Raw genomic sequence first — 57,671 nt, forward strand, 5'->3', positions numbered from 1 at the left:
ACACCAGGATTAAAGGTTTTGAAATGATGTAGATATTCTGAAAGGTAAATTAAATATACTGGCAGTGTGGCCGAGGATTGATAGGAGGAATTTCTAATCATCCATTGCCTGTTACATTTCAAGAGAAAACAGTCATCAATGGCTCAATTTTACCTACCAAGCTATTTGCAACAGAGCCCAAGGGTAATCTAAACGCTATGGCAACGAATTATGGCGTTAATATCGCTTAGTTGGAGATACACATGTTTGATTCATTATTACCGTTCGTAACTATTATTTTTTCATGCTATTTGCTGAAATATGCGTGTGATACATTTGAACAGGCCGCTGGCTATTTAGGTCGTAACTTTCCTCCAGGGGTTAAAGGTGCAACTGTAAATGCAATTGGTTCGAGTATGCCCGAAATGTTTGTTGTTATAGCTTGTTTGTTTTGGTTTAACGACCCATCTCTCGTGATGGTCGCGTTGGGTGTAACGGCAGGTTCGGCGATATTTAATGGCTGTGTGATACCTGCTTTATCTATCATTATGGCAAAAGATGAGGGTGGTAAAGCTGTAGAGTCTATTGAACTTAATAAAAATGTGTTGTTACGTGATGTTTTTTGGGTGTTAACTGCAGAAATAGCGTTAATTGTTTTCCTTGGTTTCGATAGCTTTACAATCTGGATGGCGGTCGTATTAAACGCTATTTATTGCTTGTATGCATTACACCTGTATTTTGATGCTAAAAGTCATATAAGTGATGAAGAAGAATACGAGTATGAAGAAATTGAAGATAAAGGTATTCTTGCCAATGTTCTTTGCTTTAACTTTAATGCCTTATTTTTCTCAAATCGTACATTCACATTAACCAGTGCACTGGTTGTTTTATCGCTAGCCATTGTTGTTATTTCCGGGGCATCTCATATTCTTGTTGTGGGCGTCCTGGGTAGCGCAGCAGTATTAGGGGTCCCTCAATTTTTCGCTGGTTTAGTTTTTGGCGCTGCCGCGTCTTCTGTGCCTGACTTAATGTTATCCGTTAAAGATGCTCAGAAAGGCGAATATGAAGATGCCGTTGCTAATCCATTAGCGTCCAATACCTTTGATACGACTGTCGCATTTGCTTTGCCATTGTTAGCTTGGTTTATAATTAACGGGGTGAATTCGTTACCCCTTGTGCAAGATGCAAATTTAACAATACTGCGGTGGTCTATTGTTGGAATAACCGTTGCAGTGGCTGCCAGTTTGTTATTTAACTATAAAAAAGTAACGAAGAAAGTCGCTTATTTTTTACTTGCTATGTTTGCTATCTGGGCGGTAAGTATGTTGTACGTTATTCAATAAATATAAAATTATCTCGATTATATTCATGGACTTAGAGATTAAGTCCATGAATAAAGCTGAATTATGGAGTTTCGGTTTAGAAAAATCCTCAGTACTCCCTTCTGAGTATATGTCATTGGAGCAGCCTTGCGAATGCGCGCTTTACAGAGGGCTCCATTAGTCCATACGTTGTATTTTTAGAAAAGGTTATTTTTTTCTACACTGAGTAACCACTGATAAAGTACTTCGATGGGCAGTGGTTTCGCGATATAAAAACCCTGAGCAAAATCGCAGTTCATTTCACTTAGCATATCTAATAATTCTTTAGTTTCGATACCTTCCGCAACCACCTTCAGATCTAGCGAATGCGCTAAATCGATCATCGCCTTTATTACTTTATTTCTGTTTACATTCATACTTAGCAAAAAGCTTTTATCGATTTTCAATTCGTTTACCGACAACTCGGTTAAGTACGAAAACGATGAATAACCCGTACCAAAATCGTCTATCGACACCGTAAAACCTTTGCCGGTCAGCTGATGTAATATATTGATCGCCTGCTCAGGTTTCGCCATCGCTGTGGTTTCGGTAATTTCCAGGTTAATACGGCTGGGCGATACATCGGACGTCATACATATTTTTTCTAGCAAATCCGGCATCTCCGGCTGATTAAATACGCGGCCCGAAATGTTGACCGATACCGACATAGAGCTGTCTAGTAGCTGATATTGTTTACACTGTTTACAGGTAGTTTTCAGCACCCATTGGGTCAATTCAGAGATGTTGCCATTGCGCTCGGCAATGGGAATAAACTCCACTGGGGAAAGCAAGCCAAAAGTTGGGTGTTGCCAACGAATCAATGCTTCTAGTTTGGTAACGCGTTTAGTCTTATATTCCAATATGGGTTGGTAAACTAAATAAAACTGACCCTCTTCGATGGCTGGTTTGATGTCCTGGCTTATCTTTACCTGCCTTCTCAGTATTGAGTCTTCCTCGCTGTTGTAATTGGCATAATTGATGCCGGATTGTTTAGCCTGATACATCGCCATGTCTGCATTTTTAATCAAAGCCTCGGCACTCTCGCCGTGTTCCGGGTAGATAGCCGTACCTATATTAGCGTTTGTAAAGATACGGGTACTGCCATCGTTCTCAAAAATAAATGGCTCGTACAAAGAACTATGAAGGTGTTCAGCAATTACCTCGCTGTCGCTAGCATTTGCAATCGGAAGTAACGCAAAAAACTCATCGCCACCAACACGTGCCAGCGTGTCGGCAGTGCGAAGAACTTTCGACATTCGCCCGGCTACGCCAGCAAGAATCTGATCACCGATTTGGTGCCCATACGTATCGTTGACCGTTTTGAAATTTTCAAGGTCGATACAGGCGACAATGAATCGTGTTTTATTGCGCGCCGCGGTCTTAAGCATCTGATCCAGACGATCGTTGAATAAGGTTCGATTCGGCAGTGATGTCAACGTATCGTGCAAAACTAAATGTTGTAAATCGGCGTTGGCTTCAGTCAGCGATTCCGTACGTTCTGCCACGCTTTTTTCCAGCGTCTGTTTTTGTGACTCGATGATGTCAATTTTTTCCAGGATAGCGACTCGCATTTGATTGAAATTGTCCGCCAATAAATAAAGTTCATCCTTGTGTTTTGCATCGATTATTGTATCGAACTCTTTTGAACTGCCGAGTGTTCCCCGTTTGTCTGGGTTAAGAGCACTAGCAGCCTTTGCCAGCGCTTTCAGTGGTCGGCCGATCACTCTATTGGCAAAAAACAGGAAGAACAGCCACAAAGCGAGCGTTTTTATCACTGAGTTGATGATAATCAATATGAAGCTATATTTAACACGCTCAATTATGGTGTTTTCGCTGGCATATATAAGACCATAACCGAGCAAGGTGGCCGGGCTATCCTTGTCTTCCTGGTACTCTATTGGGAACCGGTATTCGAACAGCGTTTGCTTTGTAGTGGTATTAGGCTGAATCAGTGTCGTTTCTACCATACCGTTATGTGCCAGGTGTTTAGTTGAAACGATCTGACTCTCCTTTGTCAGCACTGCGCCTGTGGATGCAATGGTTTCTTGCTGTTGATTCACAATTTTTATGCCCGATACCATATCTATTTTCTGCATTCCAAACAGAGTGGCTTTAAGTTGGGGCGTATCAAATGACCACAGTGAAGTCACGATGCTATCTTTGAAGGTGACTTCCAGGCCATATAATTGGGTAAATAAATTGGATTTAACGTGACGATACTCAAAGACCAGTTGTATCCCAGTGACTGCCACTGCAACAACCAGGTAACAAGCAAAGACATAGCGTAGTAAGCGTAAGCCAATTGAGTTTCTCAGTTTAATCATTAGGTGATTCGAGGCCGTATTTAGCTAATATTTTCGCTCGTGTGCCATCAATGATTAACTCATCAAGCGCTTTACGCATTGGCTCCAGGATGCGGGCATCGGTAGTGTTGTGGAAGGCGTAACCCATGTTAGATTGTTTTAATACATAAATTATTTCGAAGTCATTTGGATTAATATTCGCCTTCTCAAACAGGCTTAATGTTGTCACAAATGAATAGGCGATAGCATCAACCCGGCCGGAAGCCAATTTTTTCACCATGCTCAAGCCGGAGTTAAGCGGGTCGATTGCCTCAGGGTTGACGCCTTGCCCAACGAGCATTTTTTCAGCAGCATCATCTCTTACCACGCTAATCTTTAACTGGTTCAAATCCTCTACCGATTCGATCTTTAACTGTCTGGATTTGAGCGCTGTGACCGTAAAAAAATTCGCTACCACCGGCCCCAGAAATTTCATGTTCTTCAGTCTTTCTTGCGTGTATGTAGTTGAAAACAAAACGGTTTCTGGATCATTCATAACCTTATGATAACCCCGCGCCCAGGGATAAAGCTTAAGGTTTATGCTGTCTCTTTTTATCCCTAATTTGGCAAATATCTGCATTAACACGTCGACCGAAGCACCGGTTATTTCTCCCGTATCAGGATCGCGGTAATTAAAGGGTGAAAGTTCTTCGGTAATCCAGTTTAAATTCTGGATGGCTTCTATCACTTGTAAGGGGTCATTCAAGTCTTGCTCAGCCGCCGCTGGATTACTCACTAAGAGGGCGAGCAGAAACACCTGGAAAAACCAGGATCTCGACATTTTTCGGTGAGGTTGCGCATAAGAACTGGTACCTGACACGGGCCAGTCTGTTTTTTTGCGTTGTAACATTCGATACACCTTAAAAATACGAAGGTAGCAATAATTATAGCAGTAAGTTTGAGACTTGCATGAGATTAGGCAGGATTCTTTAGGTGAGATCTCGGTGATTAAATGGATTTCGTATATACCCCATCTGACGGGGTTGGAAGCCTAACGGTAAAAAAGTTGCGCTAGGACGTGGGTATCGCTTTTAGTCCAATGATTCGTTAAAGACTAGTGATGATATCGATACGGGTTTGCCGACGCCATATCCTTGCAGATAGTTGATACCAATATCCTGGCAAGCGCTAACTAATGCGTCGTTTTCTACATGCTCAGCAATTGTCTCAATATTCATCACTTTGCCAACTTGATGAATGGCTTGCACCATAGCCAGGTCGATCGGATCATCCACCATATCGCGTACAAATGAACCATCGATTTTAAGGTAGTCGACCGGAAAACTTTTTAAATAGGCAAATGACGAAAGGCCACTACCGAAATCGTCAAGAGCGAAACTACACCCTAGTTCTTTTAGGTTGCTGATGAGTGACAGAGCCTGCGACATGTTGGCAATTGCCGTCGTCTCGGTTATTTCAAAGCAAACCTGATGTCCCTGCACAAGGCCGTCTTCAAAATGATCAGCCACAAACTGAGAAAATTCTTTGTCCCCTAAACTGGCGCCTGATAGATTGATCGCGACTTTGGGTGCTTGCGCTGCGTGGGTTTTTAGCCAGCTAAAGGTTTGCTGTATAACCCATCGATCAATGTTCGACATGATTCCATATCGCTCCGCTGGCGGGATAAATTCATTCGGATAAATTATTTTATTATTGTCCGAGATGAGGCGAATTAAAATTTCGTAATGGTGTACTTTTAAAGACTTAACACACACGATGGGCTGTACATGTAGCTCGAACTGATTCTTATCAATGGCGTCGGTAATCCGGTTTACCCATGCTAATTCGGCTTCTTTGACAGCGCCTTCCTCTGCCTGAAAAACATGGATACGGTTTCTGCCCGCGGCTTTGGCTTCGTAACAAGCCATATCAGCATGATGGATGTAGTTGGTAACCGAGTCGTCTTCACGAATGGAGACGAAGCCAATGGATACGCCAATACGAAATGATTTTTCTTGCCAGATGAAGCGAAAACTGTCTACGGTTTTTCTTAATTGCTCAGCGATTTGAAGCCCTTTTTCTATGGAGCAATCGTGTAGTAAAACACCAAATTCATCCCCGCCTAAGCGAGCCAATATGTCGCTTTTTCGAATCTGTGATTCAAGCGATGACGTCAATTGTCTTAGTAGATTGTCACCGGCAGCATGTCCACACGTATCATTTACTACCTTGAATTGATCTAAATCCATAAACAGGATGATATGGGAGACCGTTTCGTTTTCATTGGCTGGAATTGCTAGTTGCAGTCGGCGTTCAAATTCACGTCGATTGGGCAGGCGGGTTAGTGGGTCATGGCTGGCGTTCCAATTGAGCTCCTGGGTTAATTGTCTAGCGCTGGTAACGTCATTAAACACGAGTATTGCACCGAGTATGTCTCCACCGGCACCAATGATAGGTGCCGCCGAAGTTTCTATCGCCGTTTCGTTTCCTGATCGGCTGATTAATACGCAGTGATCACTGAGATGACGTACGGCACCAGAGGTAACGGCTCTTTCGACTGGGTCGGACACTACCTCACGGGTTGTTTCATGCAATACATTGAAGACTGTAGAAACCGACTGTCCAACCGCCTCCCTGTTTGTCCAGCCAGTTAAGGCTTCAGCCACTGGATTAATAAACTCAACCAGACAGGATTCGTCAGAGACAATGACGCCGTCAATGATAGAGTTCAGTGTGATATGTAACTTTTCTTTTTCGGTGGTTAATTTTTGATATGAGTCCCTTGTATTTACCTGTAATTGATTAAAGGCCGAGGAGAGCAGGTCGAGTTCATCAGGAGGTGAGCCTGGTTTCTTATGACGATTAAATATGAGTTGAGTATTGATAGATTGAGGTCGGAATTTTTGAAAACTCTCGAGTAATCGATATAAATGTCGGGTGATCAGATAGTGGAAAAATAAGATAATAAATCCAGCTACCAGGAATGTCTTCAGAGCGTTGGTGATCAATATTACTAGTATCTTATCGAGCAATTGATCGTAGACCTCATCAAGGTCTGCCAATACTCGAAGCGTACCGATATTTTGCATTCTGTCCTGGTACTTGTGTTCCAATAGGAAGCTGCGTTCGATGACGCTCGTTTTCTTCGGGCTACCCGCTTTCCAGCGAACATCGTCCCCGACAATTATTTCAACACATTCTATGCCCTTTAGTTTCACCAGGCTATCGAGTTGCGTTTGAATTTGTTCATGGTCGATTACCCACACGCTGTTAACGATAGTAGGCAAGCTGCTAACTTCAATTTGATGCAGATGTTCGTTGATCGCCTCAACGGACTGGCGGTAGTCGAAATACAATTGAATTGAGGTTGTTAAAAGTGACAGCAATGTACTAAACAACACGACACCGACAATCAGGCGTTTTGCAATGAGATTATCTTTACGGAATAGTTGTCTCATATAGCCATCACACTATCACCACTTCGAAGGATATTTGTGGTGATTGGCTGCTAAGGCAGGAAACGTGTGTGGCCAGCTTAAGCCACAAATGCTTACTCAATATTGCGATACTTGATCTGAATTTGATCATATATTCCGTTCATCTTGATTATTTTCAGGCCATCTCTGAATGCTGTTACCAAATTTGTATCAGAACCAAGGCTAAAGGCCATATAAACTTGATCTGATAACTCGTCGAGTCGGAAAACCCGCTCGAACAAAGAGGCATCTAGGCCTTCATCTTGTAATATTTGCGCAAACGACGCTTCATCGTATGCGATTAAATCAATACGATTGTTCGCGAGTAAACGGATATTCAGGACATTGCTCGAGACAGTCTTCAGTGACGGAAATTTATGTCTTTGCAGGTAAGTTAGTCTCACATCGTCCAATGCTACACCAATCTGGTACTTTTTAGCCTGGTTAATAGAATTGACTTGAATCGACGTGTTTGCCTTAAGCTTATAGAGCGATGTTTTATAGGGTGCGATGGCGCCTACCCAGTGAAATAATGCCTCGCGTTCAGGAATGCGAGCGATCGAATAAATCAGGATATTTTTCTCAGCCTGAGCGATTTCGTAGGCGCGTGCCCAAGGGTAGAATTCGATCGGGGCCTGCAAATTGATCTGCTTCAACACCGCCAGAACGACTTCGCTACAGAACCCTCTTGCTTCATCGTCTACCTGAAAGCCACAAGGCGCGAGCTCTTCAGTTACAATTCTTAGCGACTCGGCCTTCAACGGACTCGCTATTAGCAGCAAGAGGAGTAATCCGATTCTGATTTTCATAATAACCGACATACCTCATTAGTGGCGATTTAACGTCTAAAGAGCATAGCAGAGAGTAGGAAAAACGTAGGACTAATTAGGAGTTCTGGGGATAGAACCTTAAAGCGAGAGGTGTTACAGCAGGAAAATATGAGAGCAATCAAAGAATCCCCTCACTAGTACCGTAGGCTGGAGGGGTATGTCAATAATTATGCTGCTTGAGAATCTACTGTGTGAGCGGATGATTGATTCATCGTAATAAACCGAACCAGGCTGCCTACAGCGAGTTGCAGTGCCTGAAAAGTGGCCTGATCAATCATAATGTCGCCGTTCTCGGTCAGTCGGGCTGGTGCTAAAGCAACGCGATAGTTATCCAAATTTTCATTACTGATCAGATACATTGGCGATGCCGCAGGCAGACTGTCTATTACCTGAAAGTTGCTGCTACAGCTGTCTTTTACACTACGAATTTCTTTTATATTGGCTTGTACCGAAGGGCCGCCATCAAACAGGTCAACATAACCTGTGAACTGAAATCCTTCCTTTTTCAGCATATGTAATGCGGGTGCTGAAAAGTCATGTGGTTTTCCAATCACTTCCTGCGCTTCTTTGGGTAGCAGGTCGATATAGATAGGGTATTTGGGCATCAGATCAGAAATGAACTGCGAGCCTTTGATGGCTGCTGTATTGACTGCATCCTGAAACTCAATCCCAAAGAATGGTTTGCCGAGGTTTTCCCATAGCGGTGAACGCCCATTCTCGTCTTGCCATCCACGTAGTTCTGCAATCACCTGTTCACCAAACCTTTCAGGGAAATCAGCCATCGTTAGAAAACGGGCACGGGAGAGAAACTGACCAACACCGGGCTTGCGATATTCAGGTAACAGGTAAATTGACCCGACTTCTGTCGAACCGGTGTAATCATTAACGATGTTGAGCACTTGGGTTTTGCGAATAATATTAAGGTCAGTGCTGCTGCTGACGAGTGTTGAGATCTTGTAAGAGTAAAAAGGACGACTAAGCCCCACTCCGGTATAGATAGCGGTAGTGCCAGCAAGATGTCCTGTGGCGGTATCTTCCAGCACCATAAAATAGGTATTGCTCTGGGCTACAGGACAGGCAGCGTTAAATGCTTGCGCCGATGCGCTGATCTTCTCCATCCATGCGGCTTCATCTGCGGGCATGGATGTCATCCCTTTACCAACGGCATGAGAGATGTTCATCAGATCATCCAGATCGCTTTTTTTGCAGGGACGAATAATCAGCATGTTAGGCTCGCTTAGTTATTATTAGCTGATATTTTACCCGCAGATTAACAAAATGAGCTGCTTAAATAGTGTGTTAAGTAGCAATAAAATACGGAAATTATAATTTATGCCGAATATTATTTGGTTGTGTTCTGAAAGGTATTCGCTTATTTTTTTCCATTATATTAAGCGTTTAATATTTTCTGTGACTTCACTAAGGTAGATAAGTGTGCAGTTGTGAGAGTAATCAAAATATTATTTTGGTGTTGCAGCACGTCAACTCTCATGAAACATGAAATGCTGTCTCTTTGAGAATGAAATAAGAAGATAAAAGCAGCCGAAAGGCTGCTCTTTTGACAGGGGGTTGGTTCGGCATCAAAGGGGCTTTATGCCCGAATGGTACGTAAACTATTCTCAGAATTTGATAAGGGTAGTTGAAGGTAGAGTCTATGCCTGGTTTTACCGCTTAAGACTTAGGCTCTCGCGCCATGGTATAGAACTCATTGTTGGCCTGCATATTAGTAACAATCGCCATTCTATTTGATAATCCGAAGAAAGCCGTAATGCCTGTAATATCTAGAATATCATCATCGTCATAACCATGAGTCTTAAGTTCGTGAAAATCTGATTCGGCCACTAATTCCGGAGATCTCGATAGCTTGATAGCAAATGCCAGCATAGCTTTTTGCTTATCGGTTATGGGTGCATGGAGATAATTTATAGCAATCTGATCTGCTAGTTGTGGTGCTTTAGAATAAATCCGAAGCAGAGCCCCGTGGGCCACAACGCAATATTGACAACCGTTAGCGGCACTGGTGGCAACGATTATCATCTCTTTTTCTGCGGGGCTAAGTGTACTTCCTTCACGCTCCATAATGGCATCATGGTAAGCAAAGAACGCTCTGAATTCTGCTGGCCGATAGGTTAGAGTCAAAAAAACATTGGGGATAAAACTTGCCTTCTCCTGCACAGCCAGGATACGAGAAAGAATATCTTCGGGTAAAGAATCCAGGTCAGGGACAGGATAGCGACTTATTGGTAACTGGCTCATGAGTGATCACCTTTTGCTTCATTTTAAATAGCTCGTAGGTTAGTCTATCTATCATTATCGACAAAAATAAGACATAAAATCGCCATAAATCGCGCAAAAGAGGACAGAATGTATCAGGTACTCGGATTAGCATTTGATGGATGCCAAGCTTCAGGCCTAACCTCTCCCTTTGATGTATTTAATGTTATCAATACGATATGGAAGCAACAACGCGGTGAAGCTACTGATCTGTATAGCTGTCGCTTGGTATCGCTCACAGGTGAAACGGTCACTTGCTCAAATGGCATGAAAATTCAGGTCGATTCTTCCCTGCGAGATGCTTCTCAGGCTGACTTAATTGTCGTGCCGGGTATTCATCATTCAGACACTAAATCACTCATCAAAAATATAGAAAAGCTCGACAAAGAAAGTAACTGGCTGTTAACGAGAATGCAGCAAGGAACCGCGATTGCCGCCAATTGTAGTGGTGTTTTTTTATTAGCTGAATCAGGAAGCTTAGCAGGAAAAGAGGCGACGACAGCCTGGTGGCTTAGTGGACTCTTTCGTAGCCGTTACCCAAAAATTAAACATCGCTTTGATCTCCTTCTGGTAAAAGATAAAGGCACATACTGCACGGGCTCAATGACCGCAAATTTGAGTGTTATCCTGGAGATTGTTGAGCAGCAGGTGGGGAGACAGCTAGCACAGAATGCAGCGCGGACTATGCTAATCGACGCGTCTCAAAGCTATGCTTCACCCTACCTGTTTATACAGGAACAAACGGCCCACCAAGACAGTCTGATTCTGACTGTTGAAAGCCAGCTACAGAGAGATATTTCTCAGAAATTGAATATGGAAGAACTGGCAAAGATACACTCAGTCAGTTCCAGAACTCTATCGCGTCGGTTCAAAAAAGCGAACGGTATGAGCCTATCCGACTATCATCAACGTACCAGGTTGGAGCAAACTAAGTTACTACTAGAAACCACAAATCTCAGCATCGAACAGATTGTGGAGAGGGTGGGCTACAGCAGTCAGAGTTCATTACGTAGGTTATTCAATAAGGAATTAGGCATTTCTCCCAGTAATTACCGCAAGCAGCTTCGATCGAAGTAGTCTGAAACGATTAAGAGATCATGGGAGTAGCCTTGGTTGCCTATACCAAGCAACTTTACTATCCAGACCTCACGGGCAAAAAAAGCCATTGCGGATCAGCTATTTTTTAATAAAAGGGTGTTTCCTTGTTTTAGAATGACTACTGCTCGCATTAACAAAGCGATTCCTACCAGCATTACAATCACAGTGATTACCAACCCCTGCGTGAAACTTTCGCTTTTGTCGGCCATTATCCCAACCAGTGCAGGTGCAATCACCTGTGCGAGTCCGTAACTGAACGTGAGGTGACTCATCGATCTGGACGCATTTTCCGGATACAGACGCCCGACCATTGCCAATGTCATACTAACAATGCCAATAAAACTACAACCATAGAGTACTGCACTGATAAAAATTACCATTGTAGACGGGTCAAACAAGAGCAGAGCTGTACTCACCATATTTAGAATGTAAGCTTGAAGTAGTGAAGACCAGAGACCAACCTTTCTGACATAGATGTCCCACAACCAGCATCCCGGTGCAGCAGCAATCCCCACCAACAACCACACGACCCAACCAAGGCCTTTCATGCCGGGAAGTAATTCAACGATCGCAATCAGGAATGTTGCCGTCACCACATACCCGAAGCCAGCGCAAAAATAGGCCGACTGCAAGGTTAGAAAAAACTGTTTTGAGGGAAGTGGTTGAGTGTCCTTGTGCGCTGTTTGTTGCGTGCCCATTGTCGATTTTGAAAAGTCGGGAAACCAGAATAGCACGGGGATAATGAGTATGAGGGCCAAAAACCCATAGATTAACCACTGCTGATCCCATGTATATTCAATTTTTATGAGTTGGGCAGTAATGGCCGTCAGAACAATGCCGATCCCCAGACTAGAAAAAAAAATTCCCAGTTCCGCTTTTTGCTGATGGTTCCTGAGCCAGTGCATCAGTAACCCGGCACCCAGCAAAACACCGGCGGCACTGCTTAAGCCTGAGACATAACGTAACAGATACCATACCCACTGATTCGTTGTTGCAGCCATGCACAGAGTAGTAGCAACAGCCGCCATTAAACCATAGCGGTACACTTTAATTTTTAATTGAAGGTTATGCATGAAAGAAATGAGCAATGCTCCACATAGGTAACCTGCATAATTTGCAGCGGCTAAGAAACCCGCAACCGTCTCCGTCAGACCAATATCTTCGGCCATTTCAGGCAACATGGGTGTATATGCAAATCGAGCGATACCGACGGTGATCACACCTCCCGTCACACAGACAAGCTGAACCTTGGATTGTTCTGATAATTTCATACGAGATTGCTCGTTAAATATGTATACCTTAGAATATCTAATAATCGAAAGACAATCTCTATATACTCTGACAACATATACACATAAAGCGTCAATATTTGAAATAGATGTCACACTACCTGAATGAACTCAAATTACTTAATCTGGAAAGCCTGCCTCGTGAGGTTTTTGTCCGGCAACAGTACATGCCAGCAAGACACTATTTCCCTGCGCACAAACATAGGTGGCATCAACTTTTGTATGCTGTTTCCGGTGTACTAATTGTTGACGTTATTGGTGAAAGGCTTTTCATCCCACCGGGAAATGCTGTCTGGCTCCCCTGCGGGTGTAGGCATAGTGTTTCAACTGAATATGGCGCTGAATTAAAAAGTCTCTACATTGATAGCAGATATCAGCAGTTGCCTGCTGATAAAAGCTTGGTACTACAAATATCCCCCATCATAAAAGCACTGATAATAGAAGTTTCAACATTTGATGTTGAATACTCCATTTCTGGTTATGAAGAAGATGTTGTTTCTCTAATGTTGAGTACGCTGCCACGTTTAAAGCTTGTTACTGATCATCTTCCCTGGCCCACATCATCAGAGCTTTTGAAAATGTGCAGTCAACTTTATGAGCAGCCTGGAGGTAAACAAACAACGCTGATGTTGGCAGAGGGTTTAGCAATATCGAAGCGAACCCTAGAGCGAAAGTTTCATAGAGAAACAGGCATGACTATTCAGGCATGGAACCTAAGGCTCCGTTTTCTAAAAGCGATAGAATTGCTTACCGCTGGTCATAGTATTACAAATATTTCTTTGGACTTAGGGTACAGTTCTCCCTCGCCTTTTATCTATATGTTCCGAAATATATCGGGCATGAGTCCTGGAGAGTATATATCCAGCCGTCAGTACAGACCTTAACGCCCAAATAGTCGCTAACAGCCTAATGACTAAAAAGCAGCTCCCTCTTAAGAAAGCTGCTTTGATTATACGTTTTAATTTTTATCAGGCGTTTAATTCATTCTTCTTAACTGGCGACCTTGAGCGCCCGTTGGCGTAAGGTTTTAGCGGCCGCTACCATGTTCTGCAGGGCAGGAATCACCTCTTTCCACTGGCGGGTTTTTAAACCGCAGTCTGGGTTGATCCACAGACGTTCAGCCGGAATCCGTTCGGCGGCTTTTTCTATCAGTTCAACCATTTGAGCTTGTGTTGGAATATTCGGGGTATGAATATCGTATACGCCTGGCCCGATATCATTGGGGTAGTTGAAGTGATCAAAGACATCCAGCAATTCCATGTCGGAACGTGACGTCTCGATAGTGATGACATCGGCATCCATATCGGCAATGGCAGAGATAATATCGTTAAACTCTGAATAGCACATATGGGTGTGAATCTGCGTCGCATCGCCCACACCGTTGGCGCTGATGCGGAAACTCTCAATCGCCCATGTTAAATAGTCCTGCCATTGAGACTGGCGTAGTGGCAGTCCTTCACGCAATGCGGCTTCATCGATCTGTATAATAGTAACGCCCGCCTTTTCCAGATCCTGAACTTCTTCGCGTATCGCCAAGGCCAGTTGATAGCAGGAGTCCGAACGCGGCTGATCATCGCGCACAAAAGACCAGTTGAGAATGGTAACCGGGCCGGTGAGCATTCCTTTCATCGGCTTTGTTGTTAATGATTGAGCGTATTGCGTCCAGTTTACGGTCATTGCTTTGGGACGGCTGATGTCACCAAACAGAATCGGCGGTTTAACACAGCGGGAACCGTAAGACTGCACCCAACCGTATTGGCTGAAAGCATAGCCTTGCAGTTGCTCGCCAAAGTATTCAACCATGTCATTACGTTCAGCTTCACCATGCACCAACACATCCAGGCCGAGTGCTTCCTGCTCATCAACGGCGTATTTAATCTCTTGATGCATCAGCGATGTGTAGTCGACTTCACTGATCTCGGCTTTTTTAAATTGCAGGCGGGCCGCACGAATCCCGGCGGTTTGCGGGAAAGAACCAATCGTCGTGGTTGGGTATAAAGGTAAGTTGAATTTGTTCCTCTGAATAGCAGCGCGGTGCGGGTAATCGCTCTGACGCTGTCCCAGTTTTGCATCAATATTGGCAACGGCTTGCTGTACGCTGGGGTTGTTGACACGTGGTGATTGGCGACGGCTGTTGATGGCTTGCTGGTTGGCTTCCAGTGCAGCAGTAACGTGCTGTCGGCCTTGATTAAGCGCCGTTTGCAGCGTGCTTAGCTCTTCCAACTTCTGATGAGCGAAGGCTAACCATGATTTGATGTCGGGATCGAGATGTTCTTCTGAGCCTAAATCAACCGGCACATGAAGGAGCGAACAGGAGGGCGCAATCCATAAGCGATCCTGCAGTTGGCTGGCAATGGGCTCCAGCCAGTCGAGGGTCGCATTCAAATCTGTTTTCCAGATATTACGTCCATTGATAACACCTAATGAGACAATACTGCTGGCAGGTAAACTGTCGATCAGTGCTGTGGTTTCATCCTTCGCATTAATCGCATCCAGATGAATGCCGGCTACCGGCAGTTGGCTAATGAGTGGCAGGTTGTCTTGTAGTTGGCCAAAGTAAGTGGCTAGTAACAGCTTAACGGGGCTTTTTTGTAAAGACAGGTAGCTGCGTTGCAACGCATTTTTCCACTCTTGGTCTAGCTCTGTTACCAGAATGGGCTCATCAATCTGTACCCATTCAACTCCCGCGTTGGCCAGCTGGGCGAGCAATGCCTGATAAACCGGTAGTAAGCGATCGAGTAGCGCCAGTTTGTTGGACGCATCTTTTTCTTTACCGAGCCACAGGTAAGTGACAGGGCCAATAATCACCGGTTTCACCTTGGCGTTATGGCTCTGTGCTTCTGCGATTTGGCTCAGCAGCTTTTCCGGGTTAAGAGAGAAAGCCGTGTCGTTGGTGAATTCCGGCACAATGTAGTGATAGTTGGTATCAAACCATTTTGTCATCTCGCCTGCACTGATGCAGCTGCAGCCACTATCGTGAGCTGAACGACCCCGTGCGACGCGAAAGTAGGTATCCAGTTCGGTTGAATCGTTAGTGTGCGAATTGCTCGCTCGGGAGGGAATATTGCCCAGTAAAAAGCTCATATCCAGCACCTGATCATAGAAAGAAAAATCTCCGGCGGGCAGAAAATCCAGACTCGATTGCTGTTGCCAGTGTTTTGAACGCAGCTGTTTACCCTGGGTTATCAGTTCTGACTGGTTGATCTCTCCGCGCCAGTATTTTTCCTGTGCAAACTTAAGTTCCCGCTGGGAGCCAATACGAGGGAAGCCCAGATTGTGTGTGATGGCCATGATAATTATTCCTTTCTAATCAGTTACTTTAAGATATGTCGCTCATAGTAGAGATCGAAAGCAATAAAAAATAATGCTATTATTTTATCTATCTATAAATTCTATTCATGAGTCGAAGAGTAAGTAGGCAGATGCTGGAACGTAATCATTTAGCAATTTTAAGAGCCGTAGATCAGCAAGGCTCATTGACGGCCGCTGCCGATTTACTTTGTCTGACACAGCCTGCGTTGAGTCACAGTATTAAAAAACTGGAACAGAGGTTGGGTACACCACTTTGGCAAAAAGAAGGCCGTCAGATCCGCTTAACGCAGGCGGGTTTGTACCTGTTACGGCTGGCGGAACGTATCTTGCCGCAGCTGGAATTAGCCGAAGAGGTAGTGTGTGAAATCGCCAGCGGGCAACGCGGAACATTACGCATCGGTATGGAGTGCCACCCTTGTTATCAATGGCTATTGAAGGTTGTAAGCCCGTATCTTGTCGCGTGGCCTGATGTGGATGTCGACGTTAAGCAGCGCTTTCAGTTTGGCGGTATCGGCGCTTTATACGCGTATGAAATTGATTTACTGGTAACGCCGGATCCGCTGTTGCGTTCAGGGCTGAGTTTTGAGCCGGTATTTGATTACGAGCAGGTGCTGGTGGTGGGAAATGAGCACCCGCTTGCTCAGGAAGTGGCTATTAGCCCGGAACAACTATTATCAGAAACACTGATTACCTATCCGGTTGAGCTGGAGCGACTGGATATTTTCAGTCAGTTTTTACATCCGGCCAACTGTAGTCCGAAGAAGCATAAAACCATCGAAACCACTGATATTATGCTACAAATGGTAGCGGCAGGAAGGGGCGTGGCGGCGTTGCCGGGCTGGCTGGTGGCGGAGTATCAAAGCCGTATGCCGGTTACCTCGGTGCGTTTAGGCGCGGGGATGCAAAAGCAGATCTTTCTTGGACAGCGTTCAACTGACCCGAAAACAGATTACCTGACTGCGTTTATTGAACTGGCGAAAAAACAGTCTGAATCGCCCATATGATAAGTGTCAATTATTCGTTGTAGATAAAAATGGACGAATTTTATTCGGTTATGGTAATAGCGATATTTATTGATGAAGTTCGCTTAACTAGCCGCTATCATCAGCATAATATTGATTATAAATAATAAGAACCAGGCTGCTTTATGACTCTTGATCGTATCAATCGAAAGATTCTTTCGGTGCTTCAGCAAAACGCACGCATCACCAATCAAGCCCTGGCAGACAAGGTGAGCTTATCTCCCAGCTCCTGCCTTAACCGTGTTAAAAAATTGGAAGAGGAGGGTTTGATTGACGCTTATATGGCGGTCTTGGATCTGCCTTCACTGTGCCGCAGCGTAACCGTTATTGCGACAGTCAGCTTAAAAGACCAAAGCACAGAAGCCTTTAAACTGTTCAGCAAAGCCGCTGATGAGATACCAGAGGTAGTGGAGTGTTATACAGTGAGCGGTGCATTTGATTTCTTTTTGCGCATAATCGCCCCCGATATGCAGCGTTATAATGCCATTAACGATCGGTTACTGGATCTGTTAGCGGGGCAGGTGAATATCAGCAGTCATGTCGTACTGGAAACGGGTAAACCTTTTCGGGGCTATCCGTTGGAACAATTACTGGATGAAATAAAGCCGGCTAAGAAATAACCGGCTTGATCCAAAGTCTCCTTCTAATGCGCCTGGGTAAACCCAATTGGCATTTGATAATCCTGAAAGGATGCTCATTCTTATCAGAATAATGTCCTTCTTGTGCTCAATGCCCGACAACATTAGCCGTCTTCAAAACCAAGGGTTTTATCGATAATTTCTAGTAGTAACTCAGCACCAACAGCCAATAACTCATCTGGAAAATCGTAGTCTGGATTGTGCAGCTGGGGTTGGTGTATGCCAGCACCTAAAAATAACATCGTTGCATTAGCACCATCTAAACCAATATGGCCAAAATCTTCGGACCATTTCATAGGATTCTGCATTTCATGGATGTTTAGTTTTCTCGCACCCGCCGCATTTCTGGCAATGCTGGTAGCATCTGAACTATTCGTTGATGCCGGAAACACATCATGCCAGAAAACCTCAATTTCAAGCGGTGACTTTATAGCGTCAAGCATCCGCTGTACTTTCGTAATCATGTCATCCATGCGTTCATTTGTTTTACTGCGTAATGTTACGCGTAATTCACCTTCGCCAGGCGCTACCCCAAAGGTGGGCATGCCTAAGCGGGCATGTGTTAGGGTGCTTAGACTGAAATCCGGATCAGAAATGCTACCCGACCCCAGCTTAGGTATTGCTAACATTAATTCAGCCATGACTGATCCAGGTGAAATTCCGTCTTCCGGAGCCGCTGCGTGAGAACTTTTGCCATGAAAAATAATTTGCATACCACACGATGCACACGTAGCAGGCCCGGTATGCAAACCGATTTCTGCTAAAGGCCTTCCCGGAACATTGTGATAAGCAAATGCATAATCGGGACGGATTTCTGGCCATCTGGGGTCATTAATAACAGCCTTCGCGCCAAAGCCCGTTTCCTCAGCCGGCTGAAATAACAGAATTACACGGCCATGCCTGGGTCTGACCACTAAGCCCAGTGCCACACCTAACACAATACACATGTGCCCATCGTGGCCACATAAATGACCTTTCCCTTCAACTTCAGAGCAATACGACAGCGTAGACTTTTCAGCGATAGGTAGCGCGTCTAACTCGCATCGAAACAATATCGTCGGTCCTGGCTCTTTGCCACAGAAAGCTGCCGCAACTCCATAGCCACCTAAATTTTCCCAGACCTGATCTGCTCCGGCTTGTGTCAGTTCCCTCACTATTTTCGCTGCAGTGTGCATTTCTTCACCAGAAATTTCAGGCTGCTGGTGCAAAGACTGTCGAACCTTCGTAAGGTAGGTAATATTTTCTGCTGATAGTGTTCTCATATGCTTACAGCCCCTACACTGTGGCGATTTATATGGGTTGCATCATCCCTGCAAATGTTTCTTCAGGAAGTTTCTGGTGCGCTCCTGATCAGGGTTACTGAACAGTTTCTGTGGAGCGCATTCTTCAACAACGACCCCGCCGTCCATAAACATGGCCCAGTCCGATACATCGCGTGCAAATCCCATTTCGTGTGTCACGATCAACATGGTCATATGTTCTTCTGCCAGGCTGCGCATTACCAGATTAACTTCTTCGACAAGCTCCGGATCCAAGGCTGAAGTTGCCTCATCAAATAGCATCACCTTAGGCTTCATTGCCAACGCCCGGGCAATGGCCACTCGTTGCTTCTGCCCACCCGATAACCAGTTAGGAAACACATCAGCTTTCTCTGCAAGGCCAACCCGGTTAAGCAATTCCATGCCCCATTCACGGGCCGCTTTTGCTTCCATGCCTTTTAGCTTGCGGGGTGCCAGGGTGACATTGTCAATTGTGGATAGATGGGGAAAGAGATTAAAGTGTTGAAACACCATCCCCATGTTCTGGCGGATGTGGTTAATGTGTCGTTCAAATGCCAGGCCTTTCAAATCCGGCCGGTTCACCTGTACTCCTTCGAGAAATATTGAACCTTTTTCAATCACCTCGAGGTGGTTTACCGAGCGTAGCAGGGTGCTTTTACCAGAGCCGGAAGGACCAATAATAGAAATAATCTTTCCGCGATTAACCGTCAGGTTAATGCCTTTTAAAACTTCCAGGTCGCCAAAACGTTTGTATACATCACGGATTTCGACCATCGGCGTGTCTGGAGTGTCGGTTTGATTTTCAGTGCTCATTTATTCTTCAACCCTTTTTGTAATCGGTTATGGTTTAGCGACGATAAGCCGTCATCCGCTCCAGCCAAGCCTGGCCGAGCTCCATAAAAATGTTGACCACGTAATACATCACGGCGATAACGATGAAGAACTCAAATGGCCGGAATGTAACACTGATTGCATACTGGGAGGCATACACCAGTTCAGCCACACCAATGGCGGATAAGACTGACGTATCTTTCACCATCAAAATCATATTATTGCCAAGTTGCGGGATCGAACGAATTAAAGCCTGTGGCACAATGATGTAGAAAATGGTGGCGATATGTCCAAAGCCGAGGGATCGTGACGCTTCATACTGACCACCGGAGACTGCCTTGATGGTGGCAATGAAAATGTCGGCATTGTAAGCCATGTAGTGAAAACCAAGCCCAAGGATACCAACGAGTATCGCCGGAATCAGAATCCATTCGCCGAGGCCAAAATACAAAAAATAGAGTTGCAGCAACAGCGGCGTCGTCATGAATAGCCAGATAAAAAAGCGCAATGGCCAGCTGACAACCTTATTGACATAAACGGAGATCACCGCTACCAGAAGTCCACCCACAATAGACATAAATGCAACGACGAGTGCCACGAGAAGACCCACACCAAGGCCTTGCAACAAGGTGGGAAAGTAGGTTATTACCGGAGTGAAATCAAATTCCATCTCTGTGACCTCCTATAAGGTTGTGTAGCGCATCGCGCGACGATAGGCTAATTCGATAATGCCCATCACTGCGTAGACTATGATGATGTATATCAACGCCGTGAGGGTGAAAATTTCCAGCGGCTTGTACGTCGATCCAATCAAGCGCTGCGCCTGATAAGTCAACTCAACCACCGATATGATGGAAACCAGTGAGGAGTTTTTCACCACGACAATGGCCAACACCCCAACAGAACGAATCATCAGTGCTGCGGCTTGTGGCAACACGATAGACACCAACGTTTGTGCTCTGCCAAAACCCAGTGACCTCGCGGCTTCCGCCTGACCACTATCCACAGACTCGATGGAGCCGCGAATCGCTTCACTCATATAGGCGCCAATATTGAAAGCACCGACGAAGACACCACAGGTTATGGGGTCAAGCCTGAAGCCAATGCTGGGGCCACCATAAAACACCAACAACAACTGGACGAAATAGGGTGTGCCGCGAATCACGCTGATATAACCACGGGCAAACCAACGGATAGGTGCAAAGCGAAAGGACTGCAAGAACACCAGTCCACAAGCGACAAAGAATCCAAAGAACAGTGAACGGACAGAGATATCGATCGTGATCCAGGCCGCCTTGATCAACAGGGGCGAGATCTCGACCATCAAATTGAAATCCATGGTCTTACCTTTTTATTTTGTCAGTGATACAAGGTTCGAATGTCGATAACCAGTGACGCATAGTGTATTAGCTACCGCGAACAAGTGCCGCGTGATGTGCGCCAACGTTCAAAAGTGTTGACCAAAGGGGGAGACCTAAAGCATTGGCTGCAATTATCTCACCCCTTGTTCACCTTTACTCGATGTTGGCACCTTCGCCAATCCACTTGTCGACAATGGCCTGGTAAGTACCATCAGCCTTGATTTCTGCCAGGGCAACATTCAGCGCCGCAAGCAATTCAGGCTGGTTCTTTTGAATGGAAATGGCAGCAGGGAAGCGCGGTAAGTCACCGACGTCTATCATCTTGATCTTGGTATCATTTTCCCGAATGGCAACCATCACAGGAACGTCATCAGCGATCATGATATCAATGCGGCCAGTGGTCAGGCCATTCATCATGTCAGGCAATCCCTGGAAAGTCTGATTACTCCAATTGCCATCGGCGTTTTCCACCGCCCACTGGTTCCCGGTTTCACCCAGAGTAGAACCGACACGCTTGCCAGCAAAGTCATCCATGCTATTGACATCGTTGGTACTGTCTTGCACCCATACTGCCAAACCTGCGCTGTAGTAGGAGTCGGTAAAAGTAACCGCCTGGCGACGTTCTTCAGTGTCGCTCATGCTACAGATGCAGGCATCAAAACGGCCGCCGACCATGGCGGCGATGATGCCGTTCCAAGGGGACGACTGTACGTTAACTTTCACACCCATTTTTTCAGCCAGAGCCTCGGCAATATCAACATCAAAACCGACCAGGTTGCCCTGGGTGTCGACAAAACTGAAGGGAGGATATGCGCCGGAATTGACTACCTGAAGCACATCATCACGAATTTCATTCAGATCACGCGCTTGCACCGGCATAGCCACTGCACTTGCAATGACTGCGGCAGCCGCCAGAGTTTGAGTTAATTTTTTAGTAAATGCCTTCATATTGTTATTCCTATTCAGCTTACTTTTAAAGCAATGCACACTATGATGCATTGCAACTTTAAAAACTGGTTAATGACCGAACCTATTGAGCCAGGTTTGATCGTTATCATCTATCTTGATTATTTATAATTCTAATGATTACTTTGCTTGTTAAGCACTTTCCAGAATACGGTTTTTTTATGAGCAGGCCTCCCGCTCCAGCACTATCTGCCCGAACGCAGCCAGACTTTCGTCCAGCAGGGTAATTATCTCGTCAATATCCGCAACGGTTACCGTCAAGGGTGGGGTAATCAACACGTGATCTCCTGCCAGGCCATTTAAACAGCGCCTCGGGTAAATAAGCAGGCCACGGTCTTTGGCTAGAGAGGTGATTTTGGCGAAGGCATTAAACGCTGCAGGGTAAGGTTCTTTGGTAGTCTTGTCTCGTACCAGCTCTACCCCTTGCAACAAGCCGATGCCGCGTACATTACCAATGCAGTCATACTTCAGAGCCAGCTGTTCAAGTTGCTGGCGAAGATAGCTACCCTGTTTTAAAGAATTACTGACTAGCTGCTCGGATTCCATTACATCAATAACAGCAAGGCCGGTGGCACAGGCCAAGGGGTTACCGGCGTAAGTATGGCCGTGCATGAAACCGCCACTGCGGCCCACGACATCCACCAACTCCTTACGGGCCATCATGGCTGCTATGGGGTAATAGCCAGAACCGAGGCCTTTGGCCAACGCCAGAATATCGGGCACTACGCCGAAATGCTGATAAGCAAACCATGCGCCGGTGCGACCCATACCACTGAGCACTTCGTCCATAATCAATAGGCAGCCGTAGCGGTCACACAACGCCCGCAACCCTTCCATATAGCGTTTGGTGACTATGCGTCCACCGGTGCTGGCACCACCGACCGGCTCGAGGACAACGGCTGCAATTGTCTCCGCACCCGCTGCCAGAATGGCTTTTTCGGTCTGTTCCAGCACAGATGTAATGTGTTCTTCAATGCTGGTTTCCTTGTAACGGTACAAGTCTGGTGAGGGTACTTTGACCGAGCCAATAGTGATCGAGCGATACGGTGCCTCAAGCGGTTCGTATCCGGTCAATCCTAGCGCTCCCATGGTGCTGCCATGATACGAAGGACGCAGCGATACAAACTTGCAACGCTCTGGCTGTTCTTTGGCAACAAAATACTGGACCGCCAGCTTGATGGCACTCTCGACTGCTTCTGAACCACTGCCAACAAAGAATACTTTATCTAGGTCACCGTCGGTCAGGTCGACCAGCCGATCTGCCAGGTCCAACGCTACCTGGCTTTCGAATTGAGTACGATAGCTGAAAGCAATCTTATCGAGTTGCTCCGCCATAGCACGTTTTACAGTGGGGTGATTGTGTCCAATATTACAGGTGATGGCACCTGAACAGCCATCAATGTATCGACGCCCTTTAGTATCCCAGATATAAATTCCATCGGCATGGCTAACAACCGGCATGTCATCACTGGTCAAGTAAAATAAAGCATTGTTAGACATTGCGTATTCCGTTATCAGAAACAAAGTTATGTTTTTTAATTTCATCCATTATATGAACAACTAAAAATTAATTTCAATGTATGAAATTTTTTATTTAGTTATGACGTGTTTATTTAATGTCCTTAATTGATAGTGTATTAGTTGTGCTTATACCTTGTATTATTTTATATTGTTTGACCTCCGCTATATAGAATAATATATTGAATTGGAGATGGTTGCTCAATGCTTTTAAAATATATTATATTCAGCTAATAGAGTTTTAATAATATAAGTAGAGTTTTAATAGTATAAGTAGAGTTTTAATAGTATAAATTCAATCGGATTCTTATTTTATAATAAATTATCGGTATTTGTTTTATTAATTGAATTTTTTTCAATAAGTAATAGAGCTCTTAATATGAAAATATATAGTCACGAAAAACAAAAACTTCATAAGCCTAAAAGCTATTTCTCTCGAGGGCAGATGCGCCAGCCGCAAGAAATGCCCGAGAGACTGACTGAACTATTAAAAGCGCCAGAGACAATGGGGCTAAAAGTCACAACTGCTAAAGAGATAGGGATCGAGCCAATTTTAGCAGTACATGACTTCGACTATGTTGAGTTTCTAAAGCATGGCTATGAAGAATGGATGGCTTTAGATGAGGAGATGGGAGAGGAGATTCAGACCACAATTTATGTGCCGAATAACAATTCCGGACTGGGTATTTTGGCAAAAGCGGCTATGTATCAGGCTGACGGTAGTGCCCCGATTGGTAAGCATTCATGGACTTCTATTTACTGGTCCGCTCAAACGGCACTCAATGCTGCTGATTCGTTATTGGATGATGAAGCAGAGCAAAATGATATTCAAATATGCTTAACAAGACCCGCAGGTCATCATGCTCGAAAAAATGCAGCAGGTGGCTTTTGCTATCTGAATAACGCAGCCATCATCGCTGAGCACCTGCGCCAGAAATTTAAAAAAATCGCCATTATAGATACTGATATGCATCATGGTCAGGGTATTCAAGAAATATTTTATGACCGTAAAGATGTCCTATATACCTCTGTTCATGGCAGTCCTATTAATTTTTATCCGGTGGTTGCAGGTCACGAGCACGAAAAAGGGCATGGAGAAGGCTACGGTTATAATATTAACTTTCCGATGCCACATGGTACAGATGAAGTGGGTTTTTTCAATTATGTGGATAAATCGATCAGTAATGTAAAGTTATTTAATCCAGATGTTATTATCCATGTCTTAGGGTTCGACGTATATAAAGACGATCCGCAAGCTAAATGTAATGTCAGCACACAAGGTTTCAAGACGTTAGCGCAGAAGCTGAAGGCGCTAAATAAGCCGATGATAGTCTTAGTAGAAGGCGGTTACTGCATAGAAAAACTAGATGAAAATCTACAGGCATTTCTCTCTGGACTTATTTCAGAATAAAAACAATAATGCTTAATAAGTGAAATAATTATTTTTTAATTACTCTTATAAATTTTTATTAAGGTTGCCCTGAACTAATACTCAACATAAATAATGTTGAGTATTAGTTGTTGTCATCTTAGCGTTACTGCCTCAAGTTTTCCATTTAGCCTATTGTCAGGGACACTGTATCCCGCTTTAGGTGTATTAGGGATCCTCGTTATGTTTTGTGATTTTTATGAAACTATTAACGGTAGGGTATTTATGTCGAAGCGCGTTTAAGTTTTATATACCTATCGTGAAGGAGAGATTCTGTGCGCTACGAAGTCATCGTTATTGGTGCGGGTATGGTTGGAACGTCTATTGCCTGGCATCTTCAGAAAAAAAATTCTAAGGTTCTGTTGTTAGATAAAAAGTCACCAGGATCAGAAACATCATACGGTAATGCAGGACTAATTCAGCGAGAAGCGATTCATATTCACCCTTTTCCACGACAGCCGATTGAGTTGCTGAAAGTATTACCTAATAAGAATACCGACATCCGTTATCGCTGGCCTGCCGTCCTGCGTTATCGTCAGGCTCTACTAGGGTACTGGCGGTTTTCTGCGCCGTCTTCTGTCCAAAAAATAGAAAAAGAGTGGCAGACCCTAATTGAGCATTGTACAAGCGAGCATCAGAAAATGATCACGGCTGCCGGCGTTGAGGAGTTGATAAGACGTGATGGGTGGGTTGAGATGCATAGGACGGACGATAAATTTAAGACTGCCGTTGCCGCCGCTAAAAATGCGCGTGAACAGGGGATTGAGCATCAGGTTCTTTCTCTTGCAGAATTAAAAGCGTTAGAACCTAACGGCAATTTTGACGGATTTATCGGTGCGATTCATTGGTTAAACTCCTGGCAAGTCTCAAACCCGGGTGAATTGGTAAAAGCGTATGCCAAAAGCTTCCGGGATATGCACGGTACTATAGGTGAATCTAGTGTCAAAAAAATCCTGCCTGATGGTGATGGGTGGCAGGTAATAACTGATAACAATTTTTTTTATAGTGATCATTTGGTGGTGGCTGCAGGTCCTTGGTCCAGCGAACTGATAAAGCCTTTGGGATATGATTTACCCTTGTTTCCGATGCGCGGCTATCATCAGCACTTTGAAGCTACAGATCAGAATGCTATCAATCACAGCTTGGTGGATGTGGATAACGGGTTTGTGATGGGGCCGATGCAGCAAGGTATTCGTATTACCACTGGCGCAGAGATGGCCTTAATGGATGCGGCAAAAGATTTTGGACAACTGCACGCTGTGCTGGGGTTTGCCAAAAATATATTGCCATTGAATGATCAGGTAGAGAACGAACCATGGTGTGGCTCCAGACCTTGTATGCCTGATATGAAGCCTGTGATTGGCGCTTCCGGTAAGCACGATAATTTGTGGTTCGCCTTCGGACATGGTCATCAAGGCTTCACCTTAGGACCGATTACAGGGCGTATCGTTGAAGAGTTAATACATAACCAACCCTTAACTGTTGATGTTGAGCCTTTTAATGCTCAACGGTTTTCTAAATCTTAATAAAAATATTTTAACGCAATAAGGATAAATAACGATGAAAAAAATCAATAGTAATCAACGTATGAGCCAAATCGTTATGCATAATCAGACGATCTATCTATCAGGCCAGGTCGGGGCTATCGATGAAGATGTGGCTGCTCAGACATTAACCTGTCTGAATAAAGTTGAAACGTTGCTGGAAGAGGTGGGTAGTGACAAATCAAAAATGTTATCAGCAACGATATGGCTAAAAAATATGGCAGATTTTGCGGCGATGAACACGGTATGGGATCAGTGGTTTGAGGGCACGTTGCCACCCGCCCGAGCGTGCGGAGAGTCTGCTTTAGCGCATCCCGATTTATTGGTGGAAATCACCGTAGTCGCCGCTGAGTAAGCGCTTGAACATACGGCCAGGCAAGCATAACCCGCACTAAAAGAATAATCGTTAAGGTAATAATAATGAATAATACAATTCATGGTGGTCAAGCGATCGTAGATAGTCTGCAATTACACGGGGTCAGTCGCGCGTATGTTGTCCCGGGCGAGAGCTATTTGTCGGTATTAGATGGCCTGTATAATGCAGATATTCAGACAGTGGTTTGTCGCCATGAAGCAGCCTGTACGTACATGGCTGATGCGCACGGTAAGTTTACAGGTAAGCCGGGTATAGCTATGGTCACACGTGGGCCGGGCGCTGCGCAAGCCTACACCGGCATCCATACCGCATGGCAAGATGGTGTGCCTCTGATATTATTTGTTGGTCTGATTCCCGTTGCCGATAGGAATCGTGAGTCTTTCCAGGAGTTTGATCCTAATCAATGGTTCTCCAGCCAATGTAAGCGTGTCTTTATATTGGATGAAGTCTCAAGAGCATCTGAGATTGTGGCAAAAGCCTTTCATGCTGCCTTAGAAGGTCGGCCTGGCCCCGTTGTAGTGGGATTGCCTGAAGATATCATTAAGCAGGAGTTCCATGGACAACTTCATCCTGTCATACCCGTTGCTGAAGGAGGTGTCGCTGACGATAAGCTCACTATCATACTTGATGCCCTATCAAACGCTGCTAAGCCGTTAATTTTTGCAGGTGGCCAAAATTGGACGCCTGAAGCGTCTGAGCAATTGACGCAGTTTGCAGAAGACAACCACATACCTGTGATTCATGATTGGCGCGCCTCGGACCGGGTTACTTTTGATTCTCCTGCGCATGCTGGTTATCTGGGTTATGGTCGTTCGGACGAATGTGCGGCATTAATTGAAACGGCTGATGTGTTGCTTACGGTCGGAACAGTATTAGGTGACGTCGCTAGTGATGGTTACCGTCTACGGCAGTCTTTTGATAAGCCTAATTATATCGTCAATTTAGATACCAGTTTGCGGGGGCATAGTGGCTCAGTCACTGAGCATATTGTCGCTAGTCCTATTAGCTTTACTAAAGCTATAAGCAAAGCATCGCTGGCAAGCTCAGATTCTCGTGACGTCTGGTTTAATTATTGTCATCAACAGCAAAGAAAAGATTGTGCTTTATCAAACCAGGAAACAGAAAATATAAGTGTTAGCGCTGACCCGTCATATGCCAGTATGACGCACGTTATCAGGGAGCTTGTTGCTCTATTGCCTACAGACGCCGTATATAGTTTTGGCGCGGGTAATCATTGTTTGTGGGCGCAGCGTTATCTACCTACTCACACCTTCCCGAGTCAGCTCAGCACCAGAAATGGTGCCATGGGATATAGTTTGCCGGCCGGTATCGTTGCCGCACTAGAGTCGCCAGAACGCCTGTCTGTAGTCGTCACGGGTGATGGCGAATTTATGATGAATGAAGCGGAGCTATCCACGTCAATCCGTTATCAGGCGCCTGTTTTAATCATCCTAATGGACAATCAACAGTTCGGCACCATTCGCCAGCATCAGGAAGCCCATTATCCTGGTCGGATATCCGGTACACAGCTACATAATCCGGACTTTGCTGCGCTAGCCAATGCTTTTGGTGCACATGGCATACGTGTTGCCAGTAACAGAGATATCAAGACGAGTGTGACCGAAGCGATGCAGGTCGTCACAAAAGAGCGCAAGACAGTATTGCTACATGTGATTACTGATCCTGACGAGTTAATGCCATAAATTTATAATGCTATTAGTCACTTCTAATAAGGAAGCATCATGACAAGCTATCAAGTAACAAATCCTGCTAATGGCGAGATAGAAGAGAAGTATGACAGCCATTCCGATCAGCAAGTCCGGGATATGCTCAGCGAATCGCACAATGCTTATCAATCATGGCGTACAAGTGATGTTAATGAGCGTACAAGGCTATTAAATAATATTGCTGATTTATATGATGAGCAACGCAAAGTCTTAGCAAAAATTATGGCCTGCGAGATGGGTAAGCCTGTTGCGCAAGGAGAAGGAGAGCTCGCGCTAGTCAGTCAGATTTTTCGTTATTATGCTACGTATGGTGAACAGTTTTTAGAGACACCGGAATTGCCCGACACTCAAAACTCTGTCGTGAAAAAGGAATCCATTGGCGTTCTACTGGGTATTATGCCGTGGAATTATCCTCACTATCAGGTGGCACGTTTTATTGCCCCCAATTTGATGTTAGGTAATGCGATTATGCTGAAACATGCACCTTCATGCCCACAGTCTGCGACAGCGATTACTTCTATATTGGCGCAAGCAGGCTTGCCTAAAAGCGTCTACAACAATGTTTTTGTGACTAATGAACAGGTTAAATCAATCATTAACGACAAACGTATTCAAGGTGTGTCCTTAACAGGGTCAGAGCGGGCAGGTGCTGCTGTTGCACAAGTGGCAGGTGCTGCGTTGAAAAAAGTGGTCCTCGAGTTAGGCGGCTCAGATCCATTTATAGTATTGGCAGATGCGGATATCGATCACGCAGTAGAATGCGCATTTATCGGTAGGTTTGGCAATGCCGGACAAGCGTGTAACGCGGCAAAACGTATTATTCTGCACGCCGATATTTATGATGATTTTGTAAAAAAGCTGACTCATAAAGTTGAGTCATTAGCGCCTGCTGATCCATTAAATAAAGCTACTTTTTTAGGCCCGCTGTCCTCTGCTCAAGCGTTAAAAACCATTCAAGAGCAATATGATAATGCGGTAAATCAGGGGGCTACCGTGTTAGTGGCCGGTGGACAAATAGCAAAGCCTGGGGCTTGGTTCAAACCTGCGCTGTTGGCTGATATTACCTCAGATATGAAAGCCTATCATGATGAATTATTCGGACCCGTAGCCGTAGTGTATAAAGCGGACGATGTAGAAGATGCTATCAGGCTTGCTAATGATACGCCATTTGGCCTGGGGGCATGTATTCATACACAGGATATGGCACGCGGGCAATGCGTCGCTGAGCGACTAGAGGTCGGTATGGTAGCGTTTAATCAAGCACCAGGTTCAGCCGCTGAACTACCCTTTGGCGGCGTTAAACAATCCGGTTTTGGTCGCGAGCTCGGACCTTATGGTATGAGTGAGTTTGTAAACTTTAAGCTATATCATAAATAAGCGCTTATGCAGCCCCTATATTCCTGACTATATTGTATTATCAGCTAAAGACAATGATGAAAAGCGAGCTGAGCGCCTGTAGGGTTAGTCAACATAAACACTAACCCTCACTAATTTTGGCAGGCTTTTCGCATTGTTTATTTATCAATATATTTAGAATATAAGTGCTGAAATTGCCATGATACAACAGAAATTAGCAGATAGTTTGAATTGGACATTGCTTCATGTGCTCATCGTTATATATGAAGAGGGAAGTATTAGCGCTGCTGCTAGCCGTTTAAATATTACCCAATCGGCGGTCAGTCAAAACCTTAAAAAACTCGAAGAGCAACTCGACAGCCAGCTTGTTATACGTAATACAAAGCCCTTAAAGCTCACGCCCATCGGTCATTACTGTTTGCAAGTCGCTCAAACGATATTCACAGAGATTACCTCCATTGAGGCTATGAAAGGCAGCAACTCTCATCTATTAGAAGGTGAGATTAAGCTCTTGGTAGCCAGCCGAATTCACAATCCAAAATATGATGATTTCTTAGTTTATTTTAAACATAAATATCCAAATATCACTTTAGATTTGACGGTGAAATCAAGCAGGGATATTTTGAATGATATCGAGCAAAAAAATCCTGCTGTTGGTATCTGTTTGGCCAGGCATACCCCCGAACTTCTTAATCAAAAGCTATTATTCAAGCAACGTTATTATCTATATTGCGGATATCATCATCCTTTATTTTCAGCAACAGATTTGAATTTAGACAGTCTATCGAAAGAGGATTTTATTGCTTTCCATAGTGAAGATATTGGTGAGGTCCTCTTTCCAATTGCTGTATTTAAAGAAACGCATGGCCTAACCGGTCGTATTAGCGCCTATACCAATAATTTAGATGAAGTGGTCCGTCTGATTTACACCGGATATGGCATAGGCGCTTTACCGGATCAGTTTATTGCGGCGACCTATCTGGAATCTAATCTCAGACGTTTGCCACCAGAAGAAGGTGTTGCTGACATACCTGTTTATATCTTTTGGCACAAGCACCGGGCTTTATCACTTATTGAAGCTAAGTTTATTGAAGAGATTGTAGAGTTTGATATCTCGTAAGCGTTATTGCGACAGTTAGCTTAAAAGACCAAAGCACAGAAGCCTTTAATGTCATTAACGACCGCTTACTGGATGAAATAAAGCTAATTAAATAATAACTGGCTTTATTTCATCCGCTTTTTAGTCTTAATCGAGCGCTGCTATCACAGAAATTTCGATCAATAGTTCAGGGCTGGCCATGCGGGCTTCAACACAGGCTCTGGCAGGTGCTTTACCTTCATCAACCCACGCATCCCAGATGCTGTTCATCTCAGCAAATAAGCTCATATCTTTCAGGTAAATGGTGGCTGACAGGATATTTTCTTTTGAGCTGCCTACTGATTCAAGCAGAGAAACGACTTTTGCCAGCATGGTTTGTGTTTGTTCTGTAATACCAGCAGTACGATCCTCTGCTACCTGGCCACAAAGATAAACGGTTTTGTTATGTACAACGGCACGGCTCATGCGTACGCCAGTTTCATATCGGGTAATCGACATTGTTTCTACCTGTAGTTAATAGTTGATAGTTAATCAATAGTGATAATGGAGTCTTAGTTACGTGTGTGAGTATTCATTCAGCCAAATCTGCTATTTCGCCAATCGTGAGTGGCTTAATAGGTGAACGGATTTTGTAATAACCCACGTCCTTTACCGGAACTTTACGTTCATCTGCAATAATCTGAGCAACCGTTAATCCACATAAACGTCCTTGGCACGGCCCCATTCCAGCGCGACTAAAGGCCTTAGTCTGGTTCGGCCCGGTGCAGCCTTGTGCAACCATGCCGCGTATCTGGCCTGCGGTAACTTCTTCACAACGACACACCAGTGTCTCGTCAGAGGGTTTTAAAAACTCATCGGCTGGTTGGTACATTGCATCCAGGAAAGGGCGTATGGCCTGCTGTTGATAAAGTAACCTTCCTGCTTTGGCTGTCTGCTTCAATAACGATTCCTTATTGAGTTTGCCTAACTGTTGTGCAATTCGCTGTGCGGTTAATTCGCCCATATATTCAGCAGCGCGAGCCCCTGCAATTCCGCCTGAGTCACCGGCTACAAAAATACCGGCCTGACTGCTTTCGCCCCAACTGTCCAGTGAGGGTTTCCAGCATTGTTGCAATTCATCCCATTGGTGCTCCAGCTGTAAAGCACGGGTTAACTGCACATTAGGAACAACGCCCTGATGCACCAGTAATGTAGTGCAGCTGCTTGTTTCAATACGGTTATCGACGCTATATTGCAGTTTACTTAACAGCTGGTTGCTACCGGGTAAGGCTTTTAGTTGCGATACATTGTTCACGTATCGAATACCGCTGCGCTTGAGCTCTACCAGTAACCCTACCCCTTTTATTAACAGGGGTAAGTTACGTAAGGCAGCGGGTAAATAGCGCAGTGATTTCAGATAACGGCCCTTAGGGGTCGTATCGAGAATAGCCTCAATCTCTACACCCGCTCTGTTAAGTTGCGCGGCTATTAATAACAGCAGAGGGCCGCTGCCTGCCAAAATCAGTGGGGCGGCCGGTGTGAGTCCGCTACTCTTAAGTAGAATTTGTGCTGCGCCACAGGTCAAAACGCCGGGAAGCGTCCAGCCTGGAAACGGTACGGGACGCTCCTGCGCACCGGTAGCGATTAAGAGTTTTTTGGCTTTGATCTGGCTGCTTTTACCCGCACGGCTAAAGCTGATGGATAAGTCAGGCGAAACGGCCCACACAATACTGCCGGGCAGATAGTCGACATTGGCGTAGCGCATGGCGGTTAACAATGAGCGGCCATGGTAATAATCAGCACCCAGAATATTTTCATCAGCGATAGCGGGGTTACTAATCGATCGATAAATTTGCCCGCCGGGTGCTGTTTGCTCATCCAAAATAACTATCTTTAAACCATGCGATGAGGCCGTTGCTGCGGCAGACATACCGGCTGGGCCGGCCCCGATAATGACCAGATCATATACAGGAATATTCATACGCTCGGGTCCTCATTTTTCTTGTCGGTAAGATTCTTGTTGCTTAGATTAGCGCTGCTTAAGTCAGAGTCGCTAAAATCTGTGCGGTTAAGCTGTCGAGCCTGTTGCTGGCTAACTATCTGCATCCCGTCACAGGCAGGCGTCATACAGCCTTGCACATTTTCTACGCCATCGATCTTTAACAGACATTCAAAGCAGACCCCCATCATGCAATAGGGTGCCCGGCCACTGCCACTGACAACGGTTGTGCGGCTGGGCTGTAAGCCTGCAACCAGAACTGCCGCTGCGGCGCTATCACCCTGGCGTATTTTGACAGGCTGACCTTCAATATAAACAGTGATCCACTCAGTGCTGTTGGTGGTCAGGCGTTTAAAGGGTAAAGCGTTTGGCATTGAATACCTCCAATGGCAATTCAGTTCGGTCGCTGGCAATCCAGTCGGCAATGGGACCTTCATGTAGAGCACCTAACGTGACGCCGCTATGGCAGGTAACCAGGTAAGCACCCGGATACTGTTTAGATGCTTCATACAGTGGATAGCCATCAGGCGTCATGACGCGTAAAGCACCCCACGCGCGGATCAAACGAACATCCCGTAATAGCGGGAACATCTGGCTGGCGCGGTGAGCAATCTTGGCAATAACGTCGGTCGTCGTGCCGGGATCAAAGCCAACATCCTCTTTTGAGTCGCCCAGTTGTAGCGTGCCTTCGTTGGTCTGTCTGACATGTCCCGTTGGGTAGTTTAAAAAGGGTTTTACGCGTTCGCAGATAAGTACCTGACCACGGTTTGGAACTAAGGGGGCAGACAAGCCCACCTGAGGTGCCAAATCCCGGTTACCTAATCCTGCTGCTAATACCACTTGATCGCCATGCCATTGTCCGGCATCAGAGGTGAGTGTGAAGCCTGAATCGGTTGGTTCTATTCTGGATATTTTTCCCGAATTATCAATTTTGCCGCCGCGTTGTAAAAAGTGTTCAGTCATGGCGCGTAAGTATAATAGCGGGTTGAGATGACCGTCTTCCGGCCCCCAGGTTGCCCCGGCCACTTCAGGACCTGCTTCAGGAATAAATTCGCGAAGTTGTTGCAGATCCAGTGTTTCAAATGGGTAGTCGCCCCCCGCTGCAACTCGCATACGGGTTAGCATGGCTTGCCGCTCACGAAGTTCTGGTTCACTCAGGCACAGAAACAAACCACCGCGCTGCTGAAGCTGAACATCGATACCCGTGGCGTCTTTAAGTTGTTGTGCGTGATTGGCCCAGAGTTGAGCTGACAAGCGTGAAATAGCCGCATATTCTGGCAAGGTGTCGCCTTTGCCTTGTACCCACACCAAACCAAAATTACCGCGTGAGGCACGTAGCGCACTATCGCCTTCGTCCAAAATTGTTACGCTCAGTCCATTGCGTTGCAGGCCCAACGCGACGGCCAGACCTACGATTCCGCCGCCCAGTACGCAAACGTCTGCTCTACGTTGGCTGTCAGTTGAAAACTGCGTCATGGAGTGTCCTTTAATGAGAAAAAGGCCCGGTGAACGAACACCGGGCAATGAGACAAAATTTAATACAAGGCTGTATTTACTGCAGTGCTTATTTAAAAGCCGGTTTCAGAGCAGTTTAATTAAGCGCTTTATCTAGCACGCCTTGTGCCCATTCTGCGCCGATATCATTAATGATTTCTGGCCATACTTTTTCACGGACAATTTTGGCATGTGCTTCAATTTGCGCTTCGCTGACAGGGACTATTGTCGCGCCAGATTTTTCTAGCAATTTCTCATTTTTCGTTTGATCACCACGGGCATTTTCCCAGCGTGTCGCTTCAAACTTGTCAGCGGCGATTTCCAGCTGGGTGCGCTGGTCATCATTCATTTCGGCGAAAACATCTTTATTGATGATCAGGTACCACATTTCAAAATGGGTGTTGATCGGCAGATAGCTTTTAGTCACATCACGGAATGAGGCGTAATAGCCTTCTGCACCAGAACCCATAACGCCATCGACAACACCGGTTTGTACGGCCGTGAAGGCTTCAGAGAAAGGCAGTGGCGAGCCGATAAAGCCGATATTGTCAGCCGTCATCTGGAACGTTTTAATCGGTGGTACGCGAAGTTTCGCACCTTTGTTAACCGTAGGGTCGGCTGCATTTTCGATCTCTTTGTTCAAAGAGACTCCACCAAAGTAAACCGGCCATGCACCTAATACGTGGATGTTCTGTGCGTCATACAATTCAGCAACGGTCTGGCGCATAGAAGAGCCTTTGGCGAAAACTTTCTGGGCATCGTCCCAGGTTTTTACCAGATAAGGCATGTAAACGATTTGAAAGCGTTTATCGACACTGGATGCAGGTGGTTGAACCGCCATGTCGACGGCACCCAATCCAACACGTTCCTGTACTACGGTGTAGTCACCGAGAGCGCTGGCCGCATAAATTTTAACTTTCACTTTGCCATCAGTGGCTGCTTTTACATCTTCTGCAAACTGTTTAGCATCCATATCGATAGCGGTTGCCTGAGGGCGAACATGTGACAGTTTAAGCGTAACCGCGTGTGCTGTTGCCGTAAGTGATACTGATAATGCGACCGCCATGGCCAGCTTATTGATCAGGTTTTTTTTCATTGTTATCTCCCGAGTGACATTAGATGTTTTTTTGTGTTGTTTAATAGCCGAACGCGCGTGGAAAGTATTCCGACAGGTCAGGCCAGACTGATACCAGTATTACAACTGGGATGTATCCGAAAAGGATTAGCAGCATGGCTGGCTTAACCACTTCCGTGAATTTAACTTTGCCGATACGAGCGCCCAAATAGAGGATGCTGGCATACGGTGGTGTAACGCCGCCCATCGCTGTATTAACACCCATGATGGCTGCAAATTGGATGGGGCTAACACCCAATGCAGACATCAAAGGCAGTAGCAGTGGGGCTGTTAAAATGATGGCGGTTATATCGTTAACGACCATGCCGATAGCGAACAGGAATAGATTGATAAGTATCAACAGCAGTACTTTGTTGTCGGTGATATCAAATATCTTATCGACCAGCATTTGTGGAATATCTTCCATCACATAGATCTGGCTCAGCATCAGGCTAAACAAAATCATGATCAGGATAGAGCCCACGGCGGTGGCCGACTCTTTGCCAGATTCCAGCAAGGTTTTGAAGGTCAGTCCTTTGTAGATCATGAACCCAACCGGCAGTGAATAGATAACCGCAATGGCCGCTGCTTCAGTCGGCGTCATAATACCGCCGTAAATACCACCGAGAATGATAACCGGCATCAGTAATGCCGGAATCGCATTAACCGTGCGGTTGCTGGCTTCACGCATTAGCTGCTTCATCGGCATTGGATCATCCAGAATCAGCGGAAATTTACGAGACATGACCAGATTCACAATGGAGAAGTTAGTCATAATCAGCAGGCCCGGCCCCAGCGTCGCAAGGAAACAAGCCAGAATGGAGGTGTCGGTCACCCAGCCATAAATAATCATAGTGACGCTTGGCGGAATCAGCAGACCAAGAATTGAGGAGTTAGCCACTAATGCGGTTGCATAGGCTCGTGGGTAGCCTTTGCGCTCCATTTCAGGGATCAGCAAAGGGCCAATCGCAGCAATCCCCGTGAGACCGCTACCTGAGATCGCACCGATAATGGCGCAGCTGATCGCGGCGACTACGCCAAGCCCACCACGGATACGGCCAATAAAGATGTTAACGAAATCGAGCAGACTGGCGGCAATACCGCTGATACTCATAATGGTGCCGGCAAAAACAAACAGTGGAATCGCCAGCAGCACAGGGTTAGTTAGTTGGCTAAACCCCCATAGCATCATGCCGCGCATAGACGCTTCGCCTATGGTGGTCATAACGATGAGCCCAGCCCCAAAGCAGTAAGGCAAAGGCACACCAATGGTCAGTAGTATGACCAGTACGGCAAAAGCCAGAATCGCGATCTCAACCATTGTTATTATCCTTCTGCGTGTCAGCTAAAATCTTGAACTCTTCCACTTCGTTAGTGGTGGGAAGGTCTGGGTCAATCTTGTGATCAGGTTTAGTGCGATACCCCAGCAGGTACTGGAGATTACGAACCAGGTGCCATATCGTGAATGCCGTCATCATAAGCAAACCGAGAAACAGGGCTGATTCGTATATAAAGGTAGGGATATAAAGTGTGGGTGTACCTTTCCATACACGCAGGGAGTAGGTGAAATATAACCAGGCCCACCAGGTTAACCAGATAGAGATCGCTATACTGATGATCTCCGAAATGGCTTGCAGTATGGCGCGTGCATGATCTGTCTTGAGAAAGATTTCAAGCACATTGGCACGTATCTGGGTGTCTTCGCGTGAGGCGTTAACGCTACCCATAATGTACAGCCAGATCGTCGGAATCAGCGCGGTTTCTTCCAAACCCATAATGGGTGTTTCAAAAACGTAACGCGTAATAACTTGTATGAATTGGCAGGCAGCTACTGTGCTGATTAAAGCAGTCAGTAGGTAACGAAACATTTGTTCCATCAGTCCCTCTCTTTTTTATGTTTCTCGTTGAGGTTTCAGCTTTGGTTAATAATGAATGCTTGATTAAATAACATCAAATCGTTTATTTATATCACTTGATAATATTTTGTTATTAAGTGGGGTAAGTGATGGCACGCGTAACCTATCGACAGATTGAAGCGTTTCGGGCAGTAATGATCAGTGGGACGACCAGCGGCGCGGCCGATATCCTGTGTATTTCGCAACCAGCAGTGAGTCGCTTATTAAGTGATTTTGAGAGTATGGTGGCGGTTCAGATGTTTGAACGTCATAAAAAGCGTCTGATCCCAACGCCTGAAGCACATGTTTTTTATGCAGAAGTAGAGCGCTCTTTTGTCTCACTGGAAACATTGACGCGGGCAGCAGATGATTTACGGGAATGCCATACCGGTACATTGAGGGTCGCCTCTATGCCTGCCGTTTCCATCGACTTTATTCCACGAGTTACACAGTTGTTCGGGCAAGTGCATCCAGATGTGACCTTCTCCTTGCAGGTGAGAAGTACTCAGCAAGTCGCTGATTTAGTAGCCAGTCAGCAATATGATTTGGGGGTGGTTTCTGCCATTCCGATGGCAGATGTGGCCATTGAAGTTGAGCCGCTGGCAGAAAGCCGTTTAGTCTGTGTTTTGCCTGCAGGCCATCGCCTTACAGATAAGGACGTGCTTGTCCCTGCAGATCTGGAAGGCGAAAATTTCATATCACTGGGAACAGAGCAAAGTATCCATCATAAAATTGATAGTGTATTCGATTCTGCAGGTGTTAAACGCAAGCTCTTAATGGATACGCAACTATCTTACAGTGCATGTGCGTTAGTCATGGCAGGGGCGGGGGTATCTTTGGTAGAACCAATAACGGCGTTACATTACCAAAAGCTTGGCTTAGTCATAAAGCGCTTTGAACCGCGTATTGTTTATCGCTATAACTTGATATTTCCGGCACATAAAACTAAATCGAGCCTGACGCTATCGTTTGTAAAGTTATTACGCGAGGAGCTTAAGAAGCTCCATAAAAGCAGTGGTGGGTTGTTTGAAAAACTATCGGGTTGAAGGTATAGATGGTTACCTTGCTGACTTGAATAAATACCAGTGTTTATAAGCATCTGTGTGAATTTAGAGCTTAAGCCTTGAAGAAATTTTAATCTGCATTTAAGCGAAATTTCGAGATGCTGAGTGGTATTAGATCAGCAGGATTGTGTGTTTCAAGCAAAAAACCGGGCTTTCGCCCGGCAACAGAAGTACTACAGCTAAGAAACCAATTGCTACCATCCATAAAAGAGGTTTTCAGCGAGGTTAAACTTGCTGGAAGGGATAAACAGAGCCCAGATTCAAAATCTGCGTGAGTTCATCCAGTGCACTGCGTGATTCCAACAGTAATTGAGGGTCAGCTAAGTCGGCATCTATGATGCGGTCACGATAATGTTGATCAACCCATTGTGTCAGGCGTGTATAAAGCGCGTCACTCATCAGCGTATTCGGGTTGCACGCGGCTTGTTCCTGCTCGTTAAGTACTACGCGTAAGCGCAGGCACGCTGGCCCGCCGCCGTTGCTCATACTCTGTTTCAGGTCGAATACTTTTAATTCGCTGATCGGCGAATCACCGTCACGTAGTTCGGTCAGGTAGTCCCAAACTGCAGGGTTTTTCTGACACTCTTCAGGAATAACAATCACCGTTTTTCCGTTGATTGACAACAGCTGGCTGTTGAACAGATAACTTTTTACGGCATCCTCAACAGAGACGCGGGCACTAGGCACTTCGATGACGTTGAACTGATTGTTCATTGCGCCAGCCAGTTGTTTAAGCACGTCGGGCTGATTCAGAAATGCTTCCTGATGGCAGAACATCAGGTCACGATTACCGACAGCGATGACATCGTTGTGAAAGACACCTTTGTCGATGACATCCGGATTTTGCTGCGCATACACCACACCTTTAGCCTGCAAGCCATGTAAGCGCGCGATCGCTTCAGATGCCTCGTATGTATGGCGGGCAGGGTAGCGAACCGGCGCGGGCTTGCTGCTATCAAATGCATAGCGACCATAGACGAAAAATTCGATACCCGCCTGGCCATATTCATGACAGAAGCGCGTATGGTTCGCGGCACCTTCATCACCAAAGTGCTCCACACTGGGCAGGGCTTGATGATGCGCAAAGTGACGCTCGTCGTTAAATGTTGCTTTCAGAATCCGGCCGGTGACTTCATGCTCAATGGAGCGATGGAATTTATTGGTCAGGTTAGCTGGCGTAAAATGAACTTTGCCGTCGGCGGTATCGGCGCTGGGCGATACGGTGGCGGCGTTAGCTGTCCACATGCTCGACGCTGAGCAGCAGGCGGCCAGAACTTTAGACGCTTGCTGGCTAGCGGTTTGCAGAACATTGGCATCGCTGCCGGTAAAGCCAAGACGACGTAAGGTGTTGAGGTCTGGTCGCTCTTGAGGTGCCAGAACTCCCTGGGTTAAACCTGCGTCATGTAAGGCTTTCATCTTGGCCAAGCCTTGTAGCGCTGCCTGTTTCGGGTTTGATGCTTGCGCTGAATGGCTCTGCGAAGCGACGTTGCCGAATGAAAGTCCTGCGTAATTATGCGTCGGGCCGACCAGCCCATCAAAATTAGCTTCAACCGCGTTTATATCTGTTTTCATATCACTATAATCTCCAGACTGCTTAGTTGAGTGTCAGGCCAGGGGATAGCGTGTCTGGCAATGAAAGATGCTCGGCTTCAATCCCAGCAACAGGGTATGCGCAGTAATCTGCCGCATAATAGGCGCTGGCACGGTGGTTACCACTGGCGCCGATTCCGCCAAAAGGTGCGGCACTGCTAGCACCCGTGAGCTGTTTATTCCAGTTGACGATGCCGGCACGGATATGGCGGTAAAAGTGCTCGAAGTGCTCGGCGTTATCGCTGAACAGGCCGGCAGATAAACCAAACTGCGTGGCGTTTGCCTGACGAATGGCATCATCGAAATCGCTGTAACGAATTACTTTTAACAGCGGACCGAAGTGTTCGTCGTCTGGCATATCTTTTACGGCAGTCACATCAATCAAACCAGGGGAAACTAAGCCGGTTCCCGCTTTGAGTTTTTCCAATCTGAGTAAAGAGGTTGCGCCCATGTCCAGCAGTTGTTGCTGCACAGTCACCATGCCATCGGCGGCGGCTTCTGATATCAGGCTGCCCATAAAAGGAGCGGGTTCGTCAAATTGACCGCCTACCTGTATCTGGCTGGCCGCTGCTTTGAGCTGCTCAAGGAACGCATCACCAGTGGCATTAAGTGGTACAAATAAGCGGCGTGCACAGGTGCAACGCTGGCCTGAGGTGATGTAAGCCGATTGAATGGTTTCGTGCACGGCAGCTTTGATGTCGCTGATCTCATCGATGATCAGTGGGTTGTTTCCGCCCATTTCCAATGCCAGAATTTTACCCGGATGGCCTGCAAACTGTTCGTGTAACAGGTGACCTGTGCGCGAGCTACCGGTAAAGAACAGACCGTCGATATCAGGGTTGGCGGCCAATGCGATGCCGGTTTCTTTTTCACCCTGTACAAGGTTTATGACGCCGGCTGGTAAACCTGCTTTTTCCCATAAAGAGATCATCAGTTCAGCCACTTTAGGCGTGAGTTCACTCGGCTTAAAGATGACGCTGTTACCTGCTAATACGGCCGGTACTATGTGGCCATTGGGTAAGTGAGCCGGAAAGTTGTAAGGGCCGAAAATAGCGACAACGCCATGGGGTTTATGGCGTAGAACAGCTTTAGCACCTGGCATATCGCTGCAGCGTTCGCCGGTACGTTCGATGGCTGCTTTAATAGAGATTTCAATTTTGCCAATAACGGCAGCGGCTTCCGTTTGTGTTTCCCAAAATGGCTTGCCGGTCTCTTCTGCGATGGTGCGCGCCAGTAATATTTTGTTTTCGCTTAGCTGCTCTGCATAGCGGCGAACCTGTGCGCAGCGTTGCTCAAAGCTTACATTCGCCCAGTCTGCACTGGCAGAACGTGCTGCCTTAACAGCCGCTGCCACTTGTGCTTGATTTGCAGCCTGGCCAGACCAGATTGCTTCACCTGTAGCAGGATTTACGGAGTTAAAGGCAGCGCCTTGACCCGCCAGCCATTGGCCGTTAATGAAAAGTGATGCAGTCATTTTAAAATCTCCTTCCAGAGGACATCGCAACGATGCGAACAGTGGTGCCCTCAATAATGTTCAATGCAGCGGCCACGTCGGGCGTCACCGTAATTAAATTTTTGCCAGCACGCATCAGAGGCGACATACAGCAGCGGAATTGAGAAAATTCCGTTGTGCTGATCATGTAAAGCTCGCCATCCGAGGCGATGTCTGCGATATGTATTTTGACGTATTGGCTTTCCTGAATAGCGCGGATATCGTTAACACGTGCTTCCAAAGTTGGGCCACCATCAAAAATATCGACATAGCCGGTATAGCGCATGCCTTCGTTTTCCAGTAAGCGTCGCGCGGGTGTAGTCGCTTCATGGGTTTTGCCGATAGCATCTTGCGCGTCTTGTGATAAAAGGTTGGTATAGATGGTGTTTTTTGGCATTAACTCAGCAATAAAAACTTTGCTCATCGATGAGATTTTATCGGCTTCAGCAAAGTCCAGAGAGAAGAAATGGCGGCCTAAACCTTCCCAGAAAGGAGAGATTCCATTCACATCCGAGTAACCGCGCATCTCGGCAATTAAATGTTCGTTGAAGCGTTGCGGAAACTCGGCCATAAACAAAAATCGTGACTTAGATAGTAAGGAGCCTTGTTTATTGTGGCGCGCTTCCGGCGTTAAAAATAGCGTACACAGTTCGGAGTAACCCGTATGATCATTGGTGATAGTCAGGGTGTTGATCTGGTTATAGACGTTTAATTCACGTGATGCGTGTACCAGTGTACCCACCCGATAAATGTACCAGGGCTCGGATAAACCAACGGCTGCTTCTATTCCGCAGATACCGACGACTTCTCCTGTGTCTGTTTCTTCCATCACAAACAGGTAAAGCGCTTCAGCAGGAATACCTCCCGGCAGAAAGGCCGCCAGACCGGCTTCAAGCTTAGCGGCGACCTGCTCATCATTATCTTGTAACGAGGTGAAGCCTGGCCCGGTTTTACGTGCCAGGTCGCGTAGTGCCTCGTGATCATTTGCCTGAATTGGGCGAACTACCATCATAATCTACAATTTCCTGTGTCGCGGCTTAAAGGCGAATGATATTGACGTTATCGCCATCATTGAGACGCAACATAGTGGCTATCTCAGTAGTGACTTCGGGGTGTTGTGGATCTGTGTTTACCATCAAACAACGAAAATTTTCACGCTGCTGATTGCTGATCAGCACAGTGACATGTTGGTCGGTTGACCTGTTCTCGCCAATCTTGATGGGTTTAATCTGATTGTTGGCAATGCTGCGAATATCTTCTGTGCGTGCTTCGAGCGTTGGGCCTGCATCGAAAATATCGATATAACGACGATAGCTAAAGCCTTCCTCTTCCAGTAGTGCTTTAACCCCCGCCATATCCGGACGCGGTTGTCCCAGTGATGCTTGTGCTTCTTCACTTAATAGCGGCACATAAACCGGGTAGTGGGGCATCAGATCAGCAATAAAGCCTTTGGAATTGATGCCTGTAAGATAGTTGGCTTTGTTGAAATCCATATTGAAAAAGTGACGCCCCAGGCAATCCCAGAAGGGCGAACGGTTTTCACTGTCGGCTACGCCCTGAAGTTCGGCAATGACCTTGCCCGCGAAGCGCTCAGGATGTTGTGCTATAAACAGCATGCGTGCGCGAGAAAGCAGGTTAAGATTTTCGTTGCTGCGGTAGGCTTTGTCCAGAAACAGCGTGCACAGGCGGGCTGCGCCGGTATAGTCCTGACATAAGTGTAATGCCGGAATGCGATTGTGAATCTGAAGTTCGTTAGAGGCGTGTACTACTTCATCGATACGGTAGCTGTAAAAGGGTGTATTCAGTCCGACGCTGGCGTCGATACCGCAGACACCTACGATTTCGCCATTGGATTGATCTTCCAACGCAAAATGGTAACTTTCATCACTATATTGAGTGACTTCTTTACGTAATGATTGCCTGGTGCGGTTGATCAGTTCACTCAGGTGATCGCGGTTAGCAGGCAGGGTCGTCATGCGACCACCAGAAATAACGGCTAAGTGTTCTAATCCCTGAAGGTCGGCAAAAGTAAGAGGGCGTATTAATAGCATTGATTACTCCTTTAGCCAGCTAAGGTCTTCTGCAGTGGCAAGTTTCATCAACAGCAGTGCGCTTAATCGGGCGCGTTCAGACAGGCTGCTTACCAGCATGTATTCGTCACTGGAGTGGATTTTCCCGCCTTGTACACCTAACGTGTCGATATTCGGGATGCCGGCAGCGGCTAAATTGTTACCATCGCAACAGCCACCGGTAGGTAGCCAGTTGATCGCCATGCCGAGTTCTGCACCGCATGTTTTCGCCAGTTCAAATAGTGCAGTATTAGCGTTGCTGAGTACTTTGGGTTTACGCCCAAATCCGCCATGTAATGTGGCATTAATACCATCGCGTTGATTCAATTCGTTAATTAGAGTGTCAATCTGCTGGGTACACCAAGTTTCATCTTCAGGGCGTTCCAGTCGAATATTAAAGCGCGATACGCAAAGATCAGGGACCACGTTAACCGCACCGCCTCCTTCAATAAAGCCGGGGTTAATCGTTACACCCTGACGCTGGCCATTGAGGTCGTCCAGTGCTGATATAAAGTCACACATGGCACGGATCGCATTGCGACCCAGATGATGTTCACGTCCGGCATGCGCCGCTTTTCCATTCACGACAATACTGAAGTTGCCACTGCCTTTACGAGCGCCGGCAAGTGTGCCATCGGCCATACAAGGCTCATAAATCATGCCCAGATCAACGCGGTTGGCTGCATCGGCAATCAGGGGAGCCGAACCGGGAGAGCCGATCTCTTCATCGGGATTGAATAGAATTTCCCAGCCTATATTCTCTGCCCAAGGGCTGCGTTCCAGCGCTTCAATAGCTTTAAGCATGACCATTAGGCCGCCTTTAAGATCGGCGACACCCGGGCCATTCAGTGTGTTGTCATCCAGCCATGTCATCTCCTGAAAAGCGGAGTCGATAGGAAAAACAGTATCCATATGGCCGCAAAAAAATATCTGCAGGGGCGCATTCGGGCGCTTAGTAATACGCAATGCGTCCCCGAGTGGAACATATTCGACGTCACCTGTGGTACTGACGAATTCATAAGGCGCCACAGGAATAACCTCGGCTGACCCTCCGAGTGTCTGGAAGTATTCAGCTAATTTTTCACGTACATGATTTACACCGGCCGTGTTCAAAGAGCCAGAATTGATAGACGCCAGTTCAATGGTTTTCTGCAGCATGTCATCTTGTTGGGACGTCAGCCAGTCAAGCCAGGGGGTATAGTCGTAAGTCATATAAGTATCCTTTTATCCGATCACATCATTATTGATGATAATCACAAAAGAATCTGTTGAGTATGCGACCTGATTTTCAGGATTGCGCCAAAAAGTAAGGCGAAATGTATGAGAACTCTTGGGTAGTTGGCGTCATTTTCACCTGCAAGAAGTCAAAGCAAGTGTCTGATTTTTTTGCCGTTACCAGGGTGCTGTGGCAAAACGCTCAACCAAAAAATCCAGTAAAGCACGTACGGCAGGTGATAAGTGTCGCCTGGACGTGTATAGCGCATAGAGAGTGAGCGTAGGAGGTAACCACTCTGGCAGTACCTGTAGTAGTGCTCCTTTTTCTATATGTTCATTTGCAAGATAGGTGGGTTGTAAGGCGATACCGGCACCCGCTAATGCTGCATTTAATAATACAGTCACTTCGTTAGCGGTGAAGCGAGGGGTTATTTTTATCTGCTCCTGTTGATCTGCGCGCGTTAGTTGCCACAAACCTTGTCCAAAATTGGCGTAGCCAAGGCATTGATGCTGATTCAGATCAGTGGGGTGCCGAGGCCGGCCATGCGCTGTGATATAGCCAGGAGAGGCTACCAGTATTGAGTCGCATGTGGCTAACGGGCGGGCAATGAGCATCGGATCGGGTTCGTTGCTGATGCGAATAGCCAGATCAATACGCGCTTCAATCAGATTTAGTGTGTGATCGTCTGCATTAATGTCGATCTTGAGGTGAGGGTGTAGTGCAAGGAAATCACAAATAGCGGTGGATAAGTGCGCATGTGCAAACGACATGCTGCAGGTTAGCCGGAGTTGTCCGCGTAGCGTATTATCGGCAGGGGGAATTTTAGATTCTGCATCCTGCATTGTAATTTCAGATTCTGCATCCTGCATTATTTCGAGCATTTTCAGGCAGTGCTCCAGACTCTGTTCGCCTGCGTGGGTCAGTGTCACCAGGCGTGTTGTACGCTGTAGCAATCTGGCTCCCAGCCATTTCTCCATTGTGGCAATGTAGCGCGTGACCATCGCACGTGACATATCCAAACGTTCGGCGCTGGCCGTAAAGCTGCGGGTATGTGCTACATCTTTGAAAACCCGCATGGCGGTGAGTCTGTCCATGTTATTTGCTCGATATATGCAACAAAGTTGGTTGTTTTGGGTAGTTTATCTGAACCAATCAACAAACTATAGTGCTTCCATACTGAGTCACATAAGTGGCGAAGGCGTAAATTTATATCTTACATATGGAATACATTATGTTCAAAAAACTGTTAGTTTCGAAATTAGTTCCTGTCTTATTGTCCGTATTGTCGGCGGTTGCTGTACCCGCTGCGCATGCCGCTGAGCCATTGACCTTAAAAGTCTACAATGCCGATGCCGGTAGCTTTCATGTGAACTCGGTATTGGTGAGTGGTGAAACAGAGGCAGTGGTAATTGATGCGGGGTTTACCCGTGCTGATGCACATCGTATTGCTGCCAATGTATTGGATAGCGGTAAAACGCTGACGACTATTTATGTGAGTCAGGCTGACCCGGATTTTTATTTTGGCGTGGAAGTGCTAAAGCGTATTTTTCCGAAAGTGGTAGTGCTGACAAGCTCAGCGGTACTGGAAAAAATAGAAGCCAAATTACCTGCTAAAGTCGCTTTTTGGGGGCCGAAAATGGGCGTAAATGCACCGCAGAACCCCGTGCTTCCGACACTGTTTGAGGGAGATAAACTATTAGTCGATGGGCAGGCGCTTGAGTTGCATGGTTTGACGGGTGAGTTGGCACATCGTCCTTATATATGGATTCCGTCTTTGCATGCTGTTGTTGGTAGTGTCGCTGTTTTTGGTGATTTACATGTCTGGACGGCCGATGTACAAAAGAACAGTGCGCGCAAAGCCTGGATTGCGCAGCTTGATGAAATGGAAAGTATGGACCCCGCCATTGTTGTGCCAGGGCATATGAAAGCGGGCACATCTCTGGATGTAAACACCATTCGCTATACCCGGAATTATCTGCAACGTTTTTATAAAATGGCAGACAGTGCAAAAAGCTCTGCTGAATTGATTGATGGTATGAAAGCCGCTTATCCGGATGCCGGACTGGGCATTGCTTTAGATATCGGATCTAAAGTGGCTACGGGCGAAATGGCCTGGTAAGGGCGATCTTAACAGATGTATTCATGGCGCGATTACTTAACCGTAATCGCGCCATTTTCACTTACATAGAGTGTGATGCCATTCAGCATGTAAAAGAAAGGCTCTCTTGTTGCAGCATTGCCTGAATCGACTTGCGCTTGAGTAGATTTTTCAGTAGTTGCTGAATCATTGGGTAATCTTGTGCGCGGCTCTCATAGAGACGGCTCCAGTATGCGATCATAAAGAGATGAAAATCAGCACCGCTTAGTGTCTCTCCTGAGATCCAGGGGCCTTGGTTGCTCAGATCGCTTTCGATGACTTGCCAGCAACGCTCAAGTTCTCGGGAGGCTTTTATCTTTAGAGAAGCCTGGCCTTCTTTATTGTCGCAGTAGTGTTCAGGATGCGCCCAACGGTTGGCAGCTTCTTGTAAAGTATTCGACATCCATATCAGTGATTGATAATAACGGCCTCTTTGTGGTGATGTGGGTGGAGGAGATAGATCTGATTCAGGATGCTGATCAAGCAGGTAAAGGAGAATGGCAGCCGATTCATAAATGATATCGCCATTATGCAGCAAAGTAGGGACCTTGCCATTAGGGTTGATCGCCAGATACTCGGGCGTTCGTTGCATCTTGCGGGCTAAGTCAATTTCAATGAGTTGATAATCAACGCTTAATTCTTCCAATAGGGCGTGAGTGGCCATATTGGCTCCGCCGCGATCCCAATAGAGGGTGTAGATAATATCTCTCCCGTTGTCTGTTGCTGGATAGGCAGTACTGCTAATTTATTATATAGCTGATATTGAGCCGGGGATTCTTCTATCCTGACCAGGCACAATTGTAAGCTATGAGTAAGTCTATGCATAACCAGTATTTTGAGATAGTAGGTGTGGTATCTGTGCAGCGCTAAAGCATTCGCCTACAATAGCGTTTTTTAATGTGCGGATAATTATCATGCCAAAAGCTTCAGAGCTGAGAAAAGGTCATGTAGTAGACATTAACGGAGCCCTGTACCGCGTTTTGCATATTGACGTTCGCAGTCCTTCGTCACGGGGTGCTCAAACGCTCTATAAAGTACGTTTTAACCAGTTACCCAACGGCGGTAAACGGGACGAAACCTTTACCGGAGACGATATGTTAACGGCGGTAGCGCTTGAGCGGCGTCAAGTCTCTTTTCTATACAGGGAGGGTAATGTTTATACGTTTATGGATCAGGAAAATTATAGCCAATATAGTATTGATGAAGAGGTTTTAAGTGAACAGCTACCTTTTCTCAGTGATGGATTAGAGGGGCTGAATGCGATGCTGGTGGACGATCAGTTGATAGCGTTGGAGTTGCCAACAAATGTGTCTCTTGAGATCGTTGAGTGTATGCCGGGAATGCAGGCGGCAAGTGCAACTGGACGGACTAAGCCGGCTAAATGTACAAACGGTTATGAGTTGCAGGTGCCTGAATATATAAAAGAAGGGGAGCTTATCAAGGTCAGTACTGAAACCGGTAAATTCCTTTCACGCATGTGATTTACAAAGCCTTAAACCTTAAACTCTAAAACGACGAAAGCCCGCATAAAATGCAGGCTTTTCGAGCTTAACGCAGGTTGGCAGAATGAAAGTAACAAGCCGAAGATTGTTACCTTCTATTCAGCCTTGGCACCGTAATACAACAGTGCCTAAGAAGTCTTATACAGCTTCTATCTGGTCAGCCTGAGGACCTTTTTCGCCTTGTACTTCTACGAAACGAACTGTCTGTCCTTCGTGAAGAGTTTTGCGGCCTTCACCAACGATAGAACGGAAGTGGGCAAAAAGGTCTTTACCGTTTTCACGCTCAATAAAACCAAAACCTTTCTCATCGTTGAACCACTTAACTGTTCCAGTCTGCTTGTCGGACATATTCTTTATTTCTCATAAAAAGTAAATTAAAAGCCGGGGAGTCATTAAGTCTCCGAAACCGGCCGGGTTTGCATGTAATTGCTAATGCCTTCATCGAAATGATGTTTTAGTTCATAAGAACGGCTACAAAATTACGAGATACAAAATCAACTACAATACGAATTACAATACACAACTAATGTTAGAGTTACAAGTCACTTACAAGCATTGAACGGAGACTTAATTTAGACATTAGAAGGGTGGTGAATTGTGCTCACGAGATTCTTGGTTGTAAAACTGGTATACTGCTTCGACATATACTCAAAATAGGATTCTTAATTATGGCCGCCAAGCCTAAAAAAAAAGCAGCAACCGAAACTCATGACTCTATTGAAGAGCAAACCGCTGCTTTCCTTCGCGCGGGTGGTCAAATCCAGGAAATTGCCAGCGGTGTAACCGGTCAGCATAATCTTGCCGGACCTCGCCAGATAGTTCTTGGAAAACCCGCCGATAAGTAATAGCCATGATGGGCTGGTGACGTGTGAGACGGATTCTTCTGTAATTCTTGATAGCGTGCAGCCCTCCATTTTTGTTAATAGTTTTTATAAATCGCCCCATCCCGCTACTAATCACTGCATTCGCTTCCTGAGCTCTTTGCGATTTTATATCAATAGTCATTTATTAATAGCCAGCCATAAAATATTTTCTGTATACCGCCGTCTTGGATTTTGGATGGTTCTTATGCGGTTGATCGTCAGTCTTATTCTGTTGTTGAACGGAAAAGCCCACAACTAAGTGTGGGCTTTTTAAGATGAGCGCCAATGTTTGGCGAATAAATTTGTCAGATAAACTTAGCTGATAATTTAAGCGGCTGCCGCTGCTGCAACTATTTTAACAGCAGCTTTTTCCAGTAATGCCATGCCATCTCGAATATCTTGATCAGGAATGATTAATGAGGGAGCCATGCGCAGAACGTTTGGACCCGCCATGAGAATCATCAGGCCTTCTTCGCGCGCGGCAGCAAGGAATGCTGCACCTTGGCCGTGTAAGCTGTCGATCAGTTCAACACCGATGAGTAATCCATCACCGCGGATTTCTTTAAATATTTGGTGCTTGGTATTTATTTTCTCCAGTTCTTCGACAAAAATGGCGCGTTTGTTAGCAACGTTGTTAAGAAGTTCCGGTTGATTGATCAGATCTAAGGCTGCTTCAGATACCGCGCAGGCAAGTGGGTTGCCACCATAGGTGCTGCCATGTGTGCCAAATCCAAAGCTAGGCGCTACTTTGTCTGTTGTTAGCATGGCGCCGATAGGGAAACCACCACCCAGTGCTTTGGCGCTGGTCATAATGTCAGGTTCGACACCCATGCCCATGTAGGCATATAGATGCCCTGTACGACCAACACCCGTTTGAATTTCATCGAAAACCAGCAGTGCATCATGTTGATCGCATAATTCCCGTACGCCTTTGACGAATTCAGGATCCGCTGGAATAACACCGCCTTCGCCTTGAATAGGTTCCATCACAACGGCACATGTTTTATCGGAAATAGCGGCTTTCAACGCGGCCAGGTCGTTAAAAGGCACGTGAGAGATTCCGCCAGGTGCGGGTTCAAAGCCTTCACGATATTTCGTTTGTCCGCCAACAGAAACAGTGAACAATGTACGGCCATGAAAGCCTTGATAGAAGGCGATAATTTCATTTTTTTCCGGACCGAAATTGTCATAAGAATATTTGCGAGCCAGTTTGAAAGCGGCTTCGTTGGCTTCTGCACCGGAGTTACAAAAGAATACTTTATCGGCAAAGGTAGCATCAGTCAGTTTTTTGGCCAGACGTAATGCCGGTTCGTTGGTAAAAGTGTTACTCAAATGCCAGAGTTTGTCTGCTTGCTCTTTGAGTGCTGCTACTAACGCTGGATGAACATGGCCGAGTGCATTAACGGCAATGCCGCCGGCAAAATCGATATATTCATTATCTTCTTGATCCCATACTCGTGAACCGCGGCCGCGCACCGGTACCATCTGCTGTGGATTGTAATTGGGAACCATCACTTCATCAAAAAGTGCGCGATTAACGGGTTGTTTAAACATGGGTGTACTTCCTTATTATCAATACGGAGCTTCTGGTGGGCGCCCGTTCAAGCCCTGTATCAGGCTAATTAATCAGTGGTAATTGATCTGTTGGACTATCTATATTTAGTATCAGCAAAAAACGTTTTTTAAAACAGGTCTTTAATTTCTGTAGCGCGACATGAAGTTGCGCTAAGCTGACATTTAGCGATATGACTGAGACATTAGGCTATAAAGATCATTATTGTTACGCTCAGATCTATTAATTTGTAAGAATATGCAGAGGCGAGTCAGTTGGCAATATGGAAACAGAGCCCGCAAGAAAAAAAAACAGGGCCTAAAAGGTTTGGTTTTTTGCTGTTGCCTAATTTTTCGTTAATTGCCTTCTCATCGGCGATAGAGCCTTTACGAATGGCGAACTGGGTTACTGGCGATGAGTGTTATGAAACTGTGTTGGTGAGCCATGATGGTGAAGCGGTTGCCAGTAGCTTTGGTGTGGAAATACTGGTGGATTGTAGTTTAAGCGATATCCCTGTGCTGGATGCTGTTTTTGTTTGTGGTGCAAGTCCTATCGCGCGAACGGGTAATGAGGCTGTGATCGGTTGGTTGAGGCGCCAAAATAGGGCCAGTATTGCGCTGGGCGGTATTGGTACAGGTTCTTATCTTCTCGCGCGTGCTGGCCTGTTGAATAACTACCGGGCAACGATTCATTGGTGGGATATTGCTAGTCTTAAAGATGAATTTCCTAATACGTTAGTCACAAATAATTTGTTTGAAATTGATGGTGCTCGCTATACCTGCAGTGGTGGAACGGCCGCCATGGATATGATGTTGTTTCTTATCGGTAAAGAGCATGGTATGGATTTAGCCGCATCTATATCTGAACAGTTTGTGTATGAGCGTATGCGAAGCTCTGAGGAGCAGCAGCGCATTCCGCTCAAAGCGCGTATCGGTGCTAGTCAACCTAAATTAATTGAAGCGGTTACTTTGATGGAGATGAACATCGAAGAGCCGTTATCTACAGATGACTTAGCGCATCATGTCGGCATATCACGCCGGCATCTTGAGCGGTTGTTTAAAAAACACTTACAAACAGTGCCTTCAAAATATTATCTGGATCTACGACTAGAGCATGCGCGGCAGTTGCTACGCCAAAGCGATAAAACCATCCTGCAAATAGGCTTGGCTTGTGGCTTTTCCAGTGCCTCATATTTTAGTACGGCTTACCGGAATCATTATGGCCTTACGCCACGAGAAGAGCGCAAGCGTGAGCCTGAGCTAAGTCCGGACCAAAATACAATGGGGCGTTCGGTGTTAATACGGCCTTGAATTTTTAACTATGTTCCATGCGTTTAGTTTGTCGGTAAAGGTGAGCGCGGCATGCGCCGGGCTGGTCGACGGTAGTGTGATAAAGCGCAGGTTTGGATTGTTGAGCAGATCGGGAAAGTGTTGCTTAAACATTTTTGCGGCCGTTTGGCCGTTAAAACAGATCGTGTGAATGTGTGGGCAGGTGGTTAATAAAGCTGGTATCGCGTTAGGTACCACACTCTTACGGTCTATTTCGCTATCAAGGCTACCCGGGCGGATGCATTGATGAGCGACATCCCACAGAGCAATCCCGTGTTCTTGAAGCAGGGCGAGGTAGGATGTGTAATTTAAGCCAGATTCAAGCTCTCTGGGTTCAAAATCGAAAAACTCACCCATAATCCGCCAGAACGTGTTACGCGGATGGGCGTAATATTGTTGCTCTTGTAGCGATTTAACCCCAGGCATGGAGCCCAAAATCAATATCGTGGCGCTGGCTGAGGCAACATAATTAAAACTGATGATAGGAGTGTTCATGTTAACGGTCAGTTTTTTTGGGGTTGATGAGTTGATGCCGAGGCAATCTTTCTTAAAACGCTGAATGCGCCACGAATAACCTTCTGGGCTTTTTGGATATCATTGGTTTGCGGAAGCATCGAGATGTATAAAATGTTGTCCTCAAGACGAAAGCATAGCAATCTGCGTTGCCCTAATTGTAAGTGCGCTTCATCATACAGATCATTAGCTTGTATCTTATCGGCCTGTTTAAAAATATGCACAAATGCTTGTTGAGATAGTTTGAGATAGAGCATCTCTTCTTTAGAGAACGTCGAGGCGATCGGACGATTATTGATCACAAGCGCGCTGTAATCGGTGCCCGCCATCCCTTCAAGCTTGTTAAGTATTTTCGACATTATCGCTCCATTGCAATAGGTCTTCTGCTTGTCGACGAATTTGTGTATGTGTCATCGAAGAGTTGGTCAGCAATCCTAGGGCTTGATCCGGCTCCAAAAAAACAGAGATCGATTCTTTATAAGGGGCGTGCAGTGAAATGTTTCGTATCTGATCTAGTTGAGGTGCTTTGTTTTCTATTGCTGCCGCTAGTTTGGCTAGGGATCTGAAAAGCTCATTGCACTCTAAATCATGCCTGGAGGTGTCAGTCTGCACTTGTTTTTCATTAAGGTGCGTTGCACCTATAATGCCACGTACTTGCATAGCCGCTTCGATAATCGATATTTTAGGTACGTCGCGGGTTTTTCGTAGCCATTCAAATTGTGGTGAGTCCGGATCAAGATTACGCTTTTTGAGTTCGGTCATCGCGACCCGATGAGATATCTCTGCCCAATTTATGTTTTCCTCCTGGCTTAAGGCGGACATAATCAGGTCCATAACATCCATAGGTTTACGTGCGTCAATAAAAATAATGGGTGCCAAAATTCCTTTCTCTTTAAGACAGTTTTGGTAATCTGCCTCAGTGGGGTCATTTTTCAAATCCGAGCGTGTAACGGCTATGATGAAGTGGCGTTTAGCGATGTAGTCCCAAAATTCGCTGAGATAATATTCAATATCGCGAAATGGATAATTGCGGGTGTTGTCGATCAGTAAAATTAATGCAGAAGCGTCGTTCGCTAAATCGCTGACCATTAGATCCCACATGAATTTAAAGCGTTCTTGCCCCGGGGTTCCGTATAGATGGAGGACGGAATCTTCACCCAAAGAAAGTTTTCCGTAGTCCATGCCTACCGTAGTGGTTCTTTTTCGTTTGATCGTTGAGTCGGAAACTTTGGCGTCCGTATCCACCACATCAATGTCACTTATTGTTCGAATCGCCGTGGTTTTTCCTGAACCAGGAGAGCCTACAAAAAGAACTTTGTATGATTTCATGAAGCACCTTTGATGAAATACAAGTTCAAAACTATAGTCACAGACTAGATTAGAGTGCTTGTATTATCCTGTTGAGTAGTTAATTTTCACTAAACTTATTACTATTATTATAGTAGTGCTTTTTATCTTTGTTGCATCGAATAAAAAGCCGGCAATTAAGCCGGCTTTATTCATATATGGAATATAGACTTTATTGACAGGGTTAATGAGCAGAGTTTATGAACAGAGTGCGTCTAGTTTCTGTTTCATCATTCCCTGTACTTGCCCTGGATTAGCTTTGCCGCCGGAAACTTTCATGACTTGCCCCATAAAGAAACCGATCATTTTTCCGCGCTTGTCTGGCTCTGCTGCAACGTATTGATCCACCTGCTTTTGGTTACTGGAAATGACTTCGTCGACTATTTTCTCGATAGCGCCGCTGTCCGTCACCTGCTTGAGACCTTTAGCTTCGATAATGTCGTCGGCGCTGCCGCCTTCATTCCACATGGCTTCAAAGACTTTCTTGGCAATGTTGCCGGAAACGGTGTTGTCTTTGATGCGCTGGATTAATCCGCCGAGCTGATCGGCTGAGACTGGGCTGTTTTTGATATCAGTATCATGCTGGTTAAGGTGCTTGGAGAGCTCACCCATGATCCAGTTAGCCGCTAGCTTTGCATCGCCGGATAAGGTGGCGACGGTTTCAAAGTAGTCGGATAAGGGTTTATAGGCTGATAACACGCCCGCGTCGTAATCTGATAGCTGGTAAGTGTCAACAAAGCGAATCCGGCGGATATCAGGCAGTTCGGGTAGTGCATTACGTATCGCATCAATGTAGTCATCATCTATGACGATGGGTAACAGGTCAGGACAGGGGAAGTAGCGGTAGTCGTTGGCTTCCTCTTTACTGCGCATTGAGCGGGTTTCATCTTTGTCCGCATCATACAGGCGGGTTTCCTGAGGGATGCGTCCGCCATCTTCGAGAATGTCGATCTGACGTTCCACTTCACCTTTAATCGCTTTTTCGATGAAACGGAATGAATTGATGTTTTTGGTTTCAGTCCGGTTGCCGAGCGCTTCACCTTTATAGCGAACGGAGACGTTGCAATCGCAACGGAACGACCCTTCAGCCATGTTGCCGTCGCAAATACCCAGGCTGGTCACTAATGCGTGGATCTTACGGGCATAGGCTACCGCTTCTTCAGCAGAGCTCATATCGGGCTCTGATACAATCTCTAGCAGCGGTGTGCCGGCACGATTTAAATCGATACCGGTCATGTTGGCGAACTCTTCGTGTAATGATTTGCCGGCATCTTCTTCAAGATGTGCGCGGGTCACGCCGATGCGCTTGGTGGTGCCGTCTTCTAGTTCTATATCAATAAAGCCTTTACCGACAATCGGGTAAAACAGCTGGCTGGTTTGATAGCCTTTAGGCAAATCGGGATAAAAATAGTTTTTACGATCAAATACCGATACCTTGCTGATTTCAGCATCGATGGCCGTACCAAACATCACCGCCATACGTAGCGCGTTTTCGTTAAACACCGGCAATGTTCCCGGTAGTGCTAAATCAACAGCACAAGCTTGTGTGTTAGGTTCGGCACCAAAAGCAGTACTGGCGCCGGAGAAAATTTTTGTGGTTGTTGCGAGCTGCGCATGAATCTCGAGCCCGATCACTGTTTCCCATTCCATTATTCTTTATTCCTCTCAGAGACCTGCAGGCTTCAGGGTATGCCAGTCAGTTGCCTGCTGGAACTTGTGCGCTACATTCAGAAGTTTTTCTTCAGCAAAGTAATTGCCAATAATCTGTAAGCCTACGGGTAAGCCGTTGGTCATGCCGCAAGGAATCGACATGCCGGGCAGGCCTGCAAGGTTTAAAGACAGTGTGAAGATATCTTCCATGTACATGTCAACAGGATCGGATGTCTTTTCGCCTAGTTTGAAGGCGGGCGTTGGGGTTGTTGGTCCCATAATGACATCGACTTCTGACAGTACGCGAATAAAGTCTTGCTGGATCAGACGGCGGATTTGCTGTGCTTTTTTATAGTAAGCATCATAAAATCCTTCTGATAGCGCATAAGTGCCTACCATGATGCGGCGTTTAACTTCGCTGCCAAAGCCTTCTCCACGGGTGCGCTTATACATGTCTTCTAAATCTTTTGGATCTTCACAGCGGTAGCCATAACGAACACCATCAAAGCGGGATAGGTTCGATGAGGCTTCGGCCGGTGCAATAATGTAGTAAGCGGGTACAGAAAGCGCTGTGTTAGGCAGGCTGACCTCTTTAATGGTAGCCCCCAGTGCTTCGTACTCTTTCACGGCAGTCTGAATCAGGGTTGCCATGGCCGGATCAAGGCGGGCAGAAAAGAACTCTTTTGGCAGGCCTATTTTTAAGCCTGTTAATGGTGCGTCCAGATTAGCAGTATAGTCCGGGACATTGCGCTCAGCGCTGGTTGAATCCAGAGGATCAGTTCCGGCCATAACATTCATCATCATGGCTGCATCTTCAGCAGTGTGTGCCATCGGGCCGCCCTGGTCTAAAGATGATGCATAAGCAATCATCCCATAACGGGAAACGCGACCATAGGTAGGCTTGAGGCCTGTCAGGTTACAAAAGGCGGCGGGCTGACGGATTGAACCACCGGTATCGGTACCTGTGGCTGCAGGAGTGAGTCCCGCGGCAATCGCGGCTGCGGATCCGCCTGATGATCCGCCGGGAACGCGATCGGTATCCCATGGGTTGCGGGTGGGTCCGTAAAAACTGGATTCATTGGATGAGCCCATGGCGAACTCGTCCATATTGGTTTTACCCAATGTGACCGTTCCTGCCGCGTTAAATTTGCGGACGACTGTCGCATCATACGGCGATATAAAGTTGTCCAGCATTTTAGAACCTGCGCTGGTGCGCACGCCTTCAGTACAAAAAATATCTTTATGGGCGATGGGTAAGCCGGTCATTGCTGTGGCGTTACCTGCAGCGCGGCTAGTATCTGCAGCAGTGGCTTGTTGTAGTGCAAGCTCTTCAGTGACAGTAATGAAGCTGTTGTATTTACTGTCTTCATTTTTAATACGTTCAAGATAAGCTTGCGTCAATTCGACGCTACTAAACTCGCCCTGCTCAAGTCCTTTGGCCAGTTCTGCCAGTGTTTTATTTAACATCTCAATATAGTCCTAGTCGTTATGCAGGCGCTTTTGTTCAATCACTTATTCAATCACTTTCGGTACGAGGAAAAGACCATTGGCAACGGCAGGCGCAACGCTTTGCAGGTGCTCTCGCTGGTTCAGTTCGGTGATTTTGTCTGCCCGCAAGCGCTGCACGGCATCAAACGGATGCGCTAGCGGCTCAATATCGCTGGTGTCGATATTTTGCATCTGGCCTATTAAATCCAATATATTCGATAGGTTTTGGGCATACTCAGGCACATCGTTGTCATCTATTTGCAGACGTGCCAGATGGGCGATTTTTTCTACATCGGTTCTATTTAGAGCCATAAGTAATCTCGCTGACGGT

General features: G+C 46.1%; 52 protein-coding genes. 16 read left to right on the forward strand and 36 right to left on the reverse strand.

Translation table 11 applies throughout. From position 1 onward, the window contains the following. The first annotated feature begins 242 nt into the window (after positions 1-242). Positions 243-1,322 (forward strand): sodium:calcium antiporter, encoded by a 1,080-nt coding sequence (locus Nant_RS20390; protein WP_202905056.1) that lies wholly within the window; start codon positions 243-245, stop codon positions 1,320-1,322. A gap of 176 nt (positions 1,323-1,498) precedes the next feature. On the opposite strand, the gene Nant_RS20395 is transcribed toward Nant_RS20390, so the two are convergent. The 6 genes from Nant_RS20395 to Nant_RS20420 all read right to left on the reverse strand — a co-directional run bounded on the left by Nant_RS20395 (position 1,499) and on the right by Nant_RS20420 (position 10,184). Continuing rightward, positions 1,499-3,664, reverse strand: a complete 2,166-nt coding sequence (locus Nant_RS20395; protein ID WP_054343530.1) for a putative bifunctional diguanylate cyclase/phosphodiesterase — start codon at positions 3,662-3,664, stop codon at positions 1,499-1,501. Beyond that, entirely contained in the window at positions 3,657-4,532 is an 876-nt protein-coding gene (locus Nant_RS20400; RefSeq protein WP_054343531.1) for a substrate-binding periplasmic protein, read from the reverse strand. The genes Nant_RS20395 and Nant_RS20400 overlap by 8 nt, the downstream gene beginning before the upstream one ends. 181 nt (positions 4,533-4,713) lie before the next feature. Beyond that, positions 4,714-7,080: an EAL domain-containing protein gene (locus tag Nant_RS20405; protein WP_054343532.1), complete on the reverse strand. Its 2,367-nt coding sequence runs from the start codon at positions 7,078-7,080 to the stop codon at positions 4,714-4,716. Positions 7,081-7,172: 92 nt separating this feature from the next. After that, positions 7,173-7,907, reverse strand: coding sequence for a substrate-binding periplasmic protein (locus Nant_RS20410; RefSeq protein WP_162224962.1), 735 nt, complete (start codon positions 7,905-7,907; stop codon positions 7,173-7,175). Positions 7,908-8,095: 188 nt separating this feature from the next. Beyond that, positions 8,096-9,154: an arginine N-succinyltransferase gene (locus Nant_RS20415; RefSeq protein ID WP_054343534.1), complete on the reverse strand. Its 1,059-nt coding sequence runs from the start codon at positions 9,152-9,154 to the stop codon at positions 8,096-8,098. A 445-nt stretch (positions 9,155-9,599) separates the two neighbouring features. After that, on the reverse strand, positions 9,600-10,184 hold the full coding sequence (locus Nant_RS20420) for a peroxidase-related enzyme (protein ID WP_054343535.1): 585 nt from the start codon (positions 10,182-10,184) through the stop codon (positions 9,600-9,602). A 108-nt stretch (positions 10,185-10,292) separates the two neighbouring features. Between Nant_RS20420 and Nant_RS20425 the strand changes: the two genes are divergently transcribed. Next, a complete protein-coding gene (locus Nant_RS20425; RefSeq protein ID WP_054343536.1) occupies positions 10,293-11,279 on the forward strand; it encodes a GlxA family transcriptional regulator in 987 nt (328 codons plus the stop codon). A gap of 95 nt (positions 11,280-11,374) precedes the next feature. Here Nant_RS20425 and Nant_RS20430 read toward each other — a convergent pair whose 3' ends face one another. Beyond that, positions 11,375-12,571 (reverse strand): YbfB/YjiJ family MFS transporter, encoded by a 1,197-nt coding sequence (locus Nant_RS20430; RefSeq protein WP_054343537.1) that lies wholly within the window; start codon positions 12,569-12,571, stop codon positions 11,375-11,377. 107 nt (positions 12,572-12,678) lie between these two features. Between Nant_RS20430 and Nant_RS20435 the strand changes: the two genes are divergently transcribed. Then, complete coding sequence (locus Nant_RS20435; protein WP_054343538.1) at positions 12,679-13,473, forward strand: AraC family transcriptional regulator; 795 nt, start codon at positions 12,679-12,681, stop codon at positions 13,471-13,473. 106 nt (positions 13,474-13,579) lie between these two features. Here the strand turns inward: Nant_RS20435 and metE are convergent, their stop codons facing one another. Beyond that, a complete protein-coding gene (gene metE, locus Nant_RS20440; protein ID WP_054343539.1) occupies positions 13,580-15,880 on the reverse strand; it encodes a 5-methyltetrahydropteroyltriglutamate--homocysteine S-methyltransferase in 2,301 nt (766 codons plus the stop codon). Positions 15,881-16,011: 131 nt separating this feature from the next. Here metE and Nant_RS20445 point away from each other — a divergent pair, with 131 nt between their 5' ends. Further along, positions 16,012-16,905: a LysR family transcriptional regulator gene (locus Nant_RS20445; RefSeq protein WP_054343540.1), complete on the forward strand. Its 894-nt coding sequence runs from the start codon at positions 16,012-16,014 to the stop codon at positions 16,903-16,905. Between the two features lie 143 nt (positions 16,906-17,048). Continuing rightward, complete coding sequence (locus tag Nant_RS20450) at positions 17,049-17,543, forward strand: Lrp/AsnC family transcriptional regulator (RefSeq protein WP_054343541.1); 495 nt, start codon at positions 17,049-17,051, stop codon at positions 17,541-17,543. 122 nt (positions 17,544-17,665) lie between these two features. On the opposite strand, the gene Nant_RS20455 is transcribed toward Nant_RS20450, so the two are convergent. The 6 genes from Nant_RS20455 to Nant_RS20480 form a co-directional block, all read right to left on the reverse strand. Next, positions 17,666-18,823 carry an amidohydrolase gene (locus Nant_RS20455; protein ID WP_054343542.1) on the reverse strand — a complete coding sequence of 386 codons (1,158 nt, stop codon included), beginning with the start codon at positions 18,821-18,823 and terminating at the stop codon, positions 17,666-17,668. 42 nt (positions 18,824-18,865) lie between these two features. Next, on the reverse strand, positions 18,866-19,654 hold the full coding sequence (locus tag Nant_RS20460) for an amino acid ABC transporter ATP-binding protein (protein WP_425319954.1): 789 nt from the start codon (positions 19,652-19,654) through the stop codon (positions 18,866-18,868). Positions 19,655-19,688: 34 nt separating this feature from the next. Then, a complete protein-coding gene (locus tag Nant_RS20465; RefSeq protein ID WP_054343543.1) occupies positions 19,689-20,342 on the reverse strand; it encodes an amino acid ABC transporter permease in 654 nt (217 codons plus the stop codon). Positions 20,343-20,354: 12 nt separating this feature from the next. Then, complete coding sequence (locus tag Nant_RS20470) at positions 20,355-21,011, reverse strand: amino acid ABC transporter permease (protein WP_054343544.1); 657 nt, start codon at positions 21,009-21,011, stop codon at positions 20,355-20,357. 175 nt (positions 21,012-21,186) lie between these two features. Next, positions 21,187-21,981 (reverse strand): transporter substrate-binding domain-containing protein, encoded by a 795-nt coding sequence (locus tag Nant_RS20475; RefSeq protein WP_054343545.1) that lies wholly within the window; start codon positions 21,979-21,981, stop codon positions 21,187-21,189. 177 nt (positions 21,982-22,158) lie between these two features. Next, positions 22,159-23,499, reverse strand: coding sequence for an aminotransferase family protein (locus tag Nant_RS20480; protein WP_054343546.1), 1,341 nt, complete (start codon positions 23,497-23,499; stop codon positions 22,159-22,161). 397 nt (positions 23,500-23,896) lie between these two features. Between Nant_RS20480 and Nant_RS20485 the strand changes: the two genes are divergently transcribed. The 6 genes from Nant_RS20485 (at position 23,897) to Nant_RS20510 (ending at position 31,069) form a co-directional block, all read left to right on the forward strand. Then, positions 23,897-24,928, forward strand: a complete 1,032-nt coding sequence (locus tag Nant_RS20485; RefSeq protein ID WP_054343547.1) for a histone deacetylase family protein — start codon at positions 23,897-23,899, stop codon at positions 24,926-24,928. 293 nt (positions 24,929-25,221) lie between these two features. Next, complete coding sequence (locus Nant_RS20490) at positions 25,222-26,472, forward strand: NAD(P)/FAD-dependent oxidoreductase (RefSeq protein ID WP_054343548.1); 1,251 nt, start codon at positions 25,222-25,224, stop codon at positions 26,470-26,472. A 34-nt stretch (positions 26,473-26,506) separates the two neighbouring features. Continuing rightward, positions 26,507-26,845: a RidA family protein gene (locus Nant_RS20495; RefSeq protein ID WP_054343549.1), complete on the forward strand. Its 339-nt coding sequence runs from the start codon at positions 26,507-26,509 to the stop codon at positions 26,843-26,845. 65 nt (positions 26,846-26,910) lie between these two features. Further along, positions 26,911-28,569, forward strand: coding sequence for a thiamine pyrophosphate-dependent enzyme (locus tag Nant_RS20500; RefSeq protein WP_054343550.1), 1,659 nt, complete (start codon positions 26,911-26,913; stop codon positions 28,567-28,569). A gap of 39 nt (positions 28,570-28,608) precedes the next feature. Next, positions 28,609-29,970, forward strand: a complete 1,362-nt coding sequence (locus Nant_RS20505; protein WP_054343551.1) for an NAD-dependent succinate-semialdehyde dehydrogenase — start codon at positions 28,609-28,611, stop codon at positions 29,968-29,970. Positions 29,971-30,148: 178 nt separating this feature from the next. After that, positions 30,149-31,069, forward strand: a complete 921-nt coding sequence (locus Nant_RS20510; protein WP_054343552.1) for a LysR family transcriptional regulator — start codon at positions 30,149-30,151, stop codon at positions 31,067-31,069. Between the two features lie 126 nt (positions 31,070-31,195). On the opposite strand, the gene Nant_RS20515 is transcribed toward Nant_RS20510, so the two are convergent. The 7 genes from Nant_RS20515 to Nant_RS20545 all read right to left on the reverse strand — a co-directional run bounded on the left by Nant_RS20515 (position 31,196) and on the right by Nant_RS20545 (position 37,511). Then, positions 31,196-31,546, reverse strand: a complete 351-nt coding sequence (locus tag Nant_RS20515; RefSeq protein ID WP_054343553.1) for a RidA family protein — start codon at positions 31,544-31,546, stop codon at positions 31,196-31,198. Between the two features lie 73 nt (positions 31,547-31,619). Beyond that, positions 31,620-33,008: an FAD-dependent oxidoreductase gene (locus Nant_RS20520; RefSeq protein ID WP_054343554.1), complete on the reverse strand. Its 1,389-nt coding sequence runs from the start codon at positions 33,006-33,008 to the stop codon at positions 31,620-31,622. After that, positions 33,005-33,400, reverse strand: coding sequence for a (2Fe-2S)-binding protein (locus Nant_RS20525; RefSeq protein WP_076496104.1), 396 nt, complete (start codon positions 33,398-33,400; stop codon positions 33,005-33,007). The genes Nant_RS20520 and Nant_RS20525 overlap by 4 nt, the downstream gene beginning before the upstream one ends. Continuing rightward, on the reverse strand, positions 33,378-34,502 hold the full coding sequence (locus tag Nant_RS20530) for an NAD(P)/FAD-dependent oxidoreductase (RefSeq protein WP_054343555.1): 1,125 nt from the start codon (positions 34,500-34,502) through the stop codon (positions 33,378-33,380). Before Nant_RS20530 ends, Nant_RS20525 begins: the two co-directional genes overlap by 23 nt. Before the next feature lie 115 nt (positions 34,503-34,617). Continuing rightward, the gene (gene dctP / locus Nant_RS20535) at positions 34,618-35,616 is read right to left on the reverse strand and encodes a TRAP transporter substrate-binding protein DctP (RefSeq protein WP_054343556.1); all 999 of its coding nucleotides are present in this window, start codon (positions 35,614-35,616) and stop codon (positions 34,618-34,620) included. 40 nt (positions 35,617-35,656) lie between these two features. After that, positions 35,657-36,955 (reverse strand): TRAP transporter large permease, encoded by a 1,299-nt coding sequence (locus Nant_RS20540; protein WP_054343557.1) that lies wholly within the window; start codon positions 36,953-36,955, stop codon positions 35,657-35,659. Next, positions 36,948-37,511 carry a TRAP transporter small permease gene (locus Nant_RS20545; protein WP_054343558.1) on the reverse strand — a complete coding sequence of 188 codons (564 nt, stop codon included), beginning with the start codon at positions 37,509-37,511 and terminating at the stop codon, positions 36,948-36,950. The genes Nant_RS20540 and Nant_RS20545 overlap by 8 nt, the downstream gene beginning before the upstream one ends. 128 nt (positions 37,512-37,639) lie before the next feature. On the opposite strand from Nant_RS20545, the gene Nant_RS20550 reads away from it, so the two are divergent. Continuing rightward, positions 37,640-38,575 (forward strand): LysR substrate-binding domain-containing protein, encoded by a 936-nt coding sequence (locus Nant_RS20550; protein WP_054343559.1) that lies wholly within the window; start codon positions 37,640-37,642, stop codon positions 38,573-38,575. 243 nt (positions 38,576-38,818) lie between these two features. On the opposite strand, the gene astB is transcribed toward Nant_RS20550, so the two are convergent. The 6 genes from astB to Nant_RS20580 all read right to left on the reverse strand — a co-directional run bounded on the left by astB (position 38,819) and on the right by Nant_RS20580 (position 46,054). Next, complete coding sequence (gene astB, locus Nant_RS20555) at positions 38,819-40,153, reverse strand: N-succinylarginine dihydrolase (protein ID WP_054343625.1); 1,335 nt, start codon at positions 40,151-40,153, stop codon at positions 38,819-38,821. A 34-nt stretch (positions 40,154-40,187) separates the two neighbouring features. After that, positions 40,188-41,657 (reverse strand): succinylglutamate-semialdehyde dehydrogenase, encoded by a 1,470-nt coding sequence (gene astD, locus Nant_RS20560; protein ID WP_054343560.1) that lies wholly within the window; start codon positions 41,655-41,657, stop codon positions 40,188-40,190. A gap of 1 nt (position 41,658) precedes the next feature. Continuing rightward, a complete protein-coding gene (gene astA, locus Nant_RS20565) occupies positions 41,659-42,687 on the reverse strand; it encodes an arginine N-succinyltransferase (protein WP_054343561.1) in 1,029 nt (342 codons plus the stop codon). A gap of 25 nt (positions 42,688-42,712) precedes the next feature. Continuing rightward, entirely contained in the window at positions 42,713-43,726 is a 1,014-nt protein-coding gene (astA, locus tag Nant_RS20570) for an arginine N-succinyltransferase (protein WP_054343562.1), read from the reverse strand. A gap of 3 nt (positions 43,727-43,729) precedes the next feature. Next, the gene (locus Nant_RS20575; RefSeq protein ID WP_054343563.1) at positions 43,730-44,956 is read right to left on the reverse strand and encodes a hydrolase; all 1,227 of its coding nucleotides are present in this window, start codon (positions 44,954-44,956) and stop codon (positions 43,730-43,732) included. A 180-nt stretch (positions 44,957-45,136) separates the two neighbouring features. Beyond that, complete coding sequence (locus tag Nant_RS20580; RefSeq protein WP_054343564.1) at positions 45,137-46,054, reverse strand: LysR family transcriptional regulator; 918 nt, start codon at positions 46,052-46,054, stop codon at positions 45,137-45,139. Between the two features lie 137 nt (positions 46,055-46,191). Here Nant_RS20580 and Nant_RS20585 point away from each other — a divergent pair, with 137 nt between their 5' ends. Then, positions 46,192-47,079, forward strand: a complete 888-nt coding sequence (locus tag Nant_RS20585) for an MBL fold metallo-hydrolase (protein WP_054343565.1) — start codon at positions 46,192-46,194, stop codon at positions 47,077-47,079. A gap of 82 nt (positions 47,080-47,161) precedes the next feature. Here Nant_RS20585 and Nant_RS20590 read toward each other — a convergent pair whose 3' ends face one another. After that, a complete protein-coding gene (locus Nant_RS20590) occupies positions 47,162-47,842 on the reverse strand; it encodes a glutathione S-transferase family protein (RefSeq protein ID WP_338011167.1) in 681 nt (226 codons plus the stop codon). Between the two features lie 169 nt (positions 47,843-48,011). Here Nant_RS20590 and efpL point away from each other — a divergent pair, with 169 nt between their 5' ends. Continuing rightward, complete coding sequence (efpL, locus tag Nant_RS20595; protein WP_054343567.1) at positions 48,012-48,578, forward strand: elongation factor P-like protein EfpL; 567 nt, start codon at positions 48,012-48,014, stop codon at positions 48,576-48,578. A gap of 159 nt (positions 48,579-48,737) precedes the next feature. Here the strand turns inward: efpL and Nant_RS20600 are convergent, their stop codons facing one another. Next, positions 48,738-48,947 carry a cold-shock protein gene (locus tag Nant_RS20600; protein WP_054343568.1) on the reverse strand — a complete coding sequence of 70 codons (210 nt, stop codon included), beginning with the start codon at positions 48,945-48,947 and terminating at the stop codon, positions 48,738-48,740. Positions 48,948-49,267: 320 nt separating this feature from the next. Between Nant_RS20600 and Nant_RS21635 the strand changes: the two genes are divergently transcribed. Beyond that, entirely contained in the window at positions 49,268-49,444 is a 177-nt protein-coding gene (locus Nant_RS21635; RefSeq protein WP_179078949.1) for a hypothetical protein, read from the forward strand. A gap of 345 nt (positions 49,445-49,789) precedes the next feature. Here Nant_RS21635 and Nant_RS20605 read toward each other — a convergent pair whose 3' ends face one another. Beyond that, positions 49,790-51,016 carry an aspartate aminotransferase family protein gene (locus tag Nant_RS20605; protein ID WP_054343569.1) on the reverse strand — a complete coding sequence of 409 codons (1,227 nt, stop codon included), beginning with the start codon at positions 51,014-51,016 and terminating at the stop codon, positions 49,790-49,792. A gap of 279 nt (positions 51,017-51,295) precedes the next feature. Here Nant_RS20605 and Nant_RS20610 point away from each other — a divergent pair, with 279 nt between their 5' ends. Continuing rightward, entirely contained in the window at positions 51,296-52,324 is a 1,029-nt protein-coding gene (locus Nant_RS20610) for a GlxA family transcriptional regulator (RefSeq protein WP_274378346.1), read from the forward strand. Here the strand turns inward: Nant_RS20610 and Nant_RS20615 are convergent. The 6 genes from Nant_RS20615 to gatC form a co-directional block, all read right to left on the reverse strand. Next, positions 52,310-52,837, reverse strand: coding sequence for a DNA-deoxyinosine glycosylase (locus Nant_RS20615; RefSeq protein WP_054343570.1), 528 nt, complete (start codon positions 52,835-52,837; stop codon positions 52,310-52,312). The genes Nant_RS20610 and Nant_RS20615 overlap by 15 nt on opposite strands. An 8-nt stretch (positions 52,838-52,845) precedes the next feature. Beyond that, the gene (locus Nant_RS20620) at positions 52,846-53,214 is read right to left on the reverse strand and encodes a hypothetical protein (protein ID WP_054343571.1); all 369 of its coding nucleotides are present in this window, start codon (positions 53,212-53,214) and stop codon (positions 52,846-52,848) included. After that, the gene (locus tag Nant_RS20625; protein WP_054343572.1) at positions 53,198-54,184 is read right to left on the reverse strand and encodes a GTP-binding protein; all 987 of its coding nucleotides are present in this window, start codon (positions 54,182-54,184) and stop codon (positions 53,198-53,200) included. The genes Nant_RS20620 and Nant_RS20625 overlap by 17 nt, the downstream gene beginning before the upstream one ends. Before the next feature lie 216 nt (positions 54,185-54,400). After that, positions 54,401-55,852: an Asp-tRNA(Asn)/Glu-tRNA(Gln) amidotransferase subunit GatB gene (gene gatB / locus Nant_RS20630; RefSeq protein WP_054343573.1), complete on the reverse strand. Its 1,452-nt coding sequence runs from the start codon at positions 55,850-55,852 to the stop codon at positions 54,401-54,403. Between the two features lie 15 nt (positions 55,853-55,867). Next, positions 55,868-57,319, reverse strand: a complete 1,452-nt coding sequence (gatA, locus tag Nant_RS20635) for an Asp-tRNA(Asn)/Glu-tRNA(Gln) amidotransferase subunit GatA (RefSeq protein WP_054343574.1) — start codon at positions 57,317-57,319, stop codon at positions 55,868-55,870. Positions 57,320-57,364: 45 nt separating this feature from the next. Next, positions 57,365-57,652, reverse strand: coding sequence for an Asp-tRNA(Asn)/Glu-tRNA(Gln) amidotransferase subunit GatC (gene gatC / locus Nant_RS20640; protein WP_054343575.1), 288 nt, complete (start codon positions 57,650-57,652; stop codon positions 57,365-57,367). Positions 57,653-57,671 lie beyond the last annotated feature (19 nt).

Source organism: Neptunomonas antarctica (assembly GCF_001305295.1).
GTDB lineage: Bacteria > Pseudomonadota > Gammaproteobacteria > Pseudomonadales > Balneatricaceae > Neptunomonas > Neptunomonas antarctica.

Bases quoted from the DNA above. Each gene is read 5' to 3' on its own strand.
- Nant_RS20390 (WP_202905056.1), top strand. From the start codon at position 243: ATGTTTGATTCATTATTACCGTTCGTAACTATTATTTTTTCATGCTAT.
- Nant_RS20395 (WP_054343530.1), bottom strand. From the start codon at position 3,664: ATGATTAAACTGAGAAACTCAATTGGCTTACGCTTACTACGCTATGTC.
- Nant_RS20400 (WP_054343531.1), bottom strand. From the start codon at position 4,532: ATGTTACAACGCAAAAAAACAGACTGGCCCGTGTCAGGTACCAGTTCT.
- Nant_RS20405 (WP_054343532.1), bottom strand. From the start codon at position 7,080: ATGAGACAACTATTCCGTAAAGATAATCTCATTGCAAAACGCCTGATT.
- Nant_RS20410 (WP_162224962.1), bottom strand. From the start codon at position 7,907: ATGAAAATCAGAATCGGATTACTCCTCTTGCTGCTAATAGCGAGTCCG.
- Nant_RS20415 (WP_054343534.1), bottom strand. From the start codon at position 9,154: ATGCTGATTATTCGTCCCTGCAAAAAAAGCGATCTGGATGATCTGATG.
- Nant_RS20420 (WP_054343535.1), bottom strand. From the start codon at position 10,184: ATGAGCCAGTTACCAATAAGTCGCTATCCTGTCCCTGACCTGGATTCT.
- Nant_RS20425 (WP_054343536.1), top strand. From the start codon at position 10,293: ATGTATCAGGTACTCGGATTAGCATTTGATGGATGCCAAGCTTCAGGC.
- Nant_RS20430 (WP_054343537.1), bottom strand. From the start codon at position 12,571: ATGAAATTATCAGAACAATCCAAGGTTCAGCTTGTCTGTGTGACGGGA.
- Nant_RS20435 (WP_054343538.1), top strand. From the start codon at position 12,679: ATGTCACACTACCTGAATGAACTCAAATTACTTAATCTGGAAAGCCTG.
- metE (WP_054343539.1), bottom strand. From the start codon at position 15,880: ATGGCCATCACACACAATCTGGGCTTCCCTCGTATTGGCTCCCAGCGG.
- Nant_RS20445 (WP_054343540.1), top strand. From the start codon at position 16,012: ATGCTGGAACGTAATCATTTAGCAATTTTAAGAGCCGTAGATCAGCAA.
- Nant_RS20450 (WP_054343541.1), top strand. From the start codon at position 17,049: ATGACTCTTGATCGTATCAATCGAAAGATTCTTTCGGTGCTTCAGCAA.
- Nant_RS20455 (WP_054343542.1), bottom strand. From the start codon at position 18,823: ATGAGAACACTATCAGCAGAAAATATTACCTACCTTACGAAGGTTCGA.
- Nant_RS20460 (WP_425319954.1), bottom strand. From the start codon at position 19,654: ATGAGCACTGAAAATCAAACCGACACTCCAGACACGCCGATGGTCGAA.
- Nant_RS20465 (WP_054343543.1), bottom strand. From the start codon at position 20,342: ATGGAATTTGATTTCACTCCGGTAATAACCTACTTTCCCACCTTGTTG.
- Nant_RS20470 (WP_054343544.1), bottom strand. From the start codon at position 21,011: ATGGATTTCAATTTGATGGTCGAGATCTCGCCCCTGTTGATCAAGGCG.
- Nant_RS20475 (WP_054343545.1), bottom strand. From the start codon at position 21,981: ATGAAGGCATTTACTAAAAAATTAACTCAAACTCTGGCGGCTGCCGCA.
- Nant_RS20480 (WP_054343546.1), bottom strand. From the start codon at position 23,499: ATGTCTAACAATGCTTTATTTTACTTGACCAGTGATGACATGCCGGTT.
- Nant_RS20485 (WP_054343547.1), top strand. From the start codon at position 23,897: ATGAAAATATATAGTCACGAAAAACAAAAACTTCATAAGCCTAAAAGC.
- Nant_RS20495 (WP_054343549.1), top strand. From the start codon at position 26,507: ATGAAAAAAATCAATAGTAATCAACGTATGAGCCAAATCGTTATGCAT.
- Nant_RS20500 (WP_054343550.1), top strand. From the start codon at position 26,911: ATGAATAATACAATTCATGGTGGTCAAGCGATCGTAGATAGTCTGCAA.
- Nant_RS20505 (WP_054343551.1), top strand. From the start codon at position 28,609: ATGACAAGCTATCAAGTAACAAATCCTGCTAATGGCGAGATAGAAGAG.
- Nant_RS20510 (WP_054343552.1), top strand. From the start codon at position 30,149: ATGATACAACAGAAATTAGCAGATAGTTTGAATTGGACATTGCTTCAT.
- Nant_RS20515 (WP_054343553.1), bottom strand. From the start codon at position 31,546: ATGTCGATTACCCGATATGAAACTGGCGTACGCATGAGCCGTGCCGTT.
- Nant_RS20520 (WP_054343554.1), bottom strand. From the start codon at position 33,008: ATGAATATTCCTGTATATGATCTGGTCATTATCGGGGCCGGCCCAGCC.
- Nant_RS20525 (WP_076496104.1), bottom strand. From the start codon at position 33,400: ATGCCAAACGCTTTACCCTTTAAACGCCTGACCACCAACAGCACTGAG.
- Nant_RS20530 (WP_054343555.1), bottom strand. From the start codon at position 34,502: ATGACGCAGTTTTCAACTGACAGCCAACGTAGAGCAGACGTTTGCGTA.
- dctP (WP_054343556.1), bottom strand. From the start codon at position 35,616: ATGAAAAAAAACCTGATCAATAAGCTGGCCATGGCGGTCGCATTATCA.
- Nant_RS20540 (WP_054343557.1), bottom strand. From the start codon at position 36,955: ATGGTTGAGATCGCGATTCTGGCTTTTGCCGTACTGGTCATACTACTG.
- Nant_RS20545 (WP_054343558.1), bottom strand. From the start codon at position 37,511: ATGGAACAAATGTTTCGTTACCTACTGACTGCTTTAATCAGCACAGTA.
- Nant_RS20550 (WP_054343559.1), top strand. From the start codon at position 37,640: ATGGCACGCGTAACCTATCGACAGATTGAAGCGTTTCGGGCAGTAATG.
- astD (WP_054343560.1), bottom strand. From the start codon at position 41,657: ATGACTGCATCACTTTTCATTAACGGCCAATGGCTGGCGGGTCAAGGC.
- astA (WP_054343561.1), bottom strand. From the start codon at position 42,687: ATGATGGTAGTTCGCCCAATTCAGGCAAATGATCACGAGGCACTACGC.
- astA (WP_054343562.1), bottom strand. From the start codon at position 43,726: ATGCTATTAATACGCCCTCTTACTTTTGCCGACCTTCAGGGATTAGAA.
- Nant_RS20575 (WP_054343563.1), bottom strand. From the start codon at position 44,956: ATGACTTACGACTATACCCCCTGGCTTGACTGGCTGACGTCCCAACAA.
- Nant_RS20580 (WP_054343564.1), bottom strand. From the start codon at position 46,054: ATGGACAGACTCACCGCCATGCGGGTTTTCAAAGATGTAGCACATACC.
- Nant_RS20585 (WP_054343565.1), top strand. From the start codon at position 46,192: ATGTTCAAAAAACTGTTAGTTTCGAAATTAGTTCCTGTCTTATTGTCC.
- efpL (WP_054343567.1), top strand. From the start codon at position 48,012: ATGCCAAAAGCTTCAGAGCTGAGAAAAGGTCATGTAGTAGACATTAAC.
- Nant_RS20600 (WP_054343568.1), bottom strand. From the start codon at position 48,947: ATGTCCGACAAGCAGACTGGAACAGTTAAGTGGTTCAACGATGAGAAA.
- Nant_RS21635 (WP_179078949.1), top strand. From the start codon at position 49,268: ATGGCCGCCAAGCCTAAAAAAAAAGCAGCAACCGAAACTCATGACTCT.
- Nant_RS20605 (WP_054343569.1), bottom strand. From the start codon at position 51,016: ATGTTTAAACAACCCGTTAATCGCGCACTTTTTGATGAAGTGATGGTT.
- Nant_RS20615 (WP_054343570.1), bottom strand. From the start codon at position 52,837: ATGAACACTCCTATCATCAGTTTTAATTATGTTGCCTCAGCCAGCGCC.
- Nant_RS20620 (WP_054343571.1), bottom strand. From the start codon at position 53,214: ATGTCGAAAATACTTAACAAGCTTGAAGGGATGGCGGGCACCGATTAC.
- Nant_RS20625 (WP_054343572.1), bottom strand. From the start codon at position 54,184: ATGAAATCATACAAAGTTCTTTTTGTAGGCTCTCCTGGTTCAGGAAAA.
- gatB (WP_054343573.1), bottom strand. From the start codon at position 55,852: ATGGAATGGGAAACAGTGATCGGGCTCGAGATTCATGCGCAGCTCGCA.
- gatA (WP_054343574.1), bottom strand. From the start codon at position 57,319: ATGTTAAATAAAACACTGGCAGAACTGGCCAAAGGACTTGAGCAGGGC.
- gatC (WP_054343575.1), bottom strand. From the start codon at position 57,652: ATGGCTCTAAATAGAACCGATGTAGAAAAAATCGCCCATCTGGCACGT.